The organism is Rhizobium sp. WW_1 (assembly GCF_003610155.1).
Classification (GTDB): Bacteria; Pseudomonadota; Alphaproteobacteria; order Rhizobiales; family Rhizobiaceae; genus Rhizobium; species Rhizobium tropici_A.
The window spans coordinates 1-57,671 of the sequence record NZ_RAIN01000024.1; the positions used below are offsets into that span (position 1 = coordinate 1).

47 protein-coding genes and 1 pseudogene (1 of these 48 running past the window's edge) are annotated in these 57,671 nt (G+C 59.4%); 29 read left to right on the forward strand and 19 right to left on the reverse strand.

Going from position 1 to position 57,671, the window contains the following annotated elements; genetic code table 11:
- A partial coding sequence (locus BJ928_RS34660; RefSeq protein ID WP_147413971.1) for a hypothetical protein occupies window positions 1–1,269 on the reverse strand: 1,269 nt, incomplete at its 3' end.
- An 826-nt stretch (window positions 1,270–2,095) separates the two neighbouring features.
- Between BJ928_RS34660 and BJ928_RS39045 the strand changes: the two genes are divergently transcribed.
- From BJ928_RS39045 to BJ928_RS34675, 4 genes and pseudogenes are all read left to right on the forward strand, one after another.
- Window positions 2,096–2,245: a hypothetical protein gene (locus BJ928_RS39045; protein WP_156151471.1), complete on the forward strand. Its 150-nt coding sequence runs from the start codon at window positions 2,096–2,098 to the stop codon at window positions 2,243–2,245.
- A gap of 275 nt (window positions 2,246–2,520) precedes the next feature.
- Window positions 2,521–2,832, forward strand: a pseudogene (locus BJ928_RS34665) (molybdopterin-dependent oxidoreductase); the annotation flags it as partial.
- A 775-nt stretch (window positions 2,833–3,607) separates the two neighbouring features.
- Window positions 3,608–3,922 carry a chorismate mutase gene (locus BJ928_RS34670; RefSeq protein WP_082012085.1) on the forward strand — a complete coding sequence of 105 codons (315 nt, stop codon included), beginning with the start codon at window positions 3,608–3,610 and terminating at the stop codon, window positions 3,920–3,922.
- A 175-nt stretch (window positions 3,923–4,097) separates the two neighbouring features.
- A complete protein-coding gene (locus tag BJ928_RS34675; RefSeq protein ID WP_047637250.1) occupies window positions 4,098–4,556 on the forward strand; it encodes a hypothetical protein in 459 nt (152 codons plus the stop codon).
- 113 nt (window positions 4,557–4,669) lie between these two features.
- On the opposite strand, the gene BJ928_RS34680 is transcribed toward BJ928_RS34675, so the two are convergent.
- Window positions 4,670–5,344 (reverse strand): GntR family transcriptional regulator, encoded by a 675-nt coding sequence (locus BJ928_RS34680; protein WP_120296804.1) that lies wholly within the window; start codon window positions 5,342–5,344, stop codon window positions 4,670–4,672.
- Window positions 5,345–5,647: 303 nt separating this feature from the next.
- On the opposite strand from BJ928_RS34680, the gene BJ928_RS34685 reads away from it, so the two are divergent.
- The 7 genes from BJ928_RS34685 (at window position 5,648) to BJ928_RS34715 (ending at window position 15,467) form a co-directional block, all read left to right on the forward strand.
- Window positions 5,648–6,676, forward strand: a complete 1,029-nt coding sequence (locus BJ928_RS34685) for a proline racemase family protein (RefSeq protein ID WP_047636296.1) — start codon at window positions 5,648–5,650, stop codon at window positions 6,674–6,676.
- 86 nt (window positions 6,677–6,762) lie between these two features.
- Window positions 6,763–8,502: an ABC transporter substrate-binding protein gene (locus BJ928_RS34690; RefSeq protein WP_047636295.1), complete on the forward strand. Its 1,740-nt coding sequence runs from the start codon at window positions 6,763–6,765 to the stop codon at window positions 8,500–8,502.
- Window positions 8,503–8,579: 77 nt separating this feature from the next.
- The gene (locus BJ928_RS34695; RefSeq protein WP_047636294.1) at window positions 8,580–10,430 is read left to right on the forward strand and encodes an ABC transporter ATP-binding protein; all 1,851 of its coding nucleotides are present in this window, start codon (window positions 8,580–8,582) and stop codon (window positions 10,428–10,430) included.
- Window positions 10,427–11,395 (forward strand): ABC transporter permease, encoded by a 969-nt coding sequence (locus BJ928_RS34700; RefSeq protein WP_047636293.1) that lies wholly within the window; start codon window positions 10,427–10,429, stop codon window positions 11,393–11,395. The genes BJ928_RS34695 and BJ928_RS34700 overlap by 4 nt, the downstream gene beginning before the upstream one ends.
- Window positions 11,392–12,345 (forward strand): ABC transporter permease, encoded by a 954-nt coding sequence (locus BJ928_RS34705; protein ID WP_047636291.1) that lies wholly within the window; start codon window positions 11,392–11,394, stop codon window positions 12,343–12,345. Before BJ928_RS34700 ends, BJ928_RS34705 begins: the two co-directional genes overlap by 4 nt.
- Before the next feature lie 9 nt (window positions 12,346–12,354).
- Window positions 12,355–13,656, forward strand: coding sequence for an alpha/beta fold hydrolase (locus BJ928_RS34710; RefSeq protein ID WP_047636290.1), 1,302 nt, complete (start codon window positions 12,355–12,357; stop codon window positions 13,654–13,656).
- 14 nt (window positions 13,657–13,670) lie between these two features.
- Window positions 13,671–15,467, forward strand: a complete 1,797-nt coding sequence (locus BJ928_RS34715; protein WP_052227991.1) for an aminopeptidase P family protein — start codon at window positions 13,671–13,673, stop codon at window positions 15,465–15,467.
- A 293-nt stretch (window positions 15,468–15,760) separates the two neighbouring features.
- Here BJ928_RS34715 and rtcR read toward each other — a convergent pair whose 3' ends face one another.
- Complete coding sequence (gene rtcR / locus BJ928_RS34720; protein WP_047636288.1) at window positions 15,761–17,365, reverse strand: RNA repair transcriptional activator RtcR; 1,605 nt, start codon at window positions 17,363–17,365, stop codon at window positions 15,761–15,763.
- 210 nt (window positions 17,366–17,575) lie between these two features.
- Between rtcR and BJ928_RS34725 the strand changes: the two genes are divergently transcribed.
- The gene (locus tag BJ928_RS34725) at window positions 17,576–19,132 is read left to right on the forward strand and encodes an RNA-binding protein (protein WP_047636286.1); all 1,557 of its coding nucleotides are present in this window, start codon (window positions 17,576–17,578) and stop codon (window positions 19,130–19,132) included.
- Window positions 19,133–19,670: 538 nt separating this feature from the next.
- Window positions 19,671–21,077 (forward strand): RtcB family protein, encoded by a 1,407-nt coding sequence (locus BJ928_RS34730; protein ID WP_047636284.1) that lies wholly within the window; start codon window positions 19,671–19,673, stop codon window positions 21,075–21,077.
- Between the two features lie 212 nt (window positions 21,078–21,289).
- Here the strand turns inward: BJ928_RS34730 and BJ928_RS34735 are convergent, their stop codons facing one another.
- From BJ928_RS34735 to BJ928_RS34755, 5 genes are all read right to left on the reverse strand, one after another.
- Complete coding sequence (locus BJ928_RS34735; protein WP_047636283.1) at window positions 21,290–22,564, reverse strand: D-tagatose-bisphosphate aldolase, class II, non-catalytic subunit; 1,275 nt, start codon at window positions 22,562–22,564, stop codon at window positions 21,290–21,292.
- Window positions 22,561–23,517 carry a sugar kinase gene (locus BJ928_RS34740; RefSeq protein WP_047636317.1) on the reverse strand — a complete coding sequence of 319 codons (957 nt, stop codon included), beginning with the start codon at window positions 23,515–23,517 and terminating at the stop codon, window positions 22,561–22,563. Before BJ928_RS34740 ends, BJ928_RS34735 begins: the two co-directional genes overlap by 4 nt.
- Window positions 23,518–23,519: 2 nt before the next feature.
- The gene (locus BJ928_RS34745) at window positions 23,520–24,515 is read right to left on the reverse strand and encodes an ABC transporter permease (protein ID WP_047636282.1); all 996 of its coding nucleotides are present in this window, start codon (window positions 24,513–24,515) and stop codon (window positions 23,520–23,522) included.
- Entirely contained in the window at window positions 24,512–26,056 is a 1,545-nt protein-coding gene (locus BJ928_RS34750; protein ID WP_047636280.1) for a sugar ABC transporter ATP-binding protein, read from the reverse strand. The genes BJ928_RS34745 and BJ928_RS34750 overlap by 4 nt, the downstream gene beginning before the upstream one ends.
- A 149-nt stretch (window positions 26,057–26,205) precedes the next feature.
- Window positions 26,206–27,108, reverse strand: coding sequence for a substrate-binding domain-containing protein (locus BJ928_RS34755; protein ID WP_047636316.1), 903 nt, complete (start codon window positions 27,106–27,108; stop codon window positions 26,206–26,208).
- A gap of 356 nt (window positions 27,109–27,464) precedes the next feature.
- Here BJ928_RS34755 and BJ928_RS34760 point away from each other — a divergent pair, with 356 nt between their 5' ends.
- The 4 genes from BJ928_RS34760 (at window position 27,465) to BJ928_RS34775 (ending at window position 30,718) form a co-directional block, all read left to right on the forward strand.
- Window positions 27,465–28,493: a LacI family DNA-binding transcriptional regulator gene (locus tag BJ928_RS34760; RefSeq protein ID WP_047636278.1), complete on the forward strand. Its 1,029-nt coding sequence runs from the start codon at window positions 27,465–27,467 to the stop codon at window positions 28,491–28,493.
- Window positions 28,494–28,792: 299 nt separating this feature from the next.
- A complete protein-coding gene (locus BJ928_RS34765) occupies window positions 28,793–29,527 on the forward strand; it encodes a GntR family transcriptional regulator (protein ID WP_047636276.1) in 735 nt (244 codons plus the stop codon).
- Between the two features lie 12 nt (window positions 29,528–29,539).
- Entirely contained in the window at window positions 29,540–30,388 is an 849-nt protein-coding gene (locus BJ928_RS34770; protein WP_047636275.1) for a sulfite exporter TauE/SafE family protein, read from the forward strand.
- Between the two features lie 9 nt (window positions 30,389–30,397).
- Window positions 30,398–30,718, forward strand: coding sequence for a DUF1634 domain-containing protein (locus BJ928_RS34775; protein WP_047636273.1), 321 nt, complete (start codon window positions 30,398–30,400; stop codon window positions 30,716–30,718).
- 116 nt (window positions 30,719–30,834) lie between these two features.
- On the opposite strand, the gene BJ928_RS34780 is transcribed toward BJ928_RS34775, so the two are convergent.
- From BJ928_RS34780 to BJ928_RS34805, 6 genes are all read right to left on the reverse strand, one after another.
- Window positions 30,835–32,064 (reverse strand): c-type cytochrome, encoded by a 1,230-nt coding sequence (locus tag BJ928_RS34780; protein WP_245432727.1) that lies wholly within the window; start codon window positions 32,062–32,064, stop codon window positions 30,835–30,837.
- Window positions 32,061–33,827 carry a GMC family oxidoreductase gene (locus BJ928_RS34785; protein WP_047636271.1) on the reverse strand — a complete coding sequence of 589 codons (1,767 nt, stop codon included), beginning with the start codon at window positions 33,825–33,827 and terminating at the stop codon, window positions 32,061–32,063. Before BJ928_RS34785 ends, BJ928_RS34780 begins: the two co-directional genes overlap by 4 nt.
- A 10-nt stretch (window positions 33,828–33,837) precedes the next feature.
- A complete protein-coding gene (locus BJ928_RS34790; protein ID WP_047636314.1) occupies window positions 33,838–34,593 on the reverse strand; it encodes a gluconate 2-dehydrogenase subunit 3 family protein in 756 nt (251 codons plus the stop codon).
- A gap of 503 nt (window positions 34,594–35,096) precedes the next feature.
- Window positions 35,097–38,192, reverse strand: a complete 3,096-nt coding sequence (locus tag BJ928_RS34795) for an efflux RND transporter permease subunit (RefSeq protein WP_047636269.1) — start codon at window positions 38,190–38,192, stop codon at window positions 35,097–35,099.
- A complete protein-coding gene (locus BJ928_RS34800; RefSeq protein WP_245432729.1) occupies window positions 38,189–39,226 on the reverse strand; it encodes an efflux RND transporter periplasmic adaptor subunit in 1,038 nt (345 codons plus the stop codon). Before BJ928_RS34800 ends, BJ928_RS34795 begins: the two co-directional genes overlap by 4 nt.
- A gap of 304 nt (window positions 39,227–39,530) precedes the next feature.
- A complete protein-coding gene (locus BJ928_RS34805) occupies window positions 39,531–40,202 on the reverse strand; it encodes a response regulator transcription factor (protein ID WP_047636267.1) in 672 nt (223 codons plus the stop codon).
- Window positions 40,203–40,337: 135 nt separating this feature from the next.
- Between BJ928_RS34805 and BJ928_RS34810 the strand changes: the two genes are divergently transcribed.
- Window positions 40,338–41,021: a response regulator transcription factor gene (locus tag BJ928_RS34810; RefSeq protein ID WP_047636266.1), complete on the forward strand. Its 684-nt coding sequence runs from the start codon at window positions 40,338–40,340 to the stop codon at window positions 41,019–41,021.
- Window positions 41,008–42,351 carry an ATP-binding protein gene (locus BJ928_RS34815; protein WP_245432731.1) on the forward strand — a complete coding sequence of 448 codons (1,344 nt, stop codon included), beginning with the start codon at window positions 41,008–41,010 and terminating at the stop codon, window positions 42,349–42,351. The genes BJ928_RS34810 and BJ928_RS34815 overlap by 14 nt, the downstream gene beginning before the upstream one ends.
- A 193-nt stretch (window positions 42,352–42,544) precedes the next feature.
- Here BJ928_RS34815 and BJ928_RS34820 read toward each other — a convergent pair whose 3' ends face one another.
- Window positions 42,545–43,450, reverse strand: a complete 906-nt coding sequence (locus tag BJ928_RS34820) for a LysR family transcriptional regulator (RefSeq protein WP_047636310.1) — start codon at window positions 43,448–43,450, stop codon at window positions 42,545–42,547.
- 219 nt (window positions 43,451–43,669) lie between these two features.
- Here BJ928_RS34820 and BJ928_RS34825 point away from each other — a divergent pair, with 219 nt between their 5' ends.
- From BJ928_RS34825 to BJ928_RS34865, 9 genes are all read left to right on the forward strand, one after another.
- Window positions 43,670–44,626, forward strand: a complete 957-nt coding sequence (locus BJ928_RS34825; protein ID WP_047636263.1) for a dihydrodipicolinate synthase family protein — start codon at window positions 43,670–43,672, stop codon at window positions 44,624–44,626.
- 22 nt (window positions 44,627–44,648) lie between these two features.
- Complete coding sequence (locus BJ928_RS34830) at window positions 44,649–45,194, forward strand: 3-hydroxyanthranilate 3,4-dioxygenase (RefSeq protein WP_047636262.1); 546 nt, start codon at window positions 44,649–44,651, stop codon at window positions 45,192–45,194.
- A 68-nt stretch (window positions 45,195–45,262) separates the two neighbouring features.
- Window positions 45,263–46,432, forward strand: coding sequence for an ABC transporter substrate-binding protein (locus BJ928_RS34835; RefSeq protein WP_047636261.1), 1,170 nt, complete (start codon window positions 45,263–45,265; stop codon window positions 46,430–46,432).
- 94 nt (window positions 46,433–46,526) lie between these two features.
- A complete protein-coding gene (locus BJ928_RS34840) occupies window positions 46,527–47,441 on the forward strand; it encodes a branched-chain amino acid ABC transporter permease (RefSeq protein WP_047636260.1) in 915 nt (304 codons plus the stop codon).
- A gap of 2 nt (window positions 47,442–47,443) precedes the next feature.
- Window positions 47,444–48,415, forward strand: a complete 972-nt coding sequence (locus BJ928_RS34845) for a branched-chain amino acid ABC transporter permease (RefSeq protein ID WP_052227990.1) — start codon at window positions 47,444–47,446, stop codon at window positions 48,413–48,415.
- Entirely contained in the window at window positions 48,412–49,167 is a 756-nt protein-coding gene (locus BJ928_RS34850; protein WP_047636258.1) for an ABC transporter ATP-binding protein, read from the forward strand. Before BJ928_RS34845 ends, BJ928_RS34850 begins: the two co-directional genes overlap by 4 nt.
- Entirely contained in the window at window positions 49,161–49,862 is a 702-nt protein-coding gene (locus tag BJ928_RS34855; RefSeq protein ID WP_047636256.1) for an ABC transporter ATP-binding protein, read from the forward strand. The genes BJ928_RS34850 and BJ928_RS34855 overlap by 7 nt, the downstream gene beginning before the upstream one ends.
- Window positions 49,849–50,655, forward strand: a complete 807-nt coding sequence (locus BJ928_RS34860; protein WP_047636254.1) for an aspartate dehydrogenase — start codon at window positions 49,849–49,851, stop codon at window positions 50,653–50,655. Before BJ928_RS34855 ends, BJ928_RS34860 begins: the two co-directional genes overlap by 14 nt.
- 18 nt (window positions 50,656–50,673) lie before the next feature.
- On the forward strand, window positions 50,674–51,564 hold the full coding sequence (locus BJ928_RS34865; protein WP_063769484.1) for an alpha/beta hydrolase: 891 nt from the start codon (window positions 50,674–50,676) through the stop codon (window positions 51,562–51,564).
- Window positions 51,565–51,601: 37 nt separating this feature from the next.
- Here the strand turns inward: BJ928_RS34865 and BJ928_RS34870 are convergent, their stop codons facing one another.
- A complete protein-coding gene (locus BJ928_RS34870; protein WP_120296810.1) occupies window positions 51,602–53,026 on the reverse strand; it encodes an NAD-dependent succinate-semialdehyde dehydrogenase in 1,425 nt (474 codons plus the stop codon).
- Between the two features lie 328 nt (window positions 53,027–53,354).
- Between BJ928_RS34870 and BJ928_RS34875 the strand changes: the two genes are divergently transcribed.
- On the forward strand, window positions 53,355–53,855 hold the full coding sequence (locus BJ928_RS34875; protein WP_047636252.1) for a hypothetical protein: 501 nt from the start codon (window positions 53,355–53,357) through the stop codon (window positions 53,853–53,855).
- A gap of 118 nt (window positions 53,856–53,973) precedes the next feature.
- On the opposite strand, the gene BJ928_RS34880 is transcribed toward BJ928_RS34875, so the two are convergent.
- From BJ928_RS34880 to BJ928_RS34890, 3 genes are all read right to left on the reverse strand, one after another.
- The gene (locus BJ928_RS34880) at window positions 53,974–55,431 is read right to left on the reverse strand and encodes an APC family permease (RefSeq protein WP_245432733.1); all 1,458 of its coding nucleotides are present in this window, start codon (window positions 55,429–55,431) and stop codon (window positions 53,974–53,976) included.
- Between the two features lie 91 nt (window positions 55,432–55,522).
- Window positions 55,523–56,674, reverse strand: a complete 1,152-nt coding sequence (locus BJ928_RS34885) for a LysR substrate-binding domain-containing protein (RefSeq protein WP_052227988.1) — start codon at window positions 56,672–56,674, stop codon at window positions 55,523–55,525.
- Between the two features lie 6 nt (window positions 56,675–56,680).
- Window positions 56,681–57,671 carry the 3' portion of a glutamine synthetase family protein gene (locus BJ928_RS34890; protein WP_047636250.1) on the reverse strand. Its footprint extends 350 nt past the window's final position, so 991 of the gene's 1,341 nt are visible here — the last part of the coding sequence; the start codon falls outside the window, past its right edge — the gene reads right to left on this strand; the stop codon is at window positions 56,681–56,683.

Below are 57,671 nucleotides of genomic sequence, written 5' to 3' on the forward strand. Positions count from 1 at the left end.
TGCCTCGAACAGCTCATGGATGCAAAGGTCAGAGCCATAGTCATGCACCGTCGCGTTCCAACCCTCCACAAGCTGCAAACGCTCATCCGACGGCAAGAGATTGAGGCGCCCGACCGGGCCTACCGAAACGCCCTGGCTCAGCGCTTCTTCGGCAAGCACCACCAAGTGCCTGCTCATTCGTTCGGTTTGCTCGTCGGAGAGCTTCGTCTGGTCATATATCCACCGCAAGGCTCCATCCGAAGCCCGAATCTGCAGTGTCAACACGCCGCCAACAACGCCCTGATCGGCAATCTCGGACTTAGGGCGGCTATCGTCGCCAATAATGGCTATGCCAAAGTCCCAAGGGAAGGCGCGCCGCAATTCCGCGATCCGGCGTAGCTGTGGTACCTGCATCAGCAGATCCCTGACATAACTTCCGGCTGATACCGCCCGCTTGCAAGCTTCCGCTATCTCAGATCTTACTTCGGCAAAGCTTTGATCGGCGTCAATTTCGACCTCCATGGGAACGACAGACGCCAACAACCCTTCCAGCAGTGGTGAACGCGGCACCTGCGCCTTCCACCCAAATTGAATTGTCATCTCGCTGTTGGTTCGCGCCAAGTATACCGCCCACGCCGCCAAGATGGACTCGACCCGCAAAGCAGGATCGAGTTTTGCAAGCGCATCAATCCGCTGCCATGGACTACCCCTCCACAGCGGCTCGCCTGAGGCATGTCCTGAGATCGACAGCGGGCAATACCCCTCCAGCGCACGGAGCCAAAAATCTTCATATGCCGCAGCCGTCTGATACGCCTCATCGAGAACCTGCACATCCTCCCGGGAGAGCGTCGGCAATACTTCGTTCGGATATAGTTGGAGCTCTCGGGCCAGATCGCCGGCGGCTTGCAGCTTCCCTGTCAGTTCCGACAAATCTGCAACAACAACATCGGTGCTGCCAGTTGCCACACGCCAATAATATGCTCCAATCTCCAGCAACGTTCCCGCCGCACAGCCAGATCGCGTCGGAAGCACCTCCAACCGCCCTACCCGCACCGCTCGCCCGGGAAGCCGGATCTTGGCTGACACTCGTGGGCCACCGTGATGCGGTGACTGCAAAGCAGATACCAGCGTCGACAAATGTGCCGCCGAGCGGTCCCATTGCAAAAAACCTCCCGCCTCTGGAAGAGGGCGGTCGCTATCCCCGGCTATGAGATTTTCGCCTTTCGTTGCCTCTCCCGAGCTCACCGGAAATTCGATACCTCCCTCATTCGCAGCTTGGTAGAATTTCACGTCCAGCGCCTCCCAGCCCAGCAAGATTCCACGTTCAGAACACGCACTTCCACGCTGCGACCATCGGAGCTGATGGCAGCTTTAAATACTCATCAATGTCAGCTATTAGCTGCGCTTTAGCCGTACCTCACATGCCTGCGCAGCATTGTCATGACACCAGCCGGGGCATGTGCTTAGCCGGCGCGATAAGGCCGAAGGCGGATCTAGATCTCTCTCCACAGACGATAGATTAACTGGCCCTCGGGCGTCAGCTTGGGCGCCAAAAGAACATGTCTCTTTGCGTTATCGAATTCCGTCCCAAATCATATTTTGGGTATTGGTATCAAACGCAATCGAAACTCACAACCCAAAAGTTAGTCTATGATACAATCAATCTATCTTGGCGCGATTTTCTTGCAAAAACAGCCACATAATACCCGCTGGCACGGGCACAGAGACTGCTCCGGCCTCCATCCCGTTGGCTATCGCGACGAATCGGCGCACCGACCGAAGGCATCCCTTAATTGACCTCTTTGAGCAACAATCGTTCGATGCAATCAAGATGGAACGCTCATCCATTTACTCAGAATTGCACACGGCCTCCTTCTCAACCTCATGCTTACAGAGGAGTTGATGCAATGCAGTTGCCGGAGAGATACTGCTCGTTTGGCTATTGCAGCGTCGACGATGCCGACCCCAAAAGCCTGCCGGGAGGGCCCGCGTTCTCCGCAGTCACACCGTCCGTGGAGGCATATAAAGTACACAGTAACAAGATCTGCGATTGCTCCTAACTCGATGCCAAACACTCGAAGGTGAACCCTGGTCGGCGTTGAAGATTGGCCCATCTGTGAAAGTGAACCGTCTTGAGGTATGGCTTGAGCCTGAAGAGGACGTTGAAGCGGCAGCAAAGGGACACATGGCGGAAGAGACCGTCATAAGGCTTCGTCAGGTTGGCATGCCGAACGTGCAGGGCAAATCGATGGCCGAAGCGATCTAGTCGATAGGCGTAACGGAAATCACACACTATCGGGGCGCTCCGCAATCGGCGGCCTGAAGGACGACTGTATGTAGCGGCTGAAGGAGCTGGAGGCGGAGAATGTCCGCCTGCGGCGTGCTGTTTCCGACCTCGTTTTGGTGGATGCATTGAGCCGCCCATTTATGCATGTCGGCGGTACTGCTCCTGACCATAGGAACAAGGCCTTGACAAACTACCTACTAGTTGGTAGTTTTAAGATATGAGCAATCTTTCTTCGACGTCCGGCCGGCGCTCGGCTTGGACTTGTGCTTCAGGCAACTGCGCTGAAACCCAATGCCCGCTTCGCCGTCTTCCATTGCGCCGATCAACTGGAGAAGACGCTCGATGGCAGTGGCGGGTACTACGAGAGTATCCATCTCATCGACGCATTTCGTCCACAGACCATCTTCGGCCATGCGATGAACGGCACCGATTTGACCATAGGGCACGGCGCTCCACTTCGGCTGCGGGTGTAGAGGCAGCTTGGCTATAAGTGGGCCAAATACCTCATGCGCATCGAGATCGTTGACCGCTTCGATGGTCTGTGGGGCGGTAACGGCGGCTTCTGAGAAGACCGGGGATACGAGTGGTGTGCAGGAATCTAGGCTCTCATAAGCTGGCAACCCCTTCCAAACATATCCTGGCGATGGCGACCGTCGGCCACGGGATCGGGCGACCAGGCTGCTTGTTCACAGCGACAGAAACACCGTCAACGATCGCAGGAGCCCTGCACATCCGCAATCGCATGAAACTGAGCACACGGAGAAGCTAAAAATGAGCTGTTCACAACGAGAAAGACAGATTGGGCGTGTTTCGGCAGTTATGCGATCATCGCCGGCATCCAATGTCAGTATCTGCCGTACCACCTCGATAACGTCGGATCCGAGGAATGCTTGGATCGCTCACAGACAGTCGGCCATTACTGCGGCTTTGGCGAGATGCCGTGCGGAGCGCTTCGACCCAGGCGAATATGATTCTGAAAATCCGCCACTTAACCGAGGTGGGCGCAGCCTTTCTGGGGAAAGCGCACGAATAGGTCAAAGCAATTGGGATGGGACATCGCCATTTGGCCAATACATAGGCTATCTTTGATCACCGTTACCATTATCCCGGCCAAAGCGAACCGATGGGACTGCATTACCTCAAGGCGCAAGGCCATCAACCTTATACCGACCTCATCCCGAGGATGACTAAAATATTTGGAATCTCATCGCAATTTTCAGGAAACTTCCTGATGATTTCGATGAAATGACTTCAACCGAAAGACACACGCCGTCTTGATGACTGCGGAGATTTTATAACATGAGCATGCTTGCTATAGGGCAATAAGGAAAAGGTTTCATTATGGAAAGCAATAATGTTTCGGAGCAACTTTCCTCATATCGTCAGACTATCGACAATATCGATGCCGCATTGGTCAATATGTTGGCGGAGCGTTTTCGTTGTACCGACAATGTTGGTATTCTGAAAGCCGAACATGCACTGCCAGCGGCGGACAAAGACCGGGAGAAACAGCAATTGTTCCGATTGAAAATACTGGCCACGGAAGCCGGGCTGGATCAAGTGCTTGTTCAAGAGATCATGCAGTTCATCATCGATAAGGTAGTCCAGCGTCACATCGAGATCGCCCGTCAGCATCAAGCAAAGTCAATCAGATGAATTGCCGCATTGACCAGCGCCGAGGTTTGTTCACGGCCTTGCGACTGAATTCTCGCGTCGGAGCTGCTCATACGAGGATTATTGGTTCAGACGCCGATCTTGACAGAGCGTTACTTTGGAATAGTTCCCGTCCGTTGGCCAGTTGACGCTCTCCAATGCTAGTCGAGGAATTTTAATGAGAAATGCAGTTTTATTCGCCACCACACTCATCGCTGCCGTCGCCACCGGCGTCGCCGCACATGCAGGCGAACCTTCTGGTAAAGGCCCTTTCAAAATGCTGGTCGCGCCCGAGCAGGTTTTCAATTTGAAGGCAAAAGCGTGGAAACCTGTTCCAAACAAGGACAGCTTCGTCCTGACCCACGATGACGAGTTCTACCTCACGGCCGCCAAACGCGAAGACGGCATGCTGATGCTGCTTGTCCGCCAGCCCAGCACCGACAAGCAGGGGCAGTTTTTTTATGCGGGATATTATCTCAAATGCGGGGTGATGGCTGATGTACCCTTCTTCACGCAAAACGCGGATGAACTGAAGGGCGAACTCGCCAATCCGCAGGCAGATGACGCGGAGGCTCGGATGAGCTTCGGCGAAGGCACCGGAATGCACGACCTTTATACTCTCGTCTGCCCGTCCTGAGGGCATCTGTAGGCTTGAAAGCCGAGTGTTCCACGCGCCGGTTCAGAGGCTTTAGTTTCTTTTACGCGGTGCCGGTCGTGTTGATCTCACTTGCCTGACTTGCGATTCAGCTGTCAGCTTCGTCTGGCAGGCAAGTGGTGCAGCAGCGACTGGCACACTCGCATGATGTGATCGGTCAGGAACGCGGCCGCCTTTTCCACGTCGCCCGTCCTGCAGAGTGCCAGCAACTCGCGATGCTCGCGGTCTGCCGTTTCCTTGCCGTGCGACAAAGTAAGCTGCACCCGCAAGTAGCGTTCAATCTTATCGTTGATAGAGCGGATCGTGCTGACCAGATAGGGTCTTTGCGCGTCCTCATAGAGACAGCTGTGAAACTGCCAGTTCAGTTCGGACCAGCGCGCGACATCGGCTTCCTCCATAAAGGCGTCGCAATAACCCTTCGCCTTCTCGAAAGTCTTTTCCGTCATGAAGGGAATGGAAAGTCTCAGCGCATTCGATTCCAGAATGCTCCGCACCTCGAAGATCTGCACGATTTCCGGCTCCGAAACGCTGGTAACGATCGCGCCCCTGTTACGATGGAACTCCACCAACCCTTCGGCCTCAAGGCGCTTCAGCGCCTCGCGAACCGGGATCTTGCTGACATTGAAGAGACGCGCGACATCGTCCTGGCGGATCGGCTCGCCTTCGTCGAGCGAGCCGTCGGCAATGGCATCGCGGATGAACTTCAGAATCACATCGGATGTGCTCGGCGCCTTTCCCAGATTGGGTATCTCTTCGATATTGAGAGGCATGCAGTCTTTGTTCCCTGGAAACGGCAAATCTGATCGAAGGGTGGAGCCGCGATATCCACTCAATATCTTGATCTCCCGAGGCGGCGCAAGCATGCATGTCGCCTGTTCGGCCAAGGCCGTCATTGGCATTTCCTGCGCGATAACGTCGCTTGACGTCCCTCTATAATCGTATACGTTATCCCAAAATTCAAGATAACGTATACGATTATGATCATTAGGGAGGACAGTCGCATGGTAATTCTTCGGACATTGCACAGCAGCGGCCCCGCTTCTCTATTTGCAATCGGAAAGAACTGAACAGAAATGCGCACATCGAAAGTCGTTCATGTCGTCAGCTGCCACGCCGAGGGAGAAGTCGGCGATGTCATCGTCGGTGGGGTCGCTCCTCCCCCCGGCGCGACCGTCTGGGAACAATCGCGCTGGATCGCCCGGGACGAAACCCTGAGGAACTTCGTTCTCAACGAACCGCGGGGCGGCGTTTTCCGCCACGTCAACCTGCTGGTTCCGCCGAAGAACCCCGAGGCGCAGATGGCATGGATCATCATGGAGCCAGCCGATACGCCGCCCATGTCCGGATCGAACTCGATCTGCGTGTCGACCGTTCTACTCGACACCGGCATCATCCCCATGCAGGAGCCGATCACCCGCATGGTGCTGGAGGCGCCGGGCGGCCTGATCGAAGTGAAGGCGGAGTGCCGCAACGGCAAGGCCGAGCGCATTCACGTGCGCAATGTCCCCTCCTTTGCCGACAAGCTCGATGCCAAGCTCGAAGTCGAAGGCATCGGCACGATCACCGTCGACACCGCCTATGGTGGCGACAGCTTCGTGCTTGTGGACGCGGCCTCGCTCGGCCTCAACCTGCAGCCCGATCAGGCGCGCGACATCGCCCGGCTCGGCGTGAAGATCACGGAAGCCGCCAATGAACAGCTGGGCTTTCGCCATCCGGTCAACGATTGGAACCACATCTCCTTCTGCCAGATCACCGACCCTGTTCAGATGAAGGATGGAGTCCTCCGGGGAAAGAACGCCGTCGCCATCCGTCCCGGCAAGATCGACCGCTCGCCGACGGGCACCGGCTGTTCGGCACGCATGGCCGTTCTGCATGCCAAGGGTCAGATGAAGGTCGGCGACCGCTTCGTCGGGACCTCGCTCATCGATACCGAATTCCATTGCAGCATCGACGGCGCCGTCGATCTCAACGGCAAATCCGCGATCAGCCCGATCATCTCCGGCCGCGCCTGGGTGATCGGCACGCACCAGTTGATGGTCGATCCGGACGATCCGTTCCCGGCCGGCTACCGGCTGTCCGACACCTGGCCGATGGATCTTTGAGAGACGGACGGCAACCACGATGGAAGGCGTTCTCCGGAACGCCCTCGGCCAAGCATGATCAACGCAAGTAGATTGGGAGGATAGACATGCGTACTCTATTGAAATCGACCGTTTCGGTCGCATCTTTGCTCATCGCTCTTTCGCTGCCGGGTTTCGCGACCGCGGACGAACCGGTCAAGGGCGGAACCCTGCGGATACTCGCCACCGGCGAACCGGACCATATCGATCCCGCGCTGGCGGGAATGGTGAATACCAACAATCTGCTGCGCGCCATATCGCGGCAATTGATCAGCTATGAAGCCTCGACCGATCCCGATGTCGCCATCAAGCCGGTCGGCGATCTCGCGACGGACGTGCCCCAGCCGACGAATGATGGGCTGACATACACGTTCAAACTGCGCCAGGGCGCCATGTGGAATGCACCGTCCGGCGCGCGCCAAATCACGTCGGCGGATGTGAAACGCGGCTTCAAGCGGCTCTGCAATCCATACATGCAGGCCTCGACCCTCACCTATTTCACCGCACTCGTCTCCGGGCTTGGCGAATTCTGTGATGGCTTTGCCAAGGTTCAGCCGACGGCTGCGGACATGAAGAAGTATATAGAGGGAAATGACGTCAAAGGCATCGAGACGCCTGATGACCAGACCGTGGTTTTCCACCTCAAGGAACGCGCTGGCGACTTCATCTACATGCTCTCGCTGCCCATGCCGGCGCCTGCACCGATCGAAGTCCTCGACTATATCCCCGACAGCCCGGAATATCGCACGCATTTTGTCGGCAGCGGTCCCTATACGATCGGTGAATACACGCCCGACACCAGTCTGAAGCTGGTGCGCAATCCCGCCTGGAAGGCGGAAAGCGATCCGCTGCGCAAGGCGTATGTCGACGATATCGAGATCACCATGGGGCTGCAGGCCGATGCCATCATGCAGCAGTTGCAGTCGGGCGACGCCGATCTCGCCTATGACATCAACGTCCCCACAGCCATCCTGGCGACGCTCGCCGCCAACGGCGACGAGAAGCTGACGGCGCTTTCGGCCGGCAACACGAACTTCCTGTTCATCAACACCGTCTCGGACAACAACAAGGGTGCTCTTAAAGACATTCGCGTCCGCAAGGCGCTGGAATATGCGATCGACAAGGCCGCGATCGTCCAGCAATGGGGCGGCCCGAAGGTGGCGGAACCCGCAACCGGCATTTTCGGACTTGGCGTACTCGGACATCACAAGTTCGATCTCTATCCCTCGCCGGAATCCAAGGGCGACCCGGAAAAGGCCAAGGCCCTGCTCGCCGAAGCCGGTTTCCCGAACGGCATCACGCTGAAGATGCCCTACCGCAACAAGGATCTGGAAGTGGCGACCGCCGCCACCATTCAGGCCAGCATGGCGCGCGCCGGCATCAAGCTCGAACTGGCGCCGGTCACCGCCGCCGACTACTACTCCAAATTCATGACCAATCCGGTAAACACCAAGAACGGCACCTGGGACATCGCGCCCGTGGGCTGGACGCCGGACTGGGTCGGGGGTGCAGCGCGCTCCGTCTTCCAGCCGCAGTTCACCTTCAACGGCACGCACCAGACCTATAACTACACCGATTACAACAACCCGAAGGCCAACGAGACAGCCGCAAAGGCCATCAACGCGACCACGCCGGAGGAAACCGGTAAATTATGGGCAGAGGTCGACGAGATGGTCATGGCAGACGCGCCGGTCGTTCCGCTGATCGCCAACAAGAACCCGCGTTATCGCAGCGAAGCGGTGAAGAACTTCCAGCCCTATGCCCTGGGCGTGGAGGGCGACTGGACGAACCTTTGGATCGAACGCTGATCCGGCATCTTCGTGCATGGCGCCGCGGCCTGGTTGCGGCGCCTGAACGCAACCTCGATTGAAGTGCGAGTTTACCCTTGACCATATTGGAGGCAAAGGGACTGACGGTCGATATTCCGACCGAGGATGGCGTGGTACATGCCGTACGCAACGTCTCCTTTTCGATCAGGCCCGGTTCGATTTTCGGCATTGCAGGCGAATCCGGTTCGGGAAAGAGCGTCCTGACGCAGGCCGTCATGGGGCTGCTGCCCAATGCCGACATTCGCGGCGAGGTCTGGTTCGAGGGCCGCAACCTTCTCAACCTGCCGCAGCCCGACATGCGCCGCCTGCGGGGCGGCCGCATCGGCATGGTGTTTCAGGACCCGCTCTCGAGCCTGCATCCCTTCTACACGATCGGTTCGCAGATCGCCGAGGTCCTGCATACACATGAGACGATCGACCGCGACGCCGCCCGGGCTCGCGTGATCGACATGCTCGGCAAGGTCGGCATTCCCTCGCCCGCTGAGCGTTTCGACAGCTATCCGCATCAGTTTTCGGGGGGCATGCGCCAGCGCGTCATGATCGCCATGGCGCTGATCCTCAATCCTGCGCTCATCATTGCCGACGAGCCGACGACGGCGCTCGATGTCACCGTGCAGGCCCAGATTATCGATCTGCTCGACACCATGCGGCGCGATTTCGGCACCACCATCATCCTGATCACGCATGACCTCGGCCTACTGTCGAGCGTCGCCGACGATGTCATGGTCATGTATGCCGGCAACCGGCTCGAATATGGCCCGGCCCGCAGCGTGTTCCGTTCGCCGGCCCACCCCTATACGGCGGGGCTGCTGCGCTCGACACCTGCAAGCTACGAGCCCGGGGCGCAATTGGTGCCGATCAAGGGGCGCCCGCCGAGCCTTTTGACGACGCCCGCCGGATGCATCTTCGCGCCTCGCTGCGGCCAGGTGGTTGCCGATTGCACGAAGCGCATTCCGCCGTTACGCGTCTATAGCGACGGCGTCGAATCCCTCTGTCTGCTGGAGCCGGACACGGCATCCTCGCCATCGGCCGCAACGCCTGAAAAGGTCGAATCCAAAGCAATCGGCACCGAACAGATCGCATCGATCGAAAATGTTCACCTCACCTATCAAATCGGCAGCTTCTTTGGACAGAAACGCACCCTCGAAGTCCTCAAGGGCATCGATCTCACGGTCGCGCGCGGAGAAACAGTCGGGCTCGTCGGCGAGAGCGGCTGCGGGAAATCCACGCTGGCGCGCATCGTCGCCGGACTGACGCCGGCAACCTCGGGCACCATCAATGTGCTCGGCCACGACATGAGCAATCTCAAGGGTCGCGAATGGCGAGAGATGCGCCGGCAGATCCAGCTCGTCTTCCAAGACCCCTTCGGCTCCCTTAATCCGCGTCGTCGGGTGGGCGCCATCATCGGCGACCCCTTCCGCCTCCATGGCGTGGCATCGGGAGAGGAGCGGCGCGAAAAAGTGCGGCATCTGATGGAGCTGGTTGGCCTCAACCCCGAGCACTATAATCGCTTTCCAGCCGAGTTTTCCGGCGGCCAGCGACAGAGGATCGGCATCGCGCAGGCCCTGGCACTCAATCCGGCGCTCATCATCTGCGACGAGCCCGTCTCCGCGCTCGACGTATCGATCCAGGCGCAGGTCCTCAACTTGCTCAAGCAATTGCAGCAGGAACTGGGCCTGACCTACCTGTTCATTTCGCACGATCTGTCCGTCGTGCGCCATATCTGCGACAGGATCGCCGTCATGCAGGGCGGCAAGATCGTCGAGCTGGCCGCGGCAGAACAGCTCTTCGCCGATCCGCGACATCCTTACACCCGCACACTGCTATCCGCGTCGAAAACACTCTCCATCATTGAGGATGGCGAGCCTCCGCGGTCGTTGATCGAGACGAGACAGGTGACAGCATGAACGACGTCGCGACATCGGATGCTTCCACCCAGGCGGATGTGGTACAGCGTGGCTCGCTCGAACTGACGCTGCGGCGCCTGCGGCGCGACAAGGCGAGCATGATCGCCCTTTGCGTCATTCTCGCGGTCGTCGTTCTGGCGATTGCAGCTCCCTGGATCGCCGCACTTACCGGGCATTCGCCGATCGAACAGTTCCGCGACATCGGCCTGTCGCCGGCAGGCATTCCCGTCGGGCCCGGCGAGCAATTCTGGCTCGGCACCGACCAACTCGGCCGCGACGTGTTGGTGCGCCTCGCCTATGGCGCCCGCATTTCCCTGCTGGTCGGGGTATTCGCCTCGGTGCTGGCGTCGACGATCGCGGTGATCGTCGGCACGACGGCCGGTTATCATGGTGGCCTGACCGACATCGTGCTCAGCCGGCTGATGGATCTCGTCATGAGTGTTCCCTTCCTGCTCTGCGCTCTTGCACTCGTATCGGCGTTTGGGCCGAGCCTGATGCTCAGCGTCTGCGTCATCGTCTTCTTCAGCTGGGCCCCTATGGCACGCGTCATCCGCGGTCAGGTGATTTCGCTGCGCAAGCAGGATTTCGTGCAGGCAAGCCGCTCGCTCGGCGCAGGTCCGCTCTCGATCATGATCGTCGACATCCTGCCCAATCTCGCGGCTCCCATCATCGTCTACACCACCATGCAGATCCCAAGCTCGATCGTCTTCGAGGCGACGCTGTCATTCCTCGGCATGGGTATCGTGCCGCCAACGCCAAGCTGGGGCGGTATGCTGGCGGATGCCTCCTCCAACTCCCTCTACCTGGTCGCCTGGTGGCTGGTCTTCGTGCCCGGCACGGCGCTTCTTCTGACGACGCTTGCCTTCAACATCTTAGGTGACGGCCTGCGCGACGCGCTCGACCCAAAAAGCGCCCGCACGGTTCGTCGTTTCAGGCTGAAATCCAAAGGAGCGTCGAAACGATGATCCGCTTTCTCACCCAGCGCCTGATTTTCGGAGCGGGCGTCCTCCTGATGCTCTCAGCCTTCGTGTTCTTCCTGTTCTTCGTCGCGCCCGGCGATCCCGCCCGCATGATCGCCGGCGACAAGGCGACCGAGGCGCAGCTTATACAGATCCGCAAGAATCTCGGCGTGGACCGCCCGATCGTCGTTCAATATGCCAGCTTTCTTTCAAGAGCGATCAGCGGCGATCTCGGCTTTTCCTACCGCAATCAGCAGCCGGTCGCGCCGATCATAGTTCGGCGCATTCCCGTCACCCTGTCTCTCGTCCTGGGTGGCGCATTGCTCTGGCTGGCCATCGGCATTCCGATGGGCATCATGTCGGCGCGCTATGCCGGCGGCCTGCGGGATCGCATCGGCCAGGCGTTCATCCTCGTCGGCTTGAGCTTCCCGACCTTCGTGCTTGGCATGATGTCGCTCTATCTTCTCTATTTCATTCCCAAGCAGGCCGGATTCACGCTGTTTCCTCCCGGCGGATACAAGGCGCTAACCACCCAGCCGCTGCTCTGGGCGTGGCACCTCGTCCTGCCATGGACGACGCTCGCCTTGACCATGGCCGCAGTCTATGCCCGGCTGACGCGCGGCCAGATGCTCGACGTGATGGGCGAGGATTACATTCGCACTGCCCGCGCCAAGGGTCTCAGCGAACGGCGCGTGATCTGGAAGCATGGCTTGCGTGCCGTCCTGACGCCGCTCGTCACACAGCTTGGAGCAGATATTGCCATGCTGCTCGGCGGCGTTATCATCATCGAGCAGGTTTATGGACTACAAGGCGTGGGGGCGCTCGCCGTTCAGGCCGTCGCCAACCAGGACCGCCCCATCATCATCGGCGTGGTCTTGCTCGGCGGGGTGTTCATCGTCATTTCCAACATCGTCGTCGACCTGTTCTATGTGCTGCTCGATCCTCGCGTACGCTGAAAGAAAATCATGATCATTTCCGAATACACCATCCCCGGAATGCATATCCGCGATCACGTCCTCTCCGTGCCGCTCGACTGGTCCGACCCATCGAGCAAAGCCATCGAGTTCTTCGCGCGGGAGGTGGTCGATCCGGTGCGCAAGAACGAAGCCCTGCCGGTTCTTTGCTTCCTTCAGGGCGGTCCCGGCGGCAAGTCGCCCCGCCCAACGCGCGGCGGGCCGTCATGGCTCGCCCAGGCGCTGAAGACGCATCGTGTCATCCTGCCGGATCAACGCGGCACCGGACGCTCGACGCCGGTCGACACCGCGATGATCGGTGAGCTCGATGGAGAGGCGGGCGGGGATTATCTCGCCTGTTTCCGCGCAGATTCCATCATCAAGGACCTGGAGCATTTCCGAAAGACCGTTCTCGGCGGCCGGCGCTGGCAGACGCTCGGCCAGAGCTATGGCGGTTTCCTCACCTTCACCTATCTGAGCCAGGCGCCGGAAGCTCTGTCGGCCAGCTACATCGCCGGCGGCATCCCAAGCCTTGAACCTGACGCCGACGAAGTCTATCGCCACACCTATCCGCGTGTCCGTGCCAAGAACGCTGCCTACTACAAGCGCTATCCCGGCGATATCGCGCTGGTGAGCAAAGTGGCTGATTTCATCGAAGGCAATGACGTGCGGCTGCCGGATGGCGACCGGCTGAGCGTGCGCCGCCTGCAGACCATCGGTCTCGATTTTGGCATGGCACACGGCTTTGAGAACATTCACTGGCTGATGGATGAAGCCTTTGCGGACCGGAAGGAAGGAAGGCTTTCCGACCACTTTCTGGCTTCGGTGATGGACCTGACCTCCTATCACAGCAACCCGCTGTTTGCGGCTATCCACGAGGCGATCTATGGCGAGGGCGACGGCGCGACGGCCTGGTCCGCCGAACGGCTACGGCCCAATTTCGCTGAATTCAATCCCGCTGCTCGCCCTCTGCTGTTTACCGGCGAGATGATCTATCCGTGGATGTTCGAAGAGATCGCGTCCCTTCGGCCGTTCAGGGCCGCGGCGGAGGCTCTTGCCGGACGGCCTCGTCACAGCGTGCTTTACGATCGCGATCGCCTCGCTACAAACGAGGTCCCGGTCGCAGCGGCGATCTACCACGACGACATGTATGTCGATGCCGGCCTTTCGCTCCAAACCGCGCGCGCCGTCGGCAATCTGGACTTCTGGATCACCAATGAATTCGAGCATGACGGCATTCGCCAGTCGGCATCGGTGTTCGAACGGCTGGTCGCGCTGGTCGCGCAAAAGGGCGGGCCGCTTGCGGCCGAATGATCGTGGGGACGACAATGAGCAAGACTGAAGATTCGGGCAAGCTGGCCAATGTGCGCGCCTGGATTGCGGGGGCAAAGCTGGATGGCTTGATCGTGCCGCGAACGGATGCACACCAAAGCGAAGTGACCGCCGCGCATGACAATTGCCTGGAATATATCAGCGGCTTCACCGGTTCCGCCGGCATGGCGCTCGTGCAGCCGGAGCAGGCGCTGATCTTCGTCGACGGGCGCTATCAGGTGCAGGTGCGCAACGAAGTGGATCTATCCGCCTTTGCCGTGCACCATCTCCACAACGACCCGCTTGACCTCTGGTTAAGGCGTCACGGAAAGCCGGGCTGGCGGATCGGCATTCACACCCTGCTCATCAGCGGCGCCCTCTATGAAAAGCTGTATGCCGGATGCAAGGCGGCTGATGTCGAACTGATAACGCTCGATGCCGATCCTTTCGACGCAATATGGACTGACCGTCCGCCTCGCCCGGTCGGCCTCATCAGGCCAATGCCGCTTTCGGTTTCCGGAGAGACGTCCGCCAGCAAGCGCCAGCGGATTACGACCAAGCTCAAGGCTTTGGGGGCAGACCAGCTCATAGAAACCTCGCCCGACAATATTGCCTGGCTCTTGAACGTGCGCGGTTCCGATGTCGCCATGGACCCGGTGCCGCACTCGTTCCTGCTGCTAGGCGCAGACAACCGCGCCGAATGGTTCGTGGATCACCGCAAGCTCGGCAACGATCGGGCCGAGTTCGAATTGTCCGATGTCACGATCGCTGATCCGGAGGACTTTCTTGGCGCCGTTGGAAAGGTGTCAGCCGGGAAGACGACGTTGATCGACCCCAACTTCGCACCGCAAGCCGTCCGCGCCCATATCAAGACGGCAGGCGGCCGGACGATCGAGCAGACGAGCCTTCTTGCGAGCGCGAAGGCCACCAAAAATACCACGGAGCTGGAAGGATTTCGCGCCTGCCATCTCGAGGACGGAATTGCGCTCACCAATTTCCTTGCCTGGCTCGACAACGAATGGCATCGCCGGCAGGCTGCAAATCTGCCCTTGACCGAGCTGGATGCCGAGGAGCAACTGATTGCCTTTCGCGCCAGGCAGGCCGGCTATTTCGAACCGAGCTTCCGCACGATTTCGGCCACAGGCGGCAATGCGGCCATGTGCCACTATCACGCTCAACCCGACACGAATGCCGCCATTGAAGACAACAGCTTCTACCTGATCGATTCAGGCGGCCAATATGCCAACGGGACGACGGATGTGACGCGCACCGTTCTCTTCGGCACGGCAACCGATGAAATGCGGCAAACCTACACCGCGGTTCTGAAGGGTTTCATCTCGCTGGTGACAGCGCGCTTCCCGCTTGGAACGCAGGGACATCAGCTCGATGCGCTGGCGCGCCGTCCCCTATGGGACATGGGGCTCGACTACGATCACGGAACCGGACACGGCGTCGGCCATAATCTGCTGATCCATGAGTATCCGCATCGTTTTGCGAAGAAGCCCAACCTGCACAATTTGGAACCCGGCACGATCATGACCGTCGAGCCCGGCTATTACAAAGCGGACGTCTTCGGCATCCGAATCGAGAACCAGGTGGAAGTCACAGCCGACCGGCCGGGCTTTTGCCGTTTCGATAGCCTGACACTGGCACCCATCGATCTCCGCATGGCCAATGTCGACAGCCTGACGGCGACGGAAGTCGATTTCCTCGATGGCTATCACGCAGATGTTCGGGATCAGCTTCTCGGTAAGGTGGATGCTGAGGCCCAACCTTATCTTCTCTGGCACACTCGGCCGATTGCCGAGCGCTGAGTCCTAAATCGACACGGGCAATTCGCATATGATTTCATCACGGCTGAACAGCCATCGTCCGCACCAGCATTCCGGCGGCTTTATACTATCTCGCCTAGCTGGCGACAGCGCTCGAAGAGACAGGGACTACCCCGGTTTTTGGTTTGCTCTTGATAAGGATTTGAACCGCCGGCCCGGTGTTTCAAACGCCCATAGATCTTCCAAACTTTCGAGACCACCACTTTTGGACCAGACTGACCTATGAACCCCGTCCTTCGGCACTCTGGGAAGAAGCTCCGCCGAACCCGCAATCGTCACGGTTGTTTCAGGTCCTCAAATCTGACGCCGAAGCGCGCAAGATATTTCGTCAGGCGATCTGCGTCATTGCTGCTTTTCTTTTCCAATCGCGAGATTGCGAACAGAGCTCTGCCGGCAGAACTCGCCGTCGCATGTTCGCGGCAGATGTGAAGGACGGCTGCAAGCTGTGCCGCGTCAAAGCGATCGAGGCGATCGGCAGCCTCTGCACCCAGCACGTCTTCAAGGATCAGATCCGGTCCAGCGTCATCATTCGAGCGACGCCAAAGCGCATTTAGCCGCTCAATTTCGTCGTCAACGACATCGCTCGTAATGCGCCCATGCGGCGCGAGTGTCGCCATGCGCGTCACCGAGGCCGACAAATCACGGAAATTGGCGCTCCAGACGGCTTGTGAACCGGTTGCGAAGGAAAGATACCGTTCACGCGCTTCCTTGTTGAAGGTAACGTTCTCGCCTTCCCGCTCCAAGTAGCGTCTGAGTTCGAAGTCGAGGTTGGGTTCTATGTCTTCCCTGCGTTCACGTAAGGCCGGTAGCTGGAAGGTCCAGAGATTGAGCCGGGCGTAGAGGTCTTCGCGGAACCGTCCGTTGCGGACATCCTCGCCGAGATCGCGGTTGGTGCCTGCAAGCAGCTGGAATTGCGCTGACACCTCCCGGTCGGCGCCGACGGGTAAGAATCTCTTTTCCTCGATCGCGCGCAGACACATGGCCTGCTCATCGAGGCCGAGTTCGCCAATTTCGTCGAGGAACAGCACGCCCTTGTCGGCGGATTTGAGAAGGCCTGCACGCTCACCAGCCGCGCCGGTAAACGCCCCCTTCACATGACCGAACAGCGTGGACATGGCCTGGTCGCCACGCAATGTCGCACAGTTGACTTCGACGAAAGGTCCGCTGACCTTCCGTTGGGTCTTCTTCAACTCGTAGATCCGGCGGGCAAGCTGCGACTTGCCGGCACCTGTTGGCCCCGTCAGGAGGACCGGTGCAGTCGATCTGATCACCACTCTTTCGATCTCGTCGATCATCCGGTTGAAAGCCCCGTTACGGGTCGATATGCCTGATTTCAAGAAGGAAGCCGCGTCTTCCCGTTCGGAGGCAAAGCGCTTGGCGATCTCGTCATAGCGCGAAAGATCCAGATCGATAATGCGGTGAGTGCCGGCGAAGTCTTGTTCGCCCTCCCTGTCGCGCGGCGGCGAGAGTTGCAACAGTCGGCCCGGAATGATGCGCGCCTCCGTCAGCAGGAACCAACAGATCTGTGCTACGTGGGTGCCGGTCGTGATATTGACGAGGTAATCTTCGACGTCGGGGTCAAAGCTGTAGCGGCGCGCAAAGTCTCTAAGGCTCGTATAGACTTCCGAGAAATCCCAGGGGTCGCGAAAGTTGATGACATTGCTGCGCACCTCGGTCGCCGGCGAAACCGTTCCTATATCGCCGATGATCCGATCGCTGAGAGCCTGTGCGTGATTGTCGTGGATCAGTTCCAGCCGATCGACGAAGAGCCCGGATTGCTGGCAAAGCGCGACGGTAGGGCGCCAACGGCTCCAGCGATTGTCCCATTTCCCCGCATCGAGGGTCGTTCCCAATATGCTGATGGCTACGCGTCGCTTCACGGTTTATCCAAAATTATAAATCTCTATATTTTTAGATAATACCTTCAGGATCTCAAATTTCGCAACCGGAGACATCTCGTCTCGGCGAGAAAATTTTTAACGCGAAAAAACAATAGGATATTGAAATAATCCGCCCCCATTCCACTCAGCTCCCCAAACTGGCACGCGGCTTGAAAGGTATCTGGCACGAACGAAACAAGAGGTGCCATCATGGCCAACAAGGCAATCTTCAAATCCTACCTCGGAAAGCTGCTTCCGGGCACGGACACGAACAATCACGCAGCCGCCCCCGCCTATCGGCTGACGCCCCACGAAGCGCTGGCGCAATATGCCGTCACGGGTACGTTCAACAGCACCTTCTATGCGGACGGAGCAGAGCAGCTGGACATGGTGAAAGCGCTTGCTCTTGAAGTGGAGCCGGAATTCCTCGCCAAGGTGGCTATCTACGCAGCTGAGAAGGGTCATATGAAGGATATGCCTGTGACGTTGCTTGCAATGCTCTCCAGCCTTCAGAGCGATGCCTTTGCCCGTGCATTCCCGCGGGTAGTGAAAAGCGGCAAGATGCTGCGCGGCTTCGTGCAGGTCATGCGCTCCGGCGCTACGGGCCGCAAGTCGCTGGGCACGCGGCCGAAGAAGGCGGTGCAGGCATGGCTTGAGCGGGCCAGCACGGAACAGATCCTGCGCGCAATGGTCGGCAACGACCCTTCGCTCGCAGATGTCATCCGCATGGTGCATCCAAAGCCGGCGACGGAGGAACGCAAGGCGCTCTATGCCTGGGCAATCGGCAAGCCGTACGACTATGCGGCGCTGCCGGAGCTTGTCAGGGCGTTGGAAGCCTTTCGCAAGGGCCAGGCACGTCCGGTTCCGGACGTTCCGTTCCAGATGTTGACCTCGTTGCCGCTGACGCGGAGGCATTGGGTCGAGATCGCCCGCAAGGGGGGCTGGCAGATGGTGCGGCAGAACCTCAATACCTTTGCGCGCAACGGCGTGTTCGAGGTCAAGGGTTTTGCCGAGGCGTTGGCGGCGCGGCTTGCCGATCCGGATGAAGTCCGCAAGGCGAAGGTCTTCCCCTATCAGCTCATGATGGCGTGGAAGATGGTCGACGGCCAGGTTCCCGAGGTCGTACGGGATGCGCTGCAGGATGCGATGGATATCGCCATCTCCAACGTTCCGTCGCTGACGGGCAATGTCGTGCTCTGCCCCGATGTTTCCGGCTCCATGGGTTCGCCCGTGACCGGTTACCGGAAGGGCGCGACGTCCTCGGTCCGCTGCATCGACGTCGCCGGCCTGATGACCGCGGCGTTCCTGCAGCGCAACCCGAACGCAAGGGTGCTGCCGTTCGAAAATGACGTAGTGCATGTCAGCCTTAACAAGCGAGATTCGGTCATGACCAATGCCGACAAGCTGGCGAAGATCGGCGGCGGCGGAACCAACTGCTCCGCACCGCTGCGCAAACTGGCAAACGAGAAGGCCAAGGTCGATCTCGTCGTGTTCATCTCGGACAATGAATCCTGGGTGGATGCGCGTGGGAACGGTCAGCCGACCGCGGTGATGACGGAATGGGCAAGGATCAAGCGACACAACCCGGCTGCGAAGCTGGTCTGCCTCGACATCCAGCCCCATGCGACGACACAGGCGCCGACCCGCGCCGACGTACTCAACATCGGCGGCTTTTCCGATGCCGTCTATGACGTTATCGCAGCCTTCGCGGCCAACGGCCAGGGAGCGGACGGCTGGGTCAACGCCATCGAGCAGATCGAGCTCTGACAAGCTCGACAAAGCAATAGCTTCGCGCCGCGAATGGCGCGAAGGCCGTGACGAATGCCGGATGAAACTACAGATCGTTAATCTCCAGGTCGCGGGTTCGAATCCCGTCGGGTCCTCCAATTTCATGGGCTCGTAGCTCAGCGGTAGAGCAGGACGTTTCACCACACCTCGTCGTCACGGACGAAATGACATGGCGAATGCCGAGGAAACTACATTGGTTGCCCTTCGGGGTGCGGGTTCAAACCCCGCCCTGCTGCGCGATTCCCAAAAGGGAGGACCAGCAGGTTGTTTCCTCAAGACTGGTCGCCATGGCCAAATGCAGCGGCGAATGCCAGGCGGAACTACAGCCACCAAAGTTGGATGGTCTGGCAGGTTCGACTCCTCCTGGGCATACGCTCTCTGGCACGAGCGGGGCCATCCGGTTTCGTCCACCCTCGTCGCCGCTGCATCGATCGCATGCATATCCCCGCTTGACGGGACAAAGAAACGCAATTGAACCAGAAGGACTGCAGACGCAGAAAAGACAATGACAACGGTAATGAGCGGACAGGATTTGATCGACGCCGGCATGAGCCAGGGAAAGTGGTTTCGCCCGGCTCTTGATGCGGCCAATGCGATTCTGAGCAAGGGTGGCTCGATGGCGGATGCGCTGGAAGCGGCAAAGGCCTTCCAGCCCGGACCAACGCTCGCCTTGAGGGCCGACAACGACATCGAGATCTATTCGAATATCCGCGCCGAAAACGCCTTCGAGCAGGACAATGTCGAGAAGGTCAACGCGACGATGCGGGCGCTGGTGCGCACGCCGGTCGTCCGTTCCGCGGCGATCATGCCGGACGCCTGCCCGGCAGGCCCGATCGGCACGATCCCGGTTGGCGGCGTGGTCGCTTCCGAAGCGATCCATCCCGGCATGCATTCGGCCGATATCTGCTGCTCGATGGCAATCTCGATCTTTCCGGGCGTCGATCCGAAAGCGCTGCTGGATGCCGTACACTCCGTGACGCATTTTGGTCCGGGCGGCCGCCCACGCGGCGCGCAGATCAAGCCTTCCGAGGCGACGCTATCGGCTTTCGAGCAGAACCCCTATCTGCGCGACGGAGCGCTGAGTGTCGGCATCGAACACTTCGCGACCCAGGGCGACGGCAATCATTTCGCCTATGTCGGAACCATGAAGTCGACCGGCGAAACGGCGCTCGTCACCCATCATGGATCGCGAGCTCCCGGTGCGCGGCTCTATGACAAGGGCATGAAGGTCGCCAATCGTTTCCGCGAGCAGATCTCGCCAGAGACCCATCGTGAGAACGCCTGGATTCCGGCGGACACCGAGGAAGGCGACCTCTACTGGTCGGCCCTGCAGACAATCCGCCGGTGGACGAAGGAAAACCACTATGTCCTTCACGACATGGCGGCGGAAAAGCTTTCGGCCAAGGTCACAGACCGGTTCTGGAACGAACACAATTTCGTTTTCCGGAAGTCGGATGGGTTGTTTTACCACGGAAAGGGTGCGACACCCGCCTTCGACAAATGGGCCGACGACGCGACCGATCTCACAATCATTCCGCTCAACATGGCGGAACCCGTGCTGATCGTTCGTGGAACGAATGCTGCTCATGGTCTCGGCTTCTCGCCGCATGGTGCCGGCCGTAATATTTCGCGCAGCGCGCATATACGGCAGCTGGCCGCGGAGTATGGGGCGGACTCACGTGGGCTTAGCCCGAACAACATCGCAGCAATCCTGGAGAAGGAGACAAGCGGTCTCGACGTACGCTTCTTCTCCGGTTTTGCCGACGTGTCGGAATTGCCGAGCGCCTACAAGAGCGCCGCCAACGTGCGGGCGCAGATTGAGCATTACGGTCTTGCCGAAGTGGTCGACGAGGTGATCCCGTTTGGGAGCATCATGGCCGGCGATTGGCAGAAGAATGCGCCCTGGCGCAAAAAGCGCCTGTAAGTATCGGCGAAGGCGGCAAGCTCGCCTTCGCCCCATCTCGGCATCGCTTGTCCAGCGCCTTTGCCGGTAACGACAGCCACCCATGGCGATGGCGAGTCGAACCTCATGGCAGCCCGCGATGGTCTGCGGATTGATTGAATTCCCTGCGGCGAGCACTTCGCCGATGACGCGCCGCACCGAGCGTCCACGGGTCTTTCGGGGAGGCGGATGCGCTAAGCCGCCGCCCGATTATAAGTACGGATGACGCTGCGGATGGCCTCCAACGCCAGCGGACGCGCCTTTGCCTCCACCATGCCGGCGGCGACGGCCGGGTAGAGTGCGCCGAGATACTGGCTGACTAGCGTCTCCGGCAATTCCCGGTCGCCGAGCCTTTGGAACAAGCCCTCGACAAGTGCTGCAGCGGCGGGATGCGGCCAGTAGTAGCGAATGCGGTCGCTGTAGGAGAAATGCCGCTGAATGCGCAGCTCCGCCTCGTTGCCATGATAGTATTTCTGCCAGTTCTTAGGCTCTGCGAGCAAAAGCGCTTCCATACCCTGCCGCAAGGTTTCCGGCCCGTTATCAAGGACAGCAGCGATCTGATCGAGACCGTAGAGCGCTTCGCGCAGTGCGAAGGTCAGACCCGGACCAACCTTGAGAATGGCAAAGCCGTCCTCGACGAGCCCGCGCAGGGCTGAAGCCGGCTGATAGTCGGTCGAGTGCGCTTCGAAGACGAACTGCGGCATGCGGCCGAGAACATTGCTGAGATCGCGGGCGGCAGCACGGTCGTAGACCACGACATTCTCATTGCCGAACTCGACGCCCGGCTGCACCACGACGCCGATGGCACGGGCGAAGGCACTTTCGAGACCGACAGCGGCAAAGGCGCGGCGATGCACCTCAACAGTTTCCAGCGCTGCCTCCGGGCTGGTCAATTCCAGATGGTCGAGTGCTTCCATGGCGCCGCCGGGGATCGGCACTTCCGTGCCGACGATATAGACAGGCAAATCAAAGCCCGATTCCGCTGCCGCCTTTTCCGCGACCAGCGCAAGACGCGCGGCGCGTTCGGCGGTCACTGCATCCGACAAAGCCACCGGTTCGCCGGCGCAGCCCATCGAGGTGTCAAGATGGATCTTCGTGAAGCCGGCGCGCACGAAGGCGTCCATCATCACTTCGGAGCGCTGCATCGCCTCTTCTGCCGGCAGGTGTTTCCATGGGTTGGGACCCAGATGGTCGCCACCGAGGATCAGCCGGCGCGTGTCAAAATCGACGCGAGCGGCGATCTCCTCCACGAAGCGGCGGAAATCGGCAGGCGTCATGCCGGTATAGCCACCCTCCTGGTTGACCTGGTTGCAGGTGGCTTCGATCAGCACGTCCGTATCGACTGCAAGTCCCTCGAGGAAAGCGGCTTCGACAACCAACGGATGGGCCGAGCAAATGGAAGCAATGCCGCGCCGTTCGCCCGCCGCATAGCGGGCAGGAAGTGCGCTGAGGGTCTTGGTGCTGCTCATGACGATACTCCGGAAAGATTGCGGGCGGCGAGAAAGGCTTCGATCTCGGCCATGCTGGACGTGCCTTCCATCGGCCCCTTGACCCCGACGGCGCGTGCGCCGGTGGCATTGGCGATGACGAGGGCCTCGTCTGCGGGCATGCCGCGCAGCCAGCAGGTGACGAAGGCCGCACCGAAACTGTCGCCAGCGCCGGTCGGGTCGACCTCTTCAACCCTAAAGGCCGGGGCCATGGTCTCGCCGGAGGCATCGAAATAGCTGGCGCCCTCGGCGCCGCGCTTGATGACGACGGCCTTGATGCCTCGAGCAAGCAATTCCGCAACGGCGGCCCTTTCCTCCGTTGCCTGGGTAAACAGGAAGATCTCCGCACCGCTCGGCATGAAGAGGTCGGTATTCTCAAGTGCATGGCCAAGCGCCTCGCGCATGCCCGGCAGCTCCAGCATTTCCTTGCGGATATTGGGATCGAAGGAGACCGTGCCGCCCTTCGCCTTGATGCGCCGGGTCGCCTCGTGAATGGCCTCGACGATGCCGTCCGAGAAGAGCGCGGAGCCCATGATATGCAGGTGGTCGGCCGTCTCGACCAGCGCCTCGGCCTGTGGAGTCAAGCCAATGGCGGAGCAGGCGCTGTGCTTGATGTTGAAGATGAAATCGCGATTGCCGTCCTGCCGGTAACGTACGAAGGCGCTGCCGGTTGCGGCAGTCGGATGCACTGCGATGGCGGAAACATCCGCGCCGTCATAGCGCAGGCGTTCGACGTTGAGCACGCCGAAATCATCGTTGCCGACCGCACTGACGATACCGCAGGGCTGACCGAGCTTGGCCGCCTGGTCAATGAAGATTGCCGGCGCACCCGAGGCAAAAGGTCCGATCAGCGGGATGGCGGACAGGAAGCCGTTGCCCGTTTCGACCGCCATGATCTCGACGACGATTTCGCCGATGGTGATGATCTTCTTCATGCTCATGTCCGCACCGCCTTGCTACGCACGTCCAGCCAGACGGCGATGAGAATGACCAGACCCTTGACGATGAGCTGGTAGAAATACGGCACCGACAGCATGTTCATACCGTTGTTGATGACGCCGATGATCAATGCGCCGAGAATGGTGCCGACCATCGTGCCGACGCCGCCGGCAAGCGAGGTGCCGCCAAGCACGACAGCCGCAATGGCGTCAAGCTCGTAACCCATGCCGGAGTTGGTCTGTGCGGAGGACAGGCGCGAAGAAAGCAGGATGCCGCTGATAGCCGCCATCACGCCGGAAATCATGAAAACGATGATCTTGATGCGATCGACGCGAATACCGGAATAGACGGCGGCCTCGCGGTTGCCGCCGGAAAGATAGACCTGCCGGCCGAAAATCGACTTCGACAGGACGATGTGGTTGATTGCGAAGAGCACGGCCATGATCCAGATGATGATCGGAAGCCCAAGGAAGTTCTCCGAACCGATGGCGAGCCAGGCATCGTTGTCGATCATGGCCGGGGCGCCATTGGTCGGCAGGCTGACGACACCGCGATAGATACCCATGCTCGCGACAGTCACGATGAAGGACGGCAGCATCAGCTTTGCAGACAGCGCCCCGTTCAAGCCTCCCATGATGGCGCCAGCCACCAATGTCAGAAGAACGGTCGGCAAAAAGCCGAAGCCCATGGCGAAAGCCTGTGCCGCCACCATGCCGGCAACCGCGATGATCGAGCCGATCGAAAGATCGATCTCGCCAAGCAGGATGACATAGGTCATGCCGTAAGCGGCAACGGCAACGACCGCCACCTGCTGCATGATGTTCATGAAGTTGTTGATCGCGAGGAAGCGCGGGTTCAGCACCGAAAAGACAATGCAAAGCACGGCAAGCGAAATGATGATGCCGCCATACTGGCGCACCACCGGCGAACGGAAGAACGACTGGCGGACCTGGGTGTCCGCACCCCTCCCCTGCGTAGTCTGGACATTGCTCATGCGTGCATCCCCGCTGCATAGGTCATAACGGTTTCGGGTGTCAGGCCTTGGGCATCGAGCACGGCTGCCAGGCTCCTGTTGTGCATCACGACGACACGATCGCTGAGGCCGAGTACCTCGGGCAATTCCGAGGAGACCATCAGGATCGCCGCACCTTCGGCGGCAAGCTCGCGGATGATGCGGTAGATTTCGAATTTTGCGCCGACGTCGACGCCGCGCGTCGGTTCGTCGAGGATCAGCACGCGCGGCCTGATCTGCAGCCATTTGGCAAGCACGATCTTCTGCTGATTGCCGCCGCTGAGCGAGCCGGCAGTCGTGTCGATCGAGGCGGCCTTGATCGCGAGGCGCAGGACTTCTGTCTTGGCGGCGGCACGCTCGGCGCTGCCACGCATCAAACCGAAGGGGCCGGCGAGCTGCTTCAGCGCCACCATGTTGACGTTGCGCTCGACGCTGTGCGCGAGCACAAGACCCTCTTCCTTGCGGTTTTCCGTTACGAAGGCGATACCGTTGCGGATCGCGTCAGAGGGCGAGGAAAGCGTCAACGGCTTGCCGTCAAGGAGGATCTGTCCTTCCGGGCGTTCCATGCCAAAGAGCGCCTTCATGATGTCGGACCGGCCTGAACCGATCAGGCCGAAAAGACCGACGACTTCGCCTGGCTTCACATCGATGGAGACATCGTGGAATTTGCCTGGCACCGTGAGGCTTTTCGTCGCCAGCACGGGCGCGATGCCCGCCGCCGGACGTAGCGCGACGCGCGGCGGGTAGATATCTTTCATTTCACGACCGACCATCAGTGCGATCAGCTTGTCGATGCTGGTCTCGCTCTTCTCCGTCGTGGTGACATATTCGCCGTCACGAATGACAGTAATATCGTCGGAAAGCCGCATGATTTCTTCCATGCGGTGCGAGATATAGATGATCGCCTTGCCGCGCGCCTTCAGCCGCTCGATGATCGAGAACAGGATTTCCGCCTCGCTATCGGACAGCGACGATGTCGGTTCGTCGAGAATCACCACGTCCGCAGGCAGGCTGAGGCCCTTGGCGATTTCGACAAGCTGGCGCTGAGCGATCGAGAGATCGCCGACCTTGGCATGGACATTGACCGGCAGGCCGAGATCTTCGATCAGCGCTTCGGCCTTGGCGACGAGCGCGCGATCGCGGACGAAACCAAAGCGGCTCGGCTCGTGGCTGGCAAAGATATTCTGTGCGACCGAGAGGTTTCGGCAGAGGCTGAGCTCCTGAAAGACAATCGAAATGCCGTGAGCACGGGCGTCACGCGGGTTCTGCGGCTGGTAGGCCTTGCCTGACAGCAGGATCTCGCCTGAGGTCGGCTTGTAGACGCCCGCGAGGATCTTCATCAGCGTTGACTTGCCAGCACCGTTTTCGCCCAGCAGCGTATGCACGCGACCGCGACGAACCTTAAGGTTCATGCGCTTCAGCGCCTGCACGGCGCCGAAGGATTTGGCGACATCGCGGATTTCCAGCACCGTCTCGGCGCCTGGCGATAGCTCCTGCCGTGTGGCTGCTTTGCTTTGTGTCACGCACGATCCTCCCCGGCTGCCCGCATCGGTAGCAGCTAGCACGGCCATTGGCGAATGAACGAATAAGATGGTTGCAATCCAGGCCACAGACAACAATGGCCGTCCGGGCAAGATGACCGCGGCGGCCAAGGGCCGCCGCGAAACATAATTTACTTCGTCTCGCCGTCCTTGGTCACGACACCAGGCACGATCGGCTGCTTGGCCGGAACGGTCTCGCCCTTGATAACCTTGACGGCGGTTTCGACGGCAACCTTGCCCATCTGGTCCGGATACTGAGCGATGACGCCAACCATGACCGGATCGTTCTTGACGGCGTTGCGCGCCTCTTCCATGCCATCGAAGCCGATGACCTTGACCTGGCTCTCGAGCTTGGCCGCCTTGACGGCGGAAGCAGCAGCAAGTGCAGCGTCATCACCGAAGCCGAAGATGCCGACGATGTCGGGGTTGGCCTGCAGCATGTTCTGCGCAGCAGCCAGTGCTTCCGGACGCGTGATGCCGGTCTGGATGGCGGCGATCTTGATGTCCGGGTACTTTTCCAGACCCTTCTTGAAGCCCTCGACGCGGTCGACGACCGACTGAACCGTCGGATAGTCGATGACCGCGACCTTACCCTTGCCGCCGATGGACTTCGCCATCAGCTCGGCAGCCTTCTCGCCGCCGGCAAAATTGTCGGTGCCGACGAAGGAGGTAACGTCGGCATCGATAGCCGGAACGTCGACGGTAATGACCTTGATACCGGCCTTCTCAGCCTTCTTGATCGCCGCGCGCACGCCCTTGCTGTCAACAGGCGAGATGACGATGACATCAACGCCCTTGGTGATGAAATCCTCGACGTCGGCGAGCTGCTTGGACAGATCCTGGTTGGCGATGGCCACTTCCAGCGGCACCTTTTCCGCCTCGGCTTCCTTCTTCATCGCATTGGCAAGCGAGATGTAGAACGGATGCTGCTGCGTCAGGAGCGACGCGCCGATGCCGGCTGCGGATGCAACGCTTGCCATCAAGGCAAGGGCCGCGCCGGAAAGAAGAATACGACCGAGCGTTTTGCGAAGCATGATTTCCTCCAATTGCCGGCCTTGCCGGCTGCTTTGAAATTCTTGAAGCCATCCTGCCGGTTCGCGGCCGAAGCCGCTTTTCCTCTTCCTGCACAGGACCAATTCACCCATATCGGGCGACGCTCCTATCGCACCGATTAGACATCGCGTCAATCAATTTATTTACACGTGGAAAAATCTTATATAAACGGAAATCTGTTTGTAACGTCCGATTTGGCGGCTATACATGCAAGATGCAGTTGCGGCGTTGCGGAAGGCACATGCCATCCCACTGATAGGCATAAAGAATTATTTTTACGCATGATAAATGAGCGCGTCAGAACGCGCCTGAACCGTTACGAACCTCGAAAGCGACCATGAGCGAGAGCAAAATCCGGACGATGGAAGAGTTCGCGGCGGCAAGCGGGCTTTCCCGCCCGACCGTTTCGAAATATTTTGACAACCCCGAAAGCGTGAAGCCCTCCACCCGCGCCCGGATCGAGAAGGCGCTGAAGGATTACGATTATCGGCCGAACATTTTCGCCGTCAGCCTCAACCGCAAGAACCCGAAGAATATCGGGTTGATCGTTCCGCACATCTCGGACCCCTTCTACGCCGAGATCGTGCGTCAGATCGAGATGCGCTGCTTTGCGGAAGGCTATTGGACGATCGTTCTGTCTTCCCACGGCGAACGGAAGCTCGAGGCGCGCGCCATGCGCACGCTACTGTCGCTGAATATCGCCGGCGTTCTGATGGCGCCGCTTGGCTTCGAAACCGATGCCCGCCTGCTCGAAAACCTCGCCGACGCAATGCCGACGGTCTTCCTCGACAATAGTATCGGCGACCGCCCCTTCGTCGGCACGGACAACCGTCAGAGCATCGGCAACATCACCGAATATCTCTGCAGAACAGGCGAACATCCATGTTTCCTGGAGATGCCGGCCGTCAACCAGAACGCCCTCGAACGACGGAACGCCTACATCGCAACGATGGAACGACTGGGGCTGGAGCCAGTCACGTTAGCGATCCCGCCGAAGGACTGGAATTTCGAACAATTGGGCTATGAGGCCGCCGGACACATGTTGGATGGCTCCGGCTTTCCGACGCGAACGGTCCTTTGCGCTAACGACCGCCTCGCCTTCGGTGTCATCGCGGCTGCCTTCGAGCGACGCCTGCGCGTCGGACATGACAGCGATTGCCACCTGAGAGTAGCGGGGCATGACGACCATCCACTCAGCCGCTTCACCTGCCCGCCGTTGACGACCATGGCCCAGGACTACCGCGGTATCGCGGCTGCCGGCATTGACATGCTGTTTTCGACGATAGGCGGAATGCCGGAACAACCCAGTGGCCACGGCCGTACGACGCATCTGGAAGCACGGCTCATCATGCGACAATCAGCATAAACGAGATTATCCGGCTGTTCGGCCACTGCATTTGATGGCTCAGGTCTAACGTAATTTGCTCGGCTCAACTGCCGAGTGGTTGCAGATGAATCTATCGGCGCAGGCCCCTCAATGCCTTCAATCCTCGCCCAAAGCTCTAGACGCCGATGGACTTGGCAGGCGCTTTGCCGTTGTGCGGGATCGCCAGCGCGTGCTGCCAGATCAGCGGACACATGCGGCGTTGGCACTGCGAAAGTTGGAGGCGCAGGAAATATCTCTCATAGATTGACATAGGGTCGTAATGACGTCATGATGTCTCTATGTCATCTTTTGAAGAAATCCCTCGCTACGCTCAGATCGAGACTATCCTTGCTGAAGAGATCGCCGGCCGACGACTAGCATGCGGCCAGCAATTGCCGCCGGAAGATCAGTTGGTGGAGAGGTTTGGCGCAAGCCGGACCACGGTTCGAAAGGCAATAGAGAATCTCGTTGCGCGCGGCCTGGTCGAGATCCGGCGCGGCAAAGGCACCTTCGTCAGCGAACCGAAAATCACGCAGGAACTCACCGAGCTACGAGGTTTTGCCGAGGATATGGTGCTTCTCGGACGCCATCCGACGGCACGTCTGCTTTCGAAAGAACGCGTCCCCGCTCCCAAGGATGTGGCAACCTATCTCGAGCTGTCGCAGGGAGCGCAGGTCTGGCGGATCGAGCGGGTGCGCCTTGGCGACGGCGTACCGATGTCGTTCGACGAAACCTATCTCCCTCTGGAGATCGGCGAGAAAGTGGTCGCCAACGATCTTGAGGCAGAACCGATATTCGATCTGCTCGAGCGCAAATATGGCCTGCCGCTGATCGAGGCGCGCTACCAGCTCGAAGCTACGACCGCAGATGCCAGGGTGGCAGCCGGCCTCAATATCGAGGCCGGCAGTTCGATCTTTCTGATCGAACGAACTTGCTATGTCGAGCGTAACCGGCCCGTCGACTACGAGAAGCTCTACTACAGAGGCGATCTCATTCGTTTCTCGACGCGCCTGTCGCGCCGCCCGCGCAGTTGACCGGGAGGCACCTTGTCCGTCGAAACGATCCTCTGGTTGTTCGTCGTATCGTTTGGCTCCAGCGCCTTGGGTGGCGTGCTCGGGATGGCAAGCGGTATCTTTATCGTTGCAATCCTGACCCTGTTCTTCGGCATCGACATCCATATGGCAATCGGGGCAAGCATCGTGTCGGTCATCGCCTGCTCTTGTGGGAGCGCAGCTCCCTTCCTGCAGGCTCGCCTGATCAATGTGCGACTTGCTCTCGTCCTGGAAACCGCAACGACGCTGGGGGCGCTCACCGGTGTCCTACTGATCGGGATCATTCCGACTGCCTTTCTTTATGGGCTGTTCGCATTGATCCTGATGGTATCCGCCCAGCAGATGTTCGCTCGCCGCGGCGACGCGATTGCGAGTTTCATACCATCTAGGCGCAGCTGGGGAACGCTGTTGCGGCTTCATTCGAGCTTTCCAGATCATGCCCTCGGCAAGGACGTCGCCTATCACGTCGCCCGCGTCCCGCTCGGCTTGGCGCTGATGTATGGCGCTGGATTGGTTTCGGCGCTGCTCGGCGTCGGATCGGGCGTGCTGAAGATCCCCGCCATGGATAGCGCCTTGCGCCTGCCGATCAAGGTTTCGACGGCAACCTCAAACTTCATGATCGGCGTGACGGCGGCGGCAAGCGCCGGAGCCTATTTCATGCGCGGAGACATCGATATCGACATGGCCGCACCTGTGGCGCTCGGCTCCGTGCTTGGCGCCCTGCTCGGTGCACGGCTGTTGATGGGTCTGTCGGCCGACAGGCTGCGCCTGTTCTTCGTATTCGTGCTGGTTTTGCTCGCAATCGAAATGTTGCTCGCCGCCTTCGGCGTGCACTTTGTTTGAGGTGCCGGAATGACGGAGCATGCTGAGGACGAACGTCTTGGCCGAGCCTTGGCCGCATTGTTGTGGTTCGGCACGTGGGCAGCATCGGCTCTGATCGCCATCGGCATCGGCGTCGAAGCAATACAGCGCGTACCTGACATGAGCACCAGCGCCCTTGCCGGCTATGCAATCGTAAAAGCGGGAGTGGCGCTCTTGATCATGCTGCCAGCCGCGCGCGTACTGATGCTGTTTGCGGTGTTTGTGTATAGACGTGATCGCATCTACGCGCTGATCGCGGCATGTATACTCGCAATCCTGGGCGCCGGTGTCGTCATCGGCCTATACACATAGTGTGGCGACGCCGGAGACACGTCGATTGCCGATCGCGGCCAGCCAGCATGCTATTTCGCTTCGCCATCGACATTTCCGCAACCCTTATCTCCCGGATATGGTCGATGACTCCTGATTTAGTTCTGGGCACTTCCCCTGATATCGCTGACATCAGATGCATTCACCGGAGCGGCGGCATTGCCCCAACTGTTGCGAACATAGGTCAAAACGTCGCTGACCTGCTGGTCGTTGAGCCTCCAGGCGAATGACGGCATGGCAGGCGTCGTCTGCTTGGACGGAGTGTAAACAGCCTGACTTCCCGCCAGCACGACATGGGCGAGCGTCTCCGGGCTCGGCTGCTGAACGAGGCTATTGCCGGCTAGCGCCGGGAATAGCGGCATGGCTCCTTTCCCCTCCTGACCGTGACAGGCGGAACAGGTATCGTGGTAGATTGCAGCGCCTGCCACCATGCGCGCATCATCCGCCTTCAAGGCTGTCGGCTTGTCCGTCGAACCCGGCGAAAGGCTTTTCAAGTAGACAGCGATCGCCTTCAGATCCTGCTCCTTCATCAGCGACGTCGATTGCGCGATCGCCTCCGCCATCGGCCCAGAGGCAATGGTCTTGTCCGTCGAACCCGTTTTCAGATAGGTGACGATCTCATCCTCGCTCCAGGAGCCGATACCGATATGCGGATCTGCCGTGATATTTGGCGCATACCACCCTTGCAGCGAAGCTCCCTGAAGGAACTGAGAATCCTTGTCAGCCCCGAGGAACGACTTCGGCGAATGGCATGTCGCACAATGGCCCGGTCCCTGCACCAGATAGGCGCCTCGGTTCCATTCGGCCGTTTGCTTCTCATCCGCCACGAAGGGTTGCGGATCGAAATTCAAGAGGTTCCACCCCCACATCGATAGCCGGATATTGAGCGGGAACGGCAATTGATTGGCGACGACCTTGTTCTTCACCGGCTGCAGCGTCGTGAGATAGGCCCACATATCGGACAGATCCCTATCCGACATCTTGCTGTAGGCCGGATAGGGCATGGCCGGATAAAGCCGGATGCCGTCGTGGCCCGTGCCAGTCTTCATCATGCGGATGAAATCGGCCTCGTTCCAGTTGCCGATGCCGGTTTCCTTGTCGGGCGTGATGTTCGGCGGCACGAGAGCGCCGAAGGGCGTCTGTAACGCCTCGCCGCCGGCGAAAGGCTGCCCGTCCTGTTTGGTGTGACAGGCCGCGCAATCACCCAGAACCGCCTGGTAGCGGCCGTTGATGACGCGGTCCGCCAGATCGGTAGAGTCTGCCAAAGCGGCATTCACGGAAATCGAGAGGGCGCCGAATGCGATCAGAATGGAGAGTTTCTTCATCATGCTGACACCAGGGGAGCGCCGGGGTTGCGGAGATATTTGGTCCGGATCGCGTCCGCGGCAATGAAAGCCAGCGCACCGACCGTCCCCGTCGGATTTTTGCCGGCATTGTGGGCAAATGCGGAAGCACCGATGACGAACAGGTTCGACACATCCCAGTTTTGCAGATAGCGATTGACGACGCTGGTCTTCGGATCGGTGCCCATGATCGCGCCGCCTGTATTATGCGTGCTCTGGTAGGGCACCGAATCCCAGCCCTTCTTGCGGCGGGCGCCGTTGTATTGCCGGCCACCCAGAGCCTTGGCGATATCCTCCATCCGATCCGAAACGTAATCCGACATTTTGAGATCATTGTCGGGGAAATCGAAAGTGATACGCAGCAGTGGCCTTCCAAACCGGTCGCTATAGGTCGGGTCGAGGTCAAGATAATTGCCTTGCGTCGGATAGCTCGAGCCCTGCGAACTGTAGGTCATCGTACTCTTGTAGGCTTGGGCGGTCGCCGCCTTCCATTTCGCCCCCCAACGCGGCGTGCCGGGTGGCACCGGGCGCATCGCGATCGGCCTGCCATTGGTGGGAATGCAATTGATCCCGGCGCCGCCGACGAAATTGACCGAGCCATGATCGAAGGCGTCACCATTGAAATCGTCGACCGTCTGGCCGAGCGCGCCGGAGGCTATGAACGGATTGAAATTCTTGTCGTCAAAAAAGACCTGCATACCGGCATTGGTCTGATAACAGTAGTTGCGCCCGACGGCTCCTTCGCCGCTGTTGGGATCATAAGGCTTGCCGATGCCGGACAGCAGCAGAAGACGCACATTGTGGAGGCCGTAGGCGCATAGCAGCACCATATCGGCCGGCTGGAAATACTCCTCGTCGGACGTGTCGACATAGGTGACGCCTTTGGCCATCTTGCCGGAGCCATCGAGATCGATGCGCAGTACCTCGCTATCCGTGCGCAACTCGAAATTCTTCTTCTTCATCAGCACCGGCAGGATCGTCGTCTGCGCGCTGGCTTTGGAATAGTTGGCGCAGCCAAAGCGTTCACAGAAGCCGCAAAGAGTACATTCGCCCATCGCGATGCCGAGCGGATTGATGTAGGCCTTCGAGAGGTTCGCCGACGGTGTCGGGAACGGATGATAACCAAGCTTACGGGCGGCATCGGCAAAGAGTGACGGCGCATAGCTCATCTGCATCGGCGGCAGCGGATAGTCACGTGCTCGCGAATCTTCGAAGGGATTGCCGCCTTCCTGGATCCGGCCCTTGATATTCCCCGCCTTGCCGGAAATGCCGGCCAGATATTCGAACTTGTCGTAGAAGGGTTCCATCTCCTCGCCGGTAACGCCCCAATCCTGCAACTGCAGACCATCGAACTTCGCCGCGCCGTAACGCTCGGTCAAATGCGACTTGATGCGGAAATCGCTGTCCCAGAAGCGCCAGGTATGGCCATTCCAGTGGACGCCTGCGCCGCCGACGCCGTTGCCGGGCAGGAAGGAGCCATAGTCGCGCATCGGCAAAGCCGTCTGCGAGAGATTGTTGCGCATCGTCATCGCCTCGACGCGCGGCTGCAGGAAAAGATCGCGGCGAATTCCGTAGCGCAGTTCGTCCTGCACATAGCCGATGTTGAAATCGGTCGCGGTATCGCGCCAGGGGCCGCGTTCGATCGCGAGAACATCCAATCCCTGCTCGGTCAGTTCATGGGCAAGAATGGCGCCGGTCCAGCCGAGACCGACGATGACGACATCTTTACGAGGAAGAATTTTTGTCATGGTTGGCCTCCTACTTTTCCGCCCAGAACGGCTGGCTTGCAATGGAAATCGGCGGATGCGGATAGGTCTCATTGAACTTGCTGACGTGATCACGGTAATCGTAGCGCGCGCCGGGAAAACCGATCATCTTCCACGACGCCATGTCTTTATTGCCGCCATAGACGGGATCGGCGAAAAAGCCCTCCATGATGCTGCCGAGAATAACGTTGAACAGCGCCTTGCCGTCGACATCGTTGTCGAGCTTGATCTTGCCGGCCTCCAGATCCGTGAGGAAGGCGTCCTGTTCGTTAGGGGAAAGGTCGGCGAAGGCCTTTCCACCCTTGTTCTGCTTCAAATAGGTGTCGATCGCCGCCAGTCCCTTGCGATAGATCTGGGCTGGATTGTCTGCTCCCTGATACCCTTGGGTCGGCAAGCCTGGCAGGAACGGCCCCTGCGTATAGAGGCGGCTGGAATTGCCGTAGGAGCCCGCCAGCTGGCGGTCGAGATAGACAGCGCAGCCTGCCTCCTTGCCGCCAATGCTGAGACCGTCGGGCGGGATCATCCGATCCGCGATCGCCTCGATGGTGCGCGCCTCCTGCTCGGTGAAGAACTTCCAGCCGCCCGGCATCACCTGTCGCGGCGGATCGGCCGCGTAGGATGTCCAGGGAAGATTGCCACCCACATAAGATCGCGCCAACACCGGGCCGGCGCTTCCGGCAAGAACAGTCAGGGCGACGGAGGAAAGGAAACGGCGCCGCGACAGGCGCTTGGGACAGAGTTCGGACACTGGGGGCTCCCGATTGGCAAGATGATGCAGACTGTCTTCGGTCGAACGTCGGAAACGCCACCGGCCGCCATCGCAATCATCCAGCGCGGGCGACCGGCAGGGATGCAGGATCGGCAGAGCGCCGATTCTACCTTCAATATACATGGCCTTTGTGATGAGTCACATACATAATATGAATGAAGGTGAGCAAAGGCGTCTTCGAAACTTGAGCTTTCCGGTTGATTTTTAAGAAACAATAGCCACGGAAGCAGTGGCGCCCTCCAGATCACATGCTCGCCGGAACGGTTAGCTATGGTAAACAGACCCTTGCCTAACCTTGGCTGCGACCACCAACCTTAGAGCGCGAAGGAACGTTTGGACGGCATTGATGATCGAGGAAAAAGGCGCGGCCGATTGCGCGGGCTTGCGAGCAATATGAACGCCGCGGGCCTAAATTGCACATCACCTCATCCCGGCGATGAGCTGCTTCTTGGACGCACCTGGTTCCGCAGGCCATAGCCCAATCAAAATGACCCGATTGCAGCCTGCAAATGCGATGGTTGCCTTGCAGCGCTGCCCCGCAACCTATCGAAGGCCAGATAGATGACGGGTGTGGTAAACAAGGTCAGCACCTGCGAGACGACCAGCCCTCCGACGATGGCGATACCAAGGGGAACACGCAATTCGGACCCGGGTCCTGTACCCAATGCCAGCGGGATCGCGCCGAACAGTGCGGAAAGCGTTGTCATCATAATCGGACGGAACCGCAGCATACACGCCTGACGTATAGCTTCCTGCGGCGACAAATTCTGCACTCGCTCGGCAACGAGCGCAAAGTCGATCATCATGATCGCATTCTTTTTGACGATGCCGATCAGCAAGATGATGCCGATCATCCCCATGATGGACAGATCGAGATTGGCCAGTTTCAAAGCCAGCAAGGCTCCAAGTCCCGCGGATGGCAAGGTGGAGATGATCGTCAGAGGATGGACAGCACTTTCATAGAGAACGCCGAGCACGATATAGACCGCGACGATGGCCGCCAGAATGAGCCAGGGTTGGCTTTGCAGCGAGTCCTGGAATGCCTGCGCCGTCCCCTGGAACGTGCCGATGACCGTTGCAGGCATGCCCGCGCTGGTCTCTGCGGCTTTAATGGCTGTGACCGCGTCACCAAGCGAACTGCCGGGCGTCAGGTTGAAGGAGATCGTCGTTGCCGGAATGGACCCTTGATGGTTGATGGATACCGGGAGAACGCCCGTTCTCAATGATCCAAGTACGCTCAGCGGAATGAGCTTTCCGGTGGTCGAAGACTTTACGTAGAGATGCGACAGCGCCTCCGCCGACAGGGCGAACTGCGGCGCGAGCTCCATCACCACATGATATTGGCTGACCTGGGTGTACATGGTCGCGACCTGTCGCTGTCCGAAAGCATCGTAAAGCGTCTGATCGATCTGGGAAACGCTCACACCGAGCCTGGACGCCGTCGAGCGATCGATATTAAGCGTAAGACTGGTCGCTGCCTTCTGCTTGTCGGAAATCACGTCCTGGATTTCCGGGAGACCCTTCAGGACCTTGGTCATCGCGGCTGCCCACTTGTCGAGCTCTGCCGTGTCAGGGTCCTGAAGCGTATATTGATATTGCGATGCTGATGCACGTCCGCCGATCTGAACGTCCTGGCGAACCTGCAGACCGACGGTCAGCCCCTCCAATCCCATGGTCGCCGTGCGAAGACGCGAAAGAACCTGCGGTGCCGGGCTTCTCGTACCGATCGGCTTCAGATTGATTTGGATCTGGCCAACGCTGGCCGACGGACTGGGATTGATCCAGTAAGCGACGTTATCGACAGCCGGATCGGCCATGACGATATGAGCAAGCCCTTGCATCTTCGTCGACATGTCCGCAAAGGATATGTCTGTCGCGGCTTGCGCCTGCCCTTGCAACCATCCCGTATCCTGCTGCGGTATAAAACCCTTCTGGATTGAGATGTAGAGCCAGCCTGTGACGATCATCGTCGCAAGCGCAATGAGTAAGGTGATGGATCGGAAGCGAAGGACGATATCGAGCGCTCGTCCGTATCCCGCGGTGCATCTTTCGAAAAACGCCTCCGACCAGCGGAAGAATGCTCCATGCGGCCTGTCGCGATCGTGCTTGATCAACCACGCGCACATCATCGGTGTAACCGTCAGGGAAACAAGCCCCGATATGATGATTGCAACGCTGATCGTAACGGCGAATTCACGAAAGAGGCGACCGACAATGCCGCCCATGAGAAGGATCGGGATAAATACCGCAACGAGCGAGACGGTCATCGAAACGATGGTGAAACCCACCTCTCGTGATCCTTCGATAGCCGCTTCGAGCGTCGATTTTCCCTCTTCGACATGTCGCATCACATTCTCGATGACGACGATGGCGTCGTCGACGACAAATCCGACGGCAATCGTCAGTCCCATGAGGGAGAGATTGTCGAGGCTATAGCCCGCGAGATACATGATGCCAAAAGTACCGATCAGGGACAGCGGGATGGTCGCCGCTGGAATGATCGTCGCCCACAGGTTGCGCAGGAAGCTGAAAATCACCAGTACAACGAGGCCGATGGTAATGAGGATCGTCACCTTGACGTCATCGACGGAGGCCTGGATCATCCCGGACCTGTCTGCGACGACCGACAGCTTGATGCCGGCAGGCAGCCCCGCCTCCATCTGCGGCAGCTTGGCCTTGATACCCTGGATGGTGTCGAGCACGTTCGAACCGGCCATTTTATGGACATCCAGCATCACCGAGCGCGTGTCCTGCAGCCATGCCGCCTGATTGACGTCTTCCGGAGCCGACAGCACGGTCCCGAGATCCTCCGCTCGAATGGGCGAGCCGTTCTTATAGGCGATCACCATCGAGCGAAACGCTGGAACATCCATGATCTGATCGGTCGCATCGAGAACCGTGGTCCGTCCATCGCCCGTCAGTTGCCCCTTTGGCTGATTGACGGTCTGCGCACCGACAGCACTTCGGATATCTTCAAGCGTCAGCCCTCGCGCTGCAACCTTGTCCGGATCAAGCTGAATACGGATCGCCGGCCGCTGCGGACCATGATAATCCACCAGCCCGACGCCATTCATCTGCGAAACTTGCTGCGCAATGATGTCTTCGGCATAATGATCGAGCTCGGTCGTCGGAATACGGTCGGATGTGAGCGCCAGTGTCAGGATCGTCGCCTCAGCCGGATTGCTCTTATGGAAGTCTGGAGCAGCCGGCAGGTCCTTCGGCAATTGGCCGCTTGCGGCGCTGATTGCGGCCTGAACGTCCTGTGCGGCGGCGTTGATATCCCTGTTGAGGTCGAATTGCAGCGTAATCGAGGTGCGTCCGGACGAACTCGTCGACGTCATCTGGGACACGCTTGAGATAGTCGAAAGCTGATTTTCCAGCGGTGTGGCAACAGATGTCGCCATCGTCTCGGCGCTTGCGCCGGGAAGGGAGCTCGAAATCTGGATTGTCGGAAAGTCGACCTGGGGCAGCGACGCGATGGGCAGCAGGCCGTAGGCAATCGAACCGACGATCAGGAGTCCGGCCGCCAGCAGACAGGTTCCGACCCTGCGTTGGATGAAGATTCGTGAAAGATTCATTGGACAGGCTCCTCGTCGGCGGCTGCCAGCTTCTTGCTGTCCGATCCTTGCGCTGAGACAAGCGTTCCATCGGTAAGTCGAGACTGACCAGAGGTAACGACGATGTCGCCGCCGGAGACGCCTTGCGTGATTGCGGTGAGACCCGAATAAGTGATTCCGGTGCTAACGGATGCGGTTGCAACCTTGTTGTCCGGCTTGACGACAAAGACATAAGGCCCTGTCTGTCCATTCTGTATCGCGGATGACGGCACGACCGTCGAATTCGGATCGGTGCGCAACGTTATGTTTGCGGTCACCAGCTCTCCGGGCCAAAGCGTCAGGTCGTCATTTGCAAACACAGCCTTCAGCTTCACCATGCCGGTCGACGAATCCACCTGACTGTCGATCGCACTCAGCTTTCCGTCGGCGAGGTGCTTGGCGCCATCGCGGCTGTATGCGGCGACGCTCAACTGGCCCTTTGCCTGACCCGCAATCAGCCCGGGAAGGTCATCCTGCGTCAGCGTGAATTCGACCGCGATGTGCCGCATCTGCGTGACCGTCACCACGCCAGTCGCATCGGTTGTACGCAGGATGCCACCCTCCTGCTGCTGGCGCAGGCCTACCCTGCCACTGATCGGAGCCGTGATGGTTGCGAATTCCAGATTGAGTTTCGCGGTATCGAGTGCAGCCTTTCCCGATGCGGCTGTGGCATCCATGACCTTGACTTGTGCTGCCGCAGTCTGCGCCGCCTGGGTCGTGCCACTGCCCGTGGTCGTCAGCTTCTGTGCCCGAGCCTCGTCGATCTTGGCCTGGTCGAGCTGGGCGAGCTCCTTGTCGTAATCGGCTTCCGCCTGTGCGACAGCCGCCGCGTAAGGACGGGGGTCGATGGTTGCAAGGATATCGCCGGCCTTGACATCTTGCCCCTCGACAAAAGCGATGTGCTGAAGCTGACCATCGACGCGGACCTTCACGTCCACTGCGGTCAAAGGCGAGACCACGCCGAGACCACCGCGCACAACCGGCAGGTCCCTTACCTCTACTTTGGAAGTCTGCACCGGAACCGGCGCATGCTCAGCTGCCGCCGCTTTTGTTTTACTCAAAACGACCTTGGGCTGAGAAACGGTGTAGAAAGCAACTGCCGCCGCTCCGATCAACGCGCAGAACCCGATGAGGTAAACCCTCTTATTTGACCTGTTTGACCCTGTTCGGGAGCGATCCACCGCAAAACTCCATCAAGCACCATTAATTACACGGCGAGACGAGGCCTTGCCGAGCGATGCTTGCGAATGTGATGGATCACAGGTGGCGAGCAATTCGCGCCAGAATGAAATTTTTTTTATGTTTCCCGGCGGCGCATGATTATGGCCTGATCATATATCCCGCGCCGGGAACCGTAATGATCATGCTTGTCGATGCGACCATATCGATCTTCTTGCGCAGCCGATGGACGCGCATGTCGACGATGTTGCCGCGCGGATCGAAGTCATAGTCCCAGGCGGCCTCCAGCAACATCGACCGGGTTACGACAGAACCTGCATTACGCATAAGTGCCTGCAGAAGAAGGAACTCCCTGAACTGCAAGTCGATGGTGTGTTCGTGCCTGCGGGCGATCCGCCGCCGGATGTCGAGCGACAGGTCACCGACCACCAAAGTATTTTCATAGGCATCGCCGATGAAATGCTTTGTAATCGCCTCGATGCGAGCGAGAAGTTCCGAAAAGAAGAAGGGTTTCGCCAGATAGTCGTCACAGCCGGCCCGCAAGCCCTCAACACGATCCATTGCGCTTGCCAGCGCACTCACCATGATCACGGGCACATTGACATTCGTCGCCCGAAGGCGCCGTACGAGCTCGATACCATCAAGCTTCGGCAGCAGGCGGTCGACGATCAACCCGTCATAAATCAGCTCCATTGCAAGCGCGAGACCGAGTTCGCCATCGCTCGCAACGTCGACGACATGCCCGGATTCTGAAAGCCCTCGCTTTAGATAGGCCGCACTTCGGTCATCATCTTCAACTACCAGTAGGCGCATTCAACCCTCGTTGAAGACGGTATATCATCACGAGCGCTCGCGAACATGAAATTGATTTCATGTTCGGGCGAACGAACATTCAGCATTGATTATCTAGATAATACGCAAAAATTAGTCAGCTTTCGTGGAGGAAATGTGTCGAAGATACTCGTGGTCGAGGACGATCCGGGGACCGCATCCGAAATCGAGGCAGCACTTGTTGATCACGGCTGCACCGTCACGCAGGCACCCGACGGTCGGGATGGTCTCGTCAAGGCCGTTTCAGGTACGTTCGATGCGATCGTCTTGGATCGAATGTTGCCCGGAACACTCGACGGTCTTGGACTACTGGCAGCCCTAAGAGCAGCTGCGGTGCAAACACCCGTTCTCATTTTGAGCGCCCTTTCTGCGGTCGACGAGAGAGTCCGCGGCCTTAAGGCGGGCGGCGACGACTATTTGACAAAGCCGTTCGAAGCGCTTGAACTGACGGCTCGACTGGATGTTCTCATGCGCAGGCGTACCGTTGCCAGCCAGGAGACGGTGCTGCGCGTCGGTGATCTCGAAATCAACCTGCTGACGCATACCGCAAGCCGGGCCGGCAACGTTATCGATCTTCTACCAAGGGAATACCAGTTGCTTGAATATCTTGTCCGGCATTCGGGCCAAATCGTCACCCGCACGATGATGTTCGAGGAAGTATGGCATTATCGCTATGGCGAGGCGACAAATGTCATCGACGTCCACATCAGCAAACTTCGCAAGAAGCTCGATCTGCCCGGCCTCGTGCCAATGATCCGGACGCTTCGTGGCTCAGGCTATGTTCTCGATGCGATCAATTGAACTCTTTCGAACGAGCGGGTTCCGGCTGGCGCTTGTCTTCCTTCTCGTGTTCGGCGCGGCCGCAGGCGCGCTGTTTTTGTTTGTCGACTGGCAAATGCAGAGTTTTCTCGACCAGCGAAGCGATGAGTGGCTTACCCGCGAAATGCAATCACTCCAAAGCCTGTCCGAAGACGCGGTCCTTTCTCGACTGGCAGTCCGAAGTAAAGACCCGACGAATGCCGAGCGGCCATTCTCCCTCTTCGATCGGAGCGGCAAGTTGATTGCGGGCGTTTCCCTCTCCTATCCCGATCACGCTGTTTTCGATGCTCCCTTCGATTTCGCCGACCGCAGCGCGGCCAGGAGGGACCATTATCGAGGGCTGCTGCGTCATCGGGCCGATGGCACCGCCATTCTCGTGGCGCAAAGCCTGCATGAGCAACGCGAGTTTCGCGAACGCCTCGAAAACGCGACGCTATTCGCATCGCTTATTACCGCAGTTTTCGGGCTTGCAGGTGCCATCGCCGTCGGTGTCGGCGCGGTTCGCCGCCTGGATGCGATGTCTGACGCAGCTGCGCAGATCGTGAAAGGCGACCTCAAGCAGCGGCTGCCGACAGGCCGAGCCGGAGGCGACATCGATCGTCTCGCCAATGTCGTCAACGAGATGCTCGACGAAATTGAGCGCCTGATGCAGGAAGTCAAGGGCGTCTGCGACAACATCGCTCATGACATGCGAACGCCCCTCACGCGCCTTCTCGCCAGCCTTGAACGAGCACGCCGGCGGGCCACCAGCATCGACGAATATCACAGTTATGTCGATGAGGCGCTTGATGAGATCCGCGGTATTCTCAAGACGTTCGGCGCGCTTCTACGGATCTCCGAGGTCGAAGATGGCCTCAGAAGATCGGGCTTCGTAGACATCGACGTGAAGGCGATCGCACGCGATGCGGTTGATTTCTTCGAGCCAGCGGCCGACGAATCCGGCGTTGCCCTGGCATATCACTCGAGCAATAACGAGCCGGCCATCATCTCTGGTGACCCCAGCCTGATCTTCGAAGCGATAGCCAACTTGATCGACAATGCGATTAAGTTCACGCCGAGAGAAGGGCGGGCGGTCGTGGAAGTCGAAGGCAATGGTCACGTTGTGACCGTCACGGTCGAGGATACCGGCATCGGGATACGCGCAGAGGACGCCGACGCCGTGCTGCGCCGCTTCTACAGAGCCGAGAAAAGCCGACATGCCCCCGGCAACGGCTTGGGATTAAGCCTCGTCTCGGCGATAGCGAGACTGCACGGCATGCGTTTGGAAATCACGACGCCGGATATAGGCACCCGTGTTCGGCTCGCAACATAAACGTCCATGCCGATAGATTTTGAAAGATGAAGGGCTCTTGAAAGGAATCGAGCCTTCGACCGGGCCTGACTCACACGCCGGCTGGCATAAGCGGCTATTGTGGAACGTGAAGTGTTGATGTTGATTGCTCTGATGATTGGATGCTTCTTGCCACCAAGGAAAAATCTGCGTGCAACACCGGCCTTGGATCGCGTCAAAGTATCTCCGGCACCATCTGACGCAAGATCTTCTTCAGCAAGGGACGCACGGCCGTCGTTCCTGGCGAGGGAATGCGATCACGCGCAGTAATGATACTTACCTGCCGCGTTAGCGCCGGGTTCGTGAGCGGGCGAGCGGCGACCCCCCTGCCATTCAAGGCAGCGAAGGCATAGGTCGGAAGCACGGCGACGCCGGCGCCACTTTCGACGAGCGAAAGAGCAGTGTGGATCTGGTGCACTTCCAGATGCGGGCGAAGAGGCAAGCCCGCAGTTTCAAACCCGATTTCGGTCAGAAGCCGGATGTTGCTTTCCCTAGTCAGCGTAATCACGTGCTGATCGTGCAGTGATTTCCATTCCACCTCCTCGACCGATTTGAATGGATGCTCCATTTGGATGAAGACCATCAAGCGGTCGCTGAGCACATGTTGACGGTCAATTCCTTCCTCGTCAGCATTGAAAGTCCCGATACCGATCTCGTACAGGCCGTTGCGCACGCGCGGAACGATCAAATCCGTGCCGACATCCTCAATGCGCAGCTTCAAGTTGGGATGAACTTTGCCGACCTCCTGCAACAGGCGTGGCAGGACCGTCGCACCAAGGAGCGGCGGCGCGGCGATGCGCACCAGCCCCGTTCGTAGATCGCTGAGGTCGCGCACCGATTCCACGGCCCGCTCAATTTCGGCCAGCCCCGGCAATACTCCGGCGGCGAAGATCTGGCCCGCCTCGGTCAATTCAACTCGCCTTGTCGTACGATCGAAGAGCCGGGTACCCAATAACGCCTCCAGATCGTGGATTGCGTGGGACACGCCTGCCTGACTCGTGCGCAATCGCTCGGCCGCGCGAGAAAAATTCCCCAGTTCGACGACGGCTTGGAAGCACTTGACTTGACGCAGATTTATCATCAGCCGATCCATACTGAATTCAACATGAATATATGCATATTTCGTCGGTTCTTGAATAAAAAAATCTACGGCTTAATGGATCGAAGAACAGGATATTGCCGAACGGGCCGGACGCCAGAACTATCGTCTCGCAACGCGCGGGCGCGGCAGTTTAATGGTCGTGCCGCCATGCCATCCTGAGGATGATTTCCCGGCCATCCGGGCGATCGAGGAGGACAAATGAAATACGACCGCAAGGACGCCAAGGCACACTCGCGCGCAACGATGCGCGGGATCTGGGCTGCAGCCAACACGCCATTCCAGGGAGACGGCACCCTCGACGAAGACGGCTTCCGCCGCAACATGCATCATTGGATTACCGAGCTCGCTATTGACGGCTTCTTCATTGCCGGAAAGCAGGGCGAGTTCTTTTCGATGTCCCTGGACGAGCGCAAGCGGCTGTTCGACCTCTCCGTCGAAGCGGCGGCTGGCCGGGCGCAGACAATCATGTCCTGCTCAGACCAGAACATGGATGTCGTTATCGAGCTTGCAAAACACGCCCAGGCCTGCGGCGCCGACTATATCGTCGTCCATGCGCCGATCCTGCATTTCGCCAAGGCGCAGGACGAAACATTGACGCGCTACTACGAAACCATCGCTTCTAAAGTCGATATCGGCATGGCGCTCTGGTCGCATCCCGATAGTGGCTACCTGATGAGCCCGGAACTCTGCAACCGTCTCGCCGATATCGAGACGGTGGTCGCCATCAAATATTCCGTCCCCCGCGACATGTACAAGAAGCTCACGGCGCTTGCGGGCGATCGCATTCTGGTCTCTACCGCCTCCGAGGAAGAGTGGCTGGATAATGTTCTGGAGCTCGGCTGGCAGCTCTATCTCTGCTCGTCGCCGCCTTACACCTTGCAGACAAAGGTCGATCGCCGCATGCGGGATTACACCGACCTCGCTTTTGCCGGCAAGGCTGCCGAGGCAAAAGCCGTGAGCGCCAGCCTCCAACAGGTCCGCGATGCCTTCAAGCGGTCGCGTCCGGCCGAGAAGCCGCACGCCCACCAAAAATACTGGCAGGAACTTCTTGGTCAAGCGGGAGGTCCGGTGCGCGCGCCGCTGCTCGAGCTCACCGAGACAGAGAAGCGCCTGACCCGCGAGGCCTTCGAACAAAGCGGATTAAAACTGGGCTGATCTCGAAAAGGGAGGAACGACAATGACCAGACTGAGCGCATTCAACCTTCAAAAATGGATCGAAGAACACCGCCATCTCTTGCAGCCGCCCGTCGGCAACCAGCAGATCTGGAAGGATGGCAACCTGATGGTGACGATCGTCGGCGGCCCGAACCGCCGCACCGACTATCATGACGACCCGTCCGAGGAGTTCTTCTACCAGCTCAAGGGCGACATGGTGCTCAAGCTCTATGACGGCAAGGAATTCTACGACGTACCGATTCGCGAGGGCGACGTCTTCCTGCTGCCGGCTCATATCCGTCATTCGCCGCAGCGCCCGCAGGAAGGCTCCATCGGTCTTGTCATCGAGGCGGTCCGGGAGGAAGGCGCTCTCGATGCGGTCGAATGGTATTGCTTCGAATGCACAACTTTAGTGCACAGAGCCGAGGTCGATCTGGAATCTATAGTTGACGACCTTCCTCCGCTCTATGCAAAATTCTACGCAGACGAGAAACTTCGCACCTGCCCGAAATGCGGAACGGTCCATCCGGGCAAGACACCGCCGGAAGGCTGGGTAAAATTGCAATAAATTCTGCCGGGGGAGAGGCGGAAAATAACGATCGAAACAAATGCAATAACGAAACAATGGGGAACCCTATGAAACTCAGGACTACACTCTTTGCGTTGACCGTTGCGCTTGCCAGCGCAACGGCGGCGTTCGCGGCCGATCCGGTCAAGATCGGCGTGATCACCACCCTGTCCGGTCCGGGCGGCTATCTCGGCCAGGATGTTCGAGACGGCATGAAGCTCGCGATCGACATGGAGGGTGGCAAGCTCGGCGGCGTTCCCGTCGAGCTGGTCGTCGAGGACGATGCCAACAAACCCGCCAATGGCCGCCAGATCGCCGAAAAAATGATGGGCGACGAAAAGATCAAGCTTCTGACCGGCATCATCTTTTCCAATATTGCCGGGGCCGTGGTGCCCGACGTCGTGGACAATGGCGCGATCTATGTCAGCGCCAATGCCGCCCCCTCCAATCTTGCCGGCCCGGACTGCAATGCGAACTACTTCGTTGTCCCCTGGCAGAACGACTCGCTGCACGAGGCTTCCGGCATTGCGGCAAAGGAACTCGGCTACAAGCGCGCCTTTATCCTGGCGCCCAACTATCAGGCAGGCAAGGACGCGCTGAACGGCTTCAAGCGCACGTTTGGCGGCGAAATCGTCGGCGAAGTCTACACCCAGCTCGATCAGACCGACTATTCCGCCGAAATGGCGCAGATCCGGGCGGCGAAGCCTGATGTCGTCTTTCAATTCCATCCGGGTGGCCTCGGCATCGCCTTCCTTCGCCAGTATCAGCAGGCAGGCCTGCTCGGCCAGATCCCGATGGTGCTTTCAGAGCCCTCGAGCGACGCAGTCGTGTTGAAGAGCCTCGGCGACGCGGCCGTCGGCCTGAAGGTCACCTCACACTGGAGTCCGGATTTTGATAATGCCGCCAGCAAGGAGCTGGTCGCAAAGTGGAAAGCCACCTATCCGGATCGGCCTTTGACCACATACGGCACCCAGGGCTATGACGTCGCTCGCCTGATCGCCTCCGCACTCAAGGCGACCGGTAGCATCGACAACATCGATGCCTTCCGCGCCGCGCTCAAGAAGGCTGACTTCCAGTCCGTCCGCGGCAAGTTCAGCTTTGGCTCGAACCAGCATCCGGTGCAGGATTGGTACCTGCTCGAGGTGGTCAAGGGTCCCGACGGCGTTCCGACAACCAAGACAGTGCGCAAGCTCATCGAAAATTACGGCGACATCCACGCCAAGGACTGCAAGCTCTGATCCATAAGCGAAGACCCGGACATCATCCTTGGTACCCCGGGTTTTCGCGCATTGGTTTCACTCTCTGCTCGACAAAAGGTCACCGGACCACGCAATGACCCTTATCCTTGAACAATTGCTCAACGGCCTTCTCTATGGCGTGATGCTGTTTCTGATGGCTGCGGGGCTAACCCTGATCTTTGGCATCATGGGCGTCATCAATCTTGCCCATGGCTCGCTTTACATGGTGGGAGCCTTTGCCGGCGCGTGGGCAGCGAGCGCCACCGGCAACTTCTGGCTCGGACTGCCCGCGGCGCTGGTCGCCTCGACGGTGGTTGGCATCATCGTCGAGCTTGGCGTCATGCGCCGGCTTTACGAGAGAGACCATCTCGACCAGGTGTTGGCCACCTTCGCTTTGATCCTCATCTTCAATGAGCTGACGGTCTTGCTGTTCGGCCGACAACCGATCTTCCTGCAACTCCCCGACATGCTGTCGCAACCGATCGAACTGCTTCCGGGACTTCTTTATCCCCCCTTCCGATTGCTGATAATTCTCGTCGGCCTCTTGGTGGCTTTAGGGCTTTATCTGCTGATCAACCGCACGCGCATCGGCATGCTGGTTCGCGCCGGCTCGACCAACCGCGACATGGTGCGAGCGCTCGGTGTCGATATCAGGCTGCTCTACACCTTGATTTTCGGGCTAGGGTCGATGCTGGCCGGTCTTGCCGGCTTCATGATGGCGCCGGTTGTGAGCGTACAGGTGGGCATGGGCGAGCAGATCCTGCTTGCGACATTCGTCGTCGTCGTCATTGGCGGCGTCGGATCGGTCAAGGGTGCTTTCGTCGCCGGCATCACGCTCGGTGTGCTTGATACCGGGCTCAGAGCCTTCATGCCGGGATTGTTGCGGCACCTCATGGCGGGCCCCGATGCCGATGCTTTGGGGGCCGGTATCTCGTCCATGGGCATATACCTTTTGATGGCGATCGTGCTGCTCGTTCAGCCGAAGGGCCTGTTTCCGGCGAAAGGTTGACGATGCGCCGCATATTTCTCAGTTTCATTGTCGTCGCCTGCCTGGCTGCCCTGCCCTTTGTCGCGCCGGCGATCGGCCAGCCGGCACTGCCGAGCCTGGTCGCGCGCGTGATGATCTACGCGATTGCCGCCGCGAGCCTCAATCTCGCACTCGGCGCCGGCGGCATGGTGTCCTTCGGTCATGCCGCCTTTTTCGGCATCGGCAATTATGTCGTCGGCATCCTGTATTATCATCACGCGGAAGGCGTGCCGCTGTTCGGCTTCATACCCGGCACGGACCAGTTGCTGATCACCCTGCCCGTCGCGATTCTCGTCTCCGGCCTGCTCGCGCTCGTCATCGGCGCCCTGGCGCTGAGAACCGGCGGCGTGCAGTTCATCATGATCACGCTTGCCTTCGCTCAGATGCTGTTTGCCTTCTTCGTCTCGCTCAAAACCTATGGCGGCGACGACGGCATCATCGTGCGCAACGCCAATACGCTCTTCGGTATCGGCCTGCGCGACAAGACGGCGGTGTACTTCGTGATCCTTGCGGTCGCGGTCCTCTATTTCCTCTGGCTGAACCGCGTGCTCGGATCTTCCTTCGGCACCATGCTTGCCGGCATCCGCCAGAATGAAAAGCGCATGATGTCGCTCGGTATCGAGCCCTTCCGCTACAAGCTTTACGCCTTCGTGCTCTCAGGCATGGGAGCAGGGCTTGCCGGCGCGCTCATGGCGGTCTTCATGCGGTTCGTGAGCCCCGACACGCTTGCCTGGACCAAGTCCGGCGAGCTGATGATCATGATCATACTTGGCGGGGTCGGCACCTTTGTCGGCCCGATTTTGGGCGCCGCAGCCTTTACCCTTCTGCAGACCTATCTGGCGGGCTGGACGGAGCATTGGCAACTTGTCCTCGGCATCCTTCTTCTCGTCGTGGTTCTCGGCACCAAGGGCGGCATCCAGGGCCTTCTCGCACGATTTCGAGGGAGCGCGGCATGACGACGATCCTTGAGACGCAACAACTGGTTAAGCGCTTTGCCGGGCTGACGGCGACGGACAAGGTCAGCTTTTCGCTCCAGGAGGGGCATATTCATGCCCTGATCGGACCGAATGGTGCTGGAAAATCGACGCTGATCCACCAGCTGTGCGGCAATCTGCTCCCCACCGAAGGCCGGATCATTTTCGCGGGACAAGACATCACCCGGCTGGCACCGGCTGCGCGTGTGAAACTCGGGCTCGGACGCACCTTCCAGGTAACGAGCCTGCTCGGGGAGTTCACCGTGCGGCAGAACATTGCCGCGGCTGTCCAGGTGCGGCTCGGCCGCAATCTACGCATACTTGATCGCATGACGGCGCGCCACGACGTATGGGAAGAGGCCGATGAGTTGCTCGGTCGCAGCCCACTCGGCAAACGCGCCGACATCGTCGTCGACGACCTCTCGCATGGCGAACGAAAACAGCTCGAGCTTCTGGTCTCGCTGGCCGGCCGACCAAAGGTGTTGCTGCTCGACGAGCCCATGGCCGGCCTTGGCCATGCCGAAAGCCAGGACATGATCGACGTGTTGCGGGACCTTCGCGGCAAGGTGACGATCCTGCTGGTCGAGCACGACATGGACGCCGTATTTGCGCTCGCCGACCGCATTTCCGTGCTTGTTTACGGGCGGATCATCATGACCGGCAACGCCGAGGAAATTGCCGCGAGCGCAGACGTGCGCGAGGCCTATCTCGGAAACGAGGACGAACTATGCTGAGTGTCGAAGGACTTCAAGCCGGCTATGGCCACAGCCAGGTGCTGTTCGATGTCTCGTTCGAAGTGGCCAAAGGCGAATGCGTCACCTTGATGGGTCGCAACGGCATGGGAAAGACGACATCGATCAAGACGATCATGGGTCTCGTCCCTGCACGCGGCGGCAGGGTGACGATCGGCGGCCAACCGATCACCCGACAACCGCCGGAGCGTGTGGCGCGGCTCGGCGTTGGCCTCGTGCCCGAAGGACGCCAGATCTTTTCGACACTGACCGTTCGGGAGAATCTCGTGGCCACCGCCGCCAACCGGCAGAAATACGCAGACGGCTGGACGCTGGAGCGGGTGTATGCGCTGTTTCCGCGCCTGCGCGAACGCGCCGAGCAGGCGGCCGGCACGCTTTCCGGCGGCGAACAGCAGATGCTCGCCATAGGCCGGGCCCTGATGACCAATCCATGGCTTCTCATTCTCGATGAGGCGACCGAGGGGCTTGCCCCGGTCATTCGCGCGGAAATCTGGGATGTCATCGGAAAATTGCGTACAGCCGGTCAGGCGATCCTCCTTGTCGACAAGAATCTCGCCGTGCTGAAGCGGCTGGCCGATCGGCATTATATTATCGAGAAGGGACGAAGCGTCTGGTCGGGCAACGGCGCCGATCTCGATCGGGATTTTCAGCAGGTGCAGGGTTATGTCGGAATCTGAAGCGATCTGTCTTGTCGGCTGGGGAGCCATCAATCAGCGCGTCGCCTCGCTTCTGGCGGACCGCCACTCTCCCGTTGCTATCGTTGCGGTGGCCGTCCGCGATCTGGAGCGTGAGCGCGTGGCGTTGCCTGCCGGCGCACGGCTGATCAAAGAGCCCGGCGATCTTGCGGCGACAGGCGCGACACTGGTCGTCGAAGCGGCGGGGCGAGCAAGCGTGCTACCCTTTGCCCGCGCGGCGTTTTCGGCCGGCATGGATTTTGCGGTCTCCTCCACCTCCGCCCTGACTGATGAGACAATTCTGTCCGAGCTGGTGGCACTTGCCGAGATCCAACGCCGGCAGCTGCTGGTGCCCCCAGGCGCGCTCGGTGGCATCGACGCGCTTGCGGCGGCATCCAGGCTCAATCTCTCAGGCGTCGAGCATCGCATCGTCAAGCCTACAAAAGCCTGGCGCGGGACGGCGGCGGAGGAGCTTTGCGACCTCGACGCGCTACAGGCGCCGTTCTCCTTTTTCGAAGGGACCGCGCGCGAAGCGGCCGACCGTTTCCCGCAGAATGCCAATGCGACAATTATCACCTCGCTTGCCGGCATCGGCATGGATCACACGCGCGTGACGTTGATTGCGGATCCGCATGTCGAGCTCAATGCCCACGAAATCCATGCGGAGGGCGATTTCGGCAAGCTTGAGATCCGCTTGCAGAACCGGCCCCTGGCGACCAATCCGAAATCATCCGAGATGACCGCGCTCAACATTGTCCGATTGATCGAAAACCGGGCCGGCGGCCTCGTCCTTTAATATCCCCATGAGGAGGAAATGATGAACCGCTTCGCCAATACGCTGATTGCGGAGGGAAGCTGGCCGCGAGAACGGCTGGATGTCGACTACAATGCACGTGCCACCGTCGGCGACCGCTTCCCGGATGAGATGCGCGCCTATCGCGAGACATCTGACGAAGTCCGGGGCGATTGGTTGCGCTTTGGCGATATCGTCTATGACGACGAAAGCCAGCAGACGCTCGATATTTTCGGACCGCGCCCCGACACCGCGCCGCGCCCGGTCTTCCTCTTCGTGCACGGCGGCTATTGGCGGGCTTTGTCGAAATACGATTCCGCGATGATGGCCGGCATGCTGGCCAAGGCGGGTATTATGACTGCGGTCGTCGACTATCGTCTTGCGCCGACGGTCAGCCTCTCGCAGATCGTCCGCGAAGTCCGCACGGCCCTCGCCTTTCTCTGGCGAAACGCAGACCGCTACGGCATCGATCGCGACCGTATCCATATCGGCGGCAGCTCAGCCGGCGGACACCTTACTGGCATGCTGCTGGCTGGAGGATGGCATCAGGATTTCGGCGTGCCGGAAAACCTTGTGAAATCAGCCTTGCCGATGAGCGGCCTATTCGAACTTGCGCCGCTGGCGGCCAGCTTTCCGCAGGAATGGCTTTCGCTCGATGAACAGCAGATCGACAGCTTGAGCCCAATTCGGCATCTGCCGCGACGCGGCTGCCCGGTATTGGTCGCATGGGCCGAGAAGGAGGCGCCCGGCTTCAAGCGCCAATCGGCTGCCTTTGCCGAAGCATGGAAGGATCTCGGCCATCCGGTACAGACGCTCGAAGTCCCCGAACGCAATCATTTCGACATCCTGATGGAACTGCGAAACGAGGAAACGGCCCTCTCTCAAGCATTGCTGACGATGGTAGGTGGCTGAGAGGCAACCACCTTCAACCCGTCTTCACTAATCGACATCAGTCGATGAGATGCGAGATATTCTTCGCGATCGTGTAGTGAAGGATGCCTTCCACTCCTCCCTCACGCCCAAGGCCGCTTTCCTTGACGCCGCCGAACGGCGTCTCGGCACGGGATGCTTCCAACGTGTTGATCGATACATTGCCGGCTTCAAGGCCGCGCGCGATGCGGTCGACATTGGCTGCCGAGCGCGCAAATCCATAGGCGGCAAGCCCGACGGGAAGCGCATTTGCTTGCTCAAGGGCCTCGTCTATCGAGCGCACCGGATTGATCAGCGCCAACGGGCCAAAGGGCTCCTCTTGCATGGCTCGCGCGCCTTCCGGAAGTTCCGCCATCACTGTTGGCGCGAAGAAATAACCGCGCCTGTCCAGCCTGTGACCGCCGCACAGGACCTTTGCACCCTTTGCGCGGCCGTCGTCGACGAGCGCCTGCAGCGCCTCGATACGGCGGTCGTTTGCAACAGGCCCCATCTGCGTCGCCGGATCCAGACCGTCCCCGACTTTGATAGACCGCGCCTTCTCGACGAAGGCCGCCGTGAAGCGATCATAGATGCTCTCGTGAACGAAGAAACGCGTCGGCGATGTGCAGACCTGGCCGGAATTGCGATATTTGCGGGTCGCACTTGCGATACCCGCAGCCACGGGGTCAGCGTCGTCACAGACAATCACGGGCGCGTGGCCGCCAAGCTCCATCAATGCCGGCTTCATATGCCGCGCGGCAATTTCGGTCAGATGCTTGCCGACGGCAGTCGAACCGGTAAAGGCGATCATCCGGATCTCGGGGCGGGGGATCAGGAACTCGGATATTCTGGCCGGAATCCCAAACACGAGATTGAGTACGCCTGGTGGCAGACCAGCGTCCTCGAAAGCGCGGGCGATATGCATGACGCCGCTTGGCGTCTCCTCGGAAGCCTTCATGATGACGGAACATCCAGAGGCAATGGCACCCGCAATCTTGCGTGCCGGTTGGCTCATTGGAAAATTCCACGGCGAAAAGGCAGCGACCGGGCCGATCGGCTCATGCACGACCATGTAACGGATACCCGGTTCGCTGGGGATCACGCGGCCATAGAGACGGACGCATTCGCCCGCATCCCATTCGAAGAACTCGCAACCGCGGACGACTTCGAGCCGCGCTTCCGACAACGACTTGCCGTTCTCCAATGTGATCGAACGGGCAATGTCCTCGATGCGCTCCCGCATGAGCGCACAGGCTTTGAGGATGATTTCAGATCGCTTCCACGGAGAGGTCTGGCTCCAGATCCGGAAGCCATCGCCAGCAGCAGCCAGCGCGTCCTCAAGATCCTCAGGGCCTGCGACAGCGACGCTTCCGATAACATCTTCGTTCGCCGGGTTTACGATCGGCAGCGTCTCCGGCGTCGATCTCCAGTTGCCCCCTATAAACAGCGAAACATCGGAATTCATCGTCATCTGGACACCTCCCCCACGCGAAATTTTCTGGTCCAGCAGTTGGACGTCCAATGGATGCAACTCATTCGATCATATAACAATCCACATAAATCGAATGAATTCATGCTGAAATCTGATAATTAGACGACCATCCTCTCCGCAAGCGTGAAAGTGGGGGGTAGATAAGTTACGAAGAACGGATTCGCCTGATTGTCATCGCAATGGCCGGTGGCCGGGCGGCTTCCTCCTATTGGCAACAGCGTCATAGACGGCGGCATCGCAGGCATCAGATGCTAATTCGAGAAGGTTGGCCGCCAGCCGGGTAGCGCCCGATCATTACCGCATGGCGGTCTATACATACGGCACACGGGTAGAAAATGTCGGTCCGACAGGCGTATCACCGCTGTCATCGGATATGACACAGGTCGAAAACACGTCGGGCCCCGCCAACCTGATGACGTTTCCCTGTCAGGGCTATGACAACGACCAGAATACGAGCTTCGACACGATGCTGACGCGGCGAAGCCCGATCATCGCAACGGGTGGCGCCGGCACGACCGGTTCCAACCGCCAGAAGGTGCTTTTCCTGGTCACGGACCGGGTCAGCGACAGCTACAAGCCCAAAACCTGTACCAAGCCGACGACGGTTGGTATGTTCGACACCATGAATGCCTTGTTCTTGAAGGTCATCCGCACGAGCGAAGCACGGGTTCATACGATCGCCTACGGTGGAGCAGACGTCGCGATCCGGAATTACGGTACGTCCCGAACTCGTAACAGCAACGACATTATCGACCTTGCGGCAAAGAAGATCTGTTGCAATCGAACTTTGGGTGTTCGTTGATGATCATTCTCACGAGTCATGGCCTTTCTTAGGAGAGCCCGGCGCCCATGTAGAATTTGGCGCCAGGATATGACGTATGCAATCGCGAGCCATCTGGACAGATGGAGCCTGCCTCTACTTAACTCCGATTGTGTCCCATATTGGCAAAGCGCGCCGGATCGGCGCGTTGCAGACGCATCGCGAGGAAATAGCCGACGATCGCCGCAAGCGGGATCAGTGAGGGCAGGATGATGCCGAGCACGCCGCCGGTCGTACCGGTCAGATCGCCGAAATGCAGGAAGATGTAGACGAACAGAGCTGCCATCACCAATCCTGACGCAAGCGGCAGGATCAGCGTCGTCAACGCCGACGCATTGTGGTCCGTACGGCGAAAGAACGCGATGACGGCGATCGAGGTGACGGTCATCATGCCAAGCACGCCCAGGGTTCCGATCTGGCTGATCCAGGTGAACATGTTCAGGACCGGGTCGAGGCCAAGACCGGCGAAGAATGCCAGGACGATCAATGCTCCGGCGGTCTGCGTCACCGAACCGACATGCGGGCTCTGATGGGTATCATGCGTCCGACCGAATACCTCGGGCAGCAAGCCTTCGCGACCCGCAACATAGCTGTAGCGCGCGATGTAGTTGTGAAAGGCCGAGAGCGCCGCAAACAGGCTGGAAACCAGAAGAATGCCGGCGATATTTGCGACTGTACCGCCGGCATACTGGCCGGCAAGATTAAAGAAGAACGCCGACGGGTCAGATAGTCCCTGGATGGTCGGAATGAGCTTGTCCGCACCGATGCCGACAATCATCAACCAGGTGGTAAAGATGAAGAAGATGCCGATCATCAGCACGGACAGATAGGTGGCCCGCGGGATCGTTCTTTCAGGATCACGCGCCTCCTCGGCATAGATGGTGGTCGCCTCGAAGCCGATGAAGCACCCCATGCAGAAGAGGATCGCCGCCGTCAGCGAGCCAGAAAAAACGACGTTCGCATCGAAGACGTTGAGCGCAAGCCCGCTTGCACCGCCTTTGCCGAGGATCGCGAAATCGACGATCAGCACCACGAGATATTCGAGCGCGACGACGAAGACGAGCACCTTGGCCGACAGGTCGACCTGACGGTAGCCGAGGAAGCCCACCAGCAGGATGGCAAGCAAGCTCCATACCCACCAGGGCAGCACCAGTCCAAACGACCCGAAGATACCGGCGGCAATGCCACCGAATAGGCCAATCAGTCCGAACTGCATGGCGTTATAGGCAACCAAAGCGGTCACCGCGACCGCGCCGGCAACACGGCCGCCAAGGCCGCGCGCCGCGTAGGCATAGAAGGCGCCGGCATTGGTGACATAACGCGACATGGTGACGTAGCCGACGGCAAAGGCTAGCATCACCAGCGTCACGAAGATGAAGGTCGCGGGAATGCCCGCACCGTTGCCGAGCATGAAGGCCAACGGCATGGCGCCGGCAACCCCCGTCAGCGGGGCCGCCGCCGAAATCACCATGAAGGTGACGGCGATCAGCCCGAGCGAGTTCTTACGAAGTTGATTACTTCCGACACCACTCATGTCGATAGCTTCTTCCTGAGCCATATTGTATTCCCCTCTCCCATCTTGCCGCTCTCAGCGGCATCTATTTTGGTATTCTCCTGTCAATTCCCGCATCAATGCGCGCCGTTCCCCCTCAGGCGCGCTTGAACGAGATCCTGCACTTTTCAATGAAATCCTTGGCCAGATCGCTTTGCCGATCTCGACGCTGCGTGACCGCTATAACGGCCCCTTCCGGAAAATCCTCATCCAGCGGTATGGCGCGAATTTCCCGACCGTCGGGTGCGGTTCGGTTCTGCGGCTTCTGCGGCACGATCGAATATCCGAGGCCTTGTGCCACAAGCCCCCTCACCATAGCGAGCGAGGGCGATTGCAGCCGAATGACGGGCTTCGATCCGTTGCGCTGAAACAGCGCCGCGGTCGCACTGCGAACAGAGGGATGATCGAGCAGGATCATCGGTAGCTCGGCAAGGTCGGCAAGGCGAAGGCTGGGCCTTTCCGCCAACGGATGGTCGGAGCTCAAGAGTGCATGCGGCGCCGGCGCGCACAGGAGTTCGCTATCGAGTTCCGGCTCCTCGATCGACCCGAACGTAATCGCAGCCTCAATCTTACCGGCACGCATCTGCTCGATCAAATCATCATGGTCCGCTTCCAAAAGGCGAATGTCGACACCTGGTGTCTGGCCAGCGAAATCGGCAACGAGCGGCGGCACGAATTCCGGTCCGAGGGTCACAAAAAAGCCGACGCGCAACACATTGTCCGGGCTATGCGGCTGATCGTCGTCCGGCGCAATCGGAACGGCGCGCCTGTATCCGCGATTGGCGTAAACAAGCGGCGAACGTTGCCGGGACAGCTCGATCTGCTCGACTTCCCCGATAAGAATGAAGTGTGTCCCCCAGAGCAGAGCCGTCTTCAACTCGCAATCGAGGGATACGATGGCGCCGTCGATGACGGGAGATCCATTCGAGCTGCCATGCCAGCCGATCGCGGCGAACCTGTCATCGCCAAGATGCTTGAGGCGTCCTGAAAAAAGATCCGAAACGAAACTCTGGTTGCCGCTCAGCACATTTGCGCAAAACCGCTTGTTTTTCCGGATCGCCTCGCCGGCGGGGCTCAAATGATGAATGCTGACCAGCAGGGAGGGCCTGTTGGTATCGGCCGAGACAGATGTCATGGATGAGACTGTGACGCCGAAACGGCCTGCCTCGCCATCCGTCGTCACCACGGTCACGGCAGAGGCGACCCTGCTCATGCTCTCAAGGAAAAGGCCACGAAGATCTGTGTCCATATGCGTTCATCCCAAATCGAAGAAGCGCTCCAATTCCACGTCGGGAATCTTGCGACGGAACTCGTTGTGCTGAGTTTCTCGTGTCGAGGCGAAAGCCTCGACAAACCGGGCGCCGAGCCAATCCTTGGCGAAGTCCGAGCCACGCAAGCGTTCGATCGCCTCCGGCATCGATCGAGCGAAATCACGCGCCGGTTGCTGCGCGTAACCATTGCCGATCGTTTCCGCCTCTGGCTCTATCTGCTCCAGGATGCCGGCAATGCCGGCCGCGACCGTTGCTGCGACGGTCAGATAGGGGTTGGTATCGGCGCCGGGCAGCCGATTTTCGACACGCAGCGAGCCGGCGTCATGACCAACGATGCGGAAGCAGGTCGTGCGATTTTCGAAACCCCAACTGAGGCCCGGCGGCGCAAACGTACCGGGCGCAAAGCGGCGATAGGAATTGACCGTCGGCTGGAAGAGCAGCGTCAAGTCGCCGATATACGTCTGCAGCCCGCCGATGAAGTGGCGAAATGTCTGGGACACACCATTCTTCTGTGTGGGATCGTGAAAAACCGCCTGCCCATCGCGATCCTTCAGCGAAATATGCACATGGATCGACTGGCTATCGGCTGCCTCCGTCCAACGCGGCATGAAGGTGACGCATCTTCCCTGTCTTTGCGCCAGCGAACGCAGAAAATTCTTAAGCAGGATAAGCTGATCGGCAGGCTCCAGTCCTTCGCCCGCCGCGATGCAGGCCTCGAGGAAGCCGCCGCCGATCTCCTCATGCATCTTGGCAAGATCGATGCGCAGCGGCTCGCACATGGCGGCGACCGCCTCGTACCACTCGGTCTGCTGAACCTGATAGAGCACCAGATCGTGGCTGTTGTGCTGCGTGGCCGTCTTGAGATTGCGATAGCCCTTGGCGCGCGCGCTTTCCGGCGTTTCATCAAAAAGGGTGTATTCGAGCTCCATGCCGTAGCGCGGCACATATCCGGCAGTGCCGATACGCTCGAGCACA

Coding starts and splice junctions, on each gene's coding strand:
- BJ928_RS34755 (WP_047636316.1), bottom strand. CDS start 27,108: ATGCTTCGCAAAACGCTCGGTCGTATTCTTCTTTCCGGCGCGGCCCTT.
- BJ928_RS34830 (WP_047636262.1), top strand. CDS start 44,649: ATGACCAGACTGAGCGCATTCAACCTTCAAAAATGGATCGAAGAACAC.
- BJ928_RS34735 (WP_047636283.1), bottom strand. CDS start 22,564: ATGAGCAGCACCAAGACCCTCAGCGCACTTCCTGCCCGCTATGCGGCG.
- BJ928_RS34835 (WP_047636261.1), top strand. CDS start 45,263: ATGAAACTCAGGACTACACTCTTTGCGTTGACCGTTGCGCTTGCCAGC.
- BJ928_RS34690 (WP_047636295.1), top strand. CDS start 6,763: ATGCGTACTCTATTGAAATCGACCGTTTCGGTCGCATCTTTGCTCATC.
- BJ928_RS34865 (WP_063769484.1), top strand. CDS start 50,674: ATGATGAACCGCTTCGCCAATACGCTGATTGCGGAGGGAAGCTGGCCG.
- BJ928_RS34715 (WP_052227991.1), top strand. CDS start 13,671: ATGAGCAAGACTGAAGATTCGGGCAAGCTGGCCAATGTGCGCGCCTGG.
- BJ928_RS34765 (WP_047636276.1), top strand. CDS start 28,793: ATGTCATCTTTTGAAGAAATCCCTCGCTACGCTCAGATCGAGACTATC.
- BJ928_RS34845 (WP_052227990.1), top strand. CDS start 47,444: ATGCGCCGCATATTTCTCAGTTTCATTGTCGTCGCCTGCCTGGCTGCC.
- BJ928_RS34725 (WP_047636286.1), top strand. CDS start 17,576: ATGGCCAACAAGGCAATCTTCAAATCCTACCTCGGAAAGCTGCTTCCG.
- BJ928_RS34780 (WP_245432727.1), bottom strand. CDS start 32,064: ATGATGAAGAAACTCTCCATTCTGATCGCATTCGGCGCCCTCTCGATT.
- BJ928_RS34730 (WP_047636284.1), top strand. CDS start 19,671: ATGAGCGGACAGGATTTGATCGACGCCGGCATGAGCCAGGGAAAGTGG.
- BJ928_RS34745 (WP_047636282.1), bottom strand. CDS start 24,515: ATGAGCAATGTCCAGACTACGCAGGGGAGGGGTGCGGACACCCAGGTC.
- BJ928_RS34805 (WP_047636267.1), bottom strand. CDS start 40,202: ATGCGCCTACTGGTAGTTGAAGATGATGACCGAAGTGCGGCCTATCTA.
- BJ928_RS34670 (WP_082012085.1), top strand. CDS start 3,608: ATGGAAAGCAATAATGTTTCGGAGCAACTTTCCTCATATCGTCAGACT.
- BJ928_RS34685 (WP_047636296.1), top strand. CDS start 5,648: ATGCGCACATCGAAAGTCGTTCATGTCGTCAGCTGCCACGCCGAGGGA.
- BJ928_RS34760 (WP_047636278.1), top strand. CDS start 27,465: ATGAGCGAGAGCAAAATCCGGACGATGGAAGAGTTCGCGGCGGCAAGC.
- BJ928_RS34820 (WP_047636310.1), bottom strand. CDS start 43,450: ATGATAAATCTGCGTCAAGTCAAGTGCTTCCAAGCCGTCGTCGAACTG.
- BJ928_RS34675 (WP_047637250.1), top strand. CDS start 4,098: ATGAGAAATGCAGTTTTATTCGCCACCACACTCATCGCTGCCGTCGCC.
- BJ928_RS34785 (WP_047636271.1), bottom strand. CDS start 33,827: ATGACAAAAATTCTTCCTCGTAAAGATGTCGTCATCGTCGGTCTCGGC.
- BJ928_RS34795 (WP_047636269.1), bottom strand. CDS start 38,192: ATGAATCTTTCACGAATCTTCATCCAACGCAGGGTCGGAACCTGTCTG.
- BJ928_RS34875 (WP_047636252.1), top strand. CDS start 53,355: ATGGCGGTCTATACATACGGCACACGGGTAGAAAATGTCGGTCCGACA.
- BJ928_RS34775 (WP_047636273.1), top strand. CDS start 30,398: ATGACGGAGCATGCTGAGGACGAACGTCTTGGCCGAGCCTTGGCCGCA.
- BJ928_RS34705 (WP_047636291.1), top strand. CDS start 11,392: ATGATCCGCTTTCTCACCCAGCGCCTGATTTTCGGAGCGGGCGTCCTC.
- BJ928_RS34880 (WP_245432733.1), bottom strand. CDS start 55,431: ATGGCTCAGGAAGAAGCTATCGACATGAGTGGTGTCGGAAGTAATCAA.
- BJ928_RS34855 (WP_047636256.1), top strand. CDS start 49,161: ATGCTGAGTGTCGAAGGACTTCAAGCCGGCTATGGCCACAGCCAGGTG.
- BJ928_RS34825 (WP_047636263.1), top strand. CDS start 43,670: ATGAAATACGACCGCAAGGACGCCAAGGCACACTCGCGCGCAACGATG.
- BJ928_RS34870 (WP_120296810.1), bottom strand. CDS start 53,026: ATGAATTCCGATGTTTCGCTGTTTATAGGGGGCAACTGGAGATCGACG.
- BJ928_RS34740 (WP_047636317.1), bottom strand. CDS start 23,517: ATGAAGAAGATCATCACCATCGGCGAAATCGTCGTCGAGATCATGGCG.
- BJ928_RS34680 (WP_120296804.1), bottom strand. CDS start 5,344: ATGCCTCTCAATATCGAAGAGATACCCAATCTGGGAAAGGCGCCGAGC.
- BJ928_RS34815 (WP_245432731.1), top strand. CDS start 41,008: ATGCGATCAATTGAACTCTTTCGAACGAGCGGGTTCCGGCTGGCGCTT.
- BJ928_RS34700 (WP_047636293.1), top strand. CDS start 10,427: ATGAACGACGTCGCGACATCGGATGCTTCCACCCAGGCGGATGTGGTA.
- BJ928_RS34710 (WP_047636290.1), top strand. CDS start 12,355: ATGATCATTTCCGAATACACCATCCCCGGAATGCATATCCGCGATCAC.
- BJ928_RS34840 (WP_047636260.1), top strand. CDS start 46,527: ATGACCCTTATCCTTGAACAATTGCTCAACGGCCTTCTCTATGGCGTG.
- BJ928_RS34885 (WP_052227988.1), bottom strand. CDS start 56,674: ATGGACACAGATCTTCGTGGCCTTTTCCTTGAGAGCATGAGCAGGGTC.
- BJ928_RS34850 (WP_047636258.1), top strand. CDS start 48,412: ATGACGACGATCCTTGAGACGCAACAACTGGTTAAGCGCTTTGCCGGG.
- BJ928_RS34860 (WP_047636254.1), top strand. CDS start 49,849: ATGTCGGAATCTGAAGCGATCTGTCTTGTCGGCTGGGGAGCCATCAAT.